The organism is Geomicrobium sp. JCM 19039 (genome assembly GCF_000698145.1).
Taxonomy (GTDB): Bacteria; Bacillota; Bacilli; order Bacillales; family Marinococcaceae; genus Geomicrobium_A.
This window is the reverse complement of sequence record NZ_BAXB01000003.1, coordinates 1-57671: the sequence shown is the minus strand read 5'-3', so window position 1 is coordinate 57671 and position 57671 is coordinate 1. Positions and strand designations below refer to the sequence as shown.

Genomic DNA, 57671 nt, shown 5'->3' with positions numbered 1-57671 from the left:
GTATCGCCCCAACAATGATGAGCATTTTCGGAAATTGCCCCATCGCTAAACTTCTCCTTGAGACGGCCACCCAAAATGTTCATACGCAAGTGGCGTTAACAATCGTCCCCGTGGTGTCCGTTGCAAAAAACCGATCTGCAAAAGGTAGCTCATACACTTCTTCGATCGTTTCCGTCTCTTCACCTACATTGCTGCCATCGTCTCAACACCTACAGGTCCGCCATTAAATTTGTTAGCGATCATCGTTAATAAGCGCACGTCGTTAGGGTCAAGGCCTAGTCGGTCTACTTGCAGTTGTTCCAATGCTTCTGACGTTTCATCTACGGCAATTGAAGTGACACCGTTCACTTGAGCAAAGTCCCGGACCCGACGAAGCAAGCGATTGGCGATACGCGGCGTGGCACGAGAACGGCGCGCTAATTCAAATGCTGACGCTTCTTCCATATCAAAACTAAGCAATTGACTGCTCCGCTGAACGATACGGGCCAACTCATCCAATGAATAATATTCTAAACGACTTAACACACCGAACCGGTCACGTAACGGTGCGCTTAACATGCCTGCTCTTGTCGTCGCACCAACGAGCGTAAATGGGGGCAAGTCCAGCCGGACTGACTTGGCTTCAGTTCCTTTTCCGATGACGATATCTAAACAGAAGTCTTCCATTGCCGGATATAACACTTCTTCCACCGCTCGATTTAGCCGGTGGATCTCATCAATAAATAGCACATCCCCCGGTTCAAGCGTCGTCAGAATGGCAGCAAGATCACCAGGACGCTCAATCGCTGGTCCTGACGTCGTTTTAATATTTACGTTCATTTCATTCGCAATAATTGCAGCAAGGGTCGTTTTCCCAAGACCTGGAGGACCATATAACAGAACATGGTCCAAACTCTCTTCGCGCATCTTTGCCGCTTCAATGAACACACGTAAATTACGTTTCACTTGCTCTTGACCGATGTAATCATCAAACGAAAGGGGTCTCACCCCTTGGTCTACGCGTTCTTCTTCTGCATTTAATGCCTCTTGAGAGATGACACGATCGTCCATTTTATCCCTCCTAGCGCTCCACAAATAAACGCAGCGCTCTTCTTACGTATTCATCGGATTCAAGGTCTTCGTGTTTTAATGCTTTCTCTGCTTTCTTTACTTCACGCTCACCGTACCCTAATGCCCGGAGCGCATCCATCGCTTCGTCTAATGCATCGTTTGTTAAACGTATACGTGTGTCAGGCTCCACTGAGGCTGCCTGAACAAAATCAAGTTTACCTTTTAGATCAAGAATCATTTGCCTTGCTGTTTTCTTTCCGATACCTGGGAATTTGGTGAGCAGTGTTTCGTTTTCTTCTTCAATGGCCCCGACAACAACTGCAGCATTTCCCTCTGCAAGTACGGCTAGCGCTCCTTTTGGACCGATACCTGATACTTGCAACAAACGGCTAAATAGCACGCGCTCTTCTCTTGTTTTAAAGCCGTACAGCCGAATGGCATCTTCTCTTACGTGCGTATAAATGTAAATCGTAAATAAATCTGCTTCGTTCACTTGATATGTTAAAGGATCTGCGCATAAGACGTGGTAACCGACTCCGTGTACATTCATCGTTACGGATTCATGGTCACGATACACGACAGATCCGTATAAGGATTCAATCACAGACGTTCCCCTCTCCATTCGAGCTAGTTTAAGTGTAGCATAATCGCGAAAAGGATGGGAACATACGTATTCATTGCCAATGGTTAGTCTGCGTTATAATATACATTTTGCACATCATCGTTGTCTTCTAAACGATCAATCAGTTGGTCCATCATCACCCACTGCTCCTCATCCAACGTTGTTGTCGTTAATGGAATCTTCGCCAGGTGATTGTTATCCACTTTGTAACCCGCTGCTTCTAAAGCTAGCTTTACCGCTTCAATATGTTTAGGTTCTGTTGTAATCATGTACTGATCGTCTACAAGTTCAAACTCTGACGCACCTGCTTCAATTGCATCGAGCATTACTTCTTCTTCCTCACCGCTATTAGCAGCAATTTCTAAAATGCCAACATCTTGAAACAAAAAAGCGACACAACCATCCTCTCCAAGATTACCCCCGTTCCTTGAAAATGCATGCCGTAAATCCGCGACGACTCGGTTTTTATTGTCAGTGAGCACTTGTACAAAAATGGCTGCCCCACCAGGTCCATACCCTTCATAAGTCAGTTCGTAATACGTGACATCTTCTTGGTTTCCTGCTGCTTTTTTTATCGTTCGTTCAATATTATCTGCAGGCAAATTCGCAGCTTTCGCTTTTTGAATGGCTTGCCTCAGTCGTAAATTCGTATCAGGGTCATCTCCAGCTGCACGAACAGATGCAAAGATTTCCTTCGTTATTTTCGTGAACACTTTAGCACGTTTCGAGTCTTGCGCTTCTTTTCTACGTTTAATGTTATTCCATTTTGAATGTCCAGCCATTTCGCATGCTCCCCTCCAATTGCACATACTCTAATAAATAAATATAGCACGAATCAAAAAAGCGCAAAAGGAGAACTCTCCTCTTGCGCTTACAATTTTTATCTGCTCCGTTCAAACGGACGCTCTACCATATCCCCAAGGTCGTTTACCATATCGTCAAATGTGGCTCTCGTTTCATCCATCATTTCCCCGCCTGCTCGCTGAACATCATTTGCGATGTTGCGCACATTCGTAAACATTTCTTCATCATCGGTAACGTAGACGGTTCTGTTCGTGTAATCTTCAACTTCATCCTTGATTTTTTCTTTTGTGGAGTCGCTAATGCTATTTCCTTTTATCGCAATGACAATTTGCTCATCGTCAACAACAACATGCGTGTCACTTACCGCTTTCATATCCGTGACAGCTTGATCGATTGTTCTTTCAAGATCATGATGATTGTCACTGTTGTAACGGTCTGTGTGCCCAACATGATATGGGTTTTCGTCGTTATCACCATTCATATAACCACGGTTATTCACCATACCAGGATGGTTTCCAGTTTCTCCGTTATATTTTTGGAAACGTTCTTTGTTCGCATTTCTTTCTGCGTTCGTATAGTGGTCTTTGTCCACTACATCTCTCGCATTATTATATGCCCAAGAACTTCCTGTACGGTCATCCACATTGTGCGTGCTGTCATGACGTTCTGTACGTGTGGTACGGTCATCAACAGTGAGCATATCCGTAATTGGTCCTTCACCACGGTCTCCCCTGTTGCTTCGGTTCATCGCATAATCTTGGTCGGCACCACGGTAATCGTTCACATAGTTCATATCATAAGCAGCCCGGTCATTCGCTGCCTGATTATTGGCATCCCCACAACCTGCAAGGCTTGTTGCTAACAATGTGCAAGCGGCAACCGACAAAGCAAATTTCTTCATAAATGAAACATCCCCCCTTCACAAGTATTTTGTGAAGAAGGGCGTTAAGATACTCCTGTTATTTGGAGGAAGGTCCTCCATTGTTATTCCTCATTGTCCTCATTTGGAAATTGCCAACTCTGTTGAGGCGCAGGCGGTGCACCGTACATCATTGGTGGAGGATAATAGTATCCATACGGATCCACCATTGGTGCATATGTTGCCGGTGCAACGTAACGTGATTGCTCAAACGATTCAGAATAAGGCTGGTTTTCACGATGACCGTAATCATCATCATAGCTTCCTTGGTATTGGAATTCGTATGGCTGATGATACCCGTAACCTTCATTAAAAGGATGCATCTCATAAGGATTGCTTTGTGGTTGAGCGTATGCCGGTGGCATCATTTGATAAGGCGTTGGTGGCATGTACGGGCCACATGGATAGCAATACTGCATTAAATGAGGCGGTATCGGTTGATGGTAGCTCCGTAGTATGGAGGCGGTTCCATACAAGGATGTGCCATTTGCTGTTGATACTGCGGCATTACCGGCGGATAATACGGCACTTCTTCTTGTTTTTGTTCCGGCTTTGGCATTGCTTTTTGTTTCGGCATTTCTTTCATAGCTACAGGTTCTTTTTCCTTTTTCGGTGCCGGTTTTGTCATTTTTGGTGGTACCGTTTGCTTCTTTGCAGGAGCTTTAGCTGGTTGTTTGTATGCTGTTGGTTCTTTTTTCGGTACTTCCATCACTGACTTTTTCATCGGCGGGGGCTTCACAGCAGGCGCTTCTTTTTTCGGCTGTGCTGGCTGTTCTTTTGCGACTGGCTGCTCTTTTTTCGTGTAATCCTTTGCAGGGCCTGCTTTTGATTGAACTTCTTTTTTCGCTTGAACACCTTTACCAGGAATCTTTATTTTCATTCCCGGCATCACCATATCTGGATTGGCAAGCTGCGTGTTCGCTGCTTTAAGCTCTTCAAAGCCGACATCATATTTCTTCGCCAAATTCCAAAGTGTGTCGCCTTTTTGTACAATATGGATCTTCACAATTGTCGTCCCTCCTGTGCATATAATCAGTCCGTCATCATTGATGCTTCCCTTAAGAAGATATGCACAGCCGGGCACAAGTATTCATTGTTACAACGTCGTCTCCTGCTCTTCTTCGATAAAAACAGATGGGTACGTACCGAGAACTCGCGTCTCACACCCGAGTGCTTTTAGTTCTTCTAATGTACTCGGGAGTAAAATCGAATCATAAGCATGATCAACGTCAATAATAAAATAATAATTACCGATGCCAGTTTTTGTTGGACGAGACTCGATCTTCGTCAAGTTTAGTTTGCGCCATGCAAACGCAGATAATACTTGGTGCAACGCCCCAGAGTAATCGGAAGGCAGCGTGATCACAATCTTCGTTTTTTGCGGAGCAGCTGAACCGAAATGGCGCGTCATCTCTGGTACATCATTTGCCAACAACACGAAGCGGGTATGATTATTCGGGAAATCGTGAATATTCTCTTCAGCAATCGTAAGCCCGTATTTCTCTGCTGCTAAACGATTGGCAATCGCTGCTCGATTGAGCTCTGGCCGCTCGGACACTTCTTTTGCAGCACTTGCCGTTGATGTCGCGTAAGCAATTTGCGCATCCGTTATCTTCTCATTAATAAATTCATGACACTGAGCGATCGCATGAGGATGCGAATAGATTGAGTCTACCTGTGTATAATCCGTCGTCGACGGATGGATAAGTAAATGTTGAGCAATCGGTATCGCCACTTCTGCTACTATTGGAAAATGATACCGATGAATGAGGTGGTCAAGCGTAACGTTCACTGACCCTTCAATTGTGTTTTCTAATGGAACAACTGCTGCATCAACTTCCTGGTTTTCCAATGCGTTCATCGTGCTTGGGATATCTTTATACGGAACCCGGGCAGTCTCACCTAAAAATGACTTCGCAGCCAACTCGGTAAATGTTCCTTCCGGCCCTAAATACGCGGTTTTCATGGGTCTCTTCTCCACTCTCTCTTTAGATGGTATCTTGCAAATAAAAGCCTTCAAAATGCTGCTTATGCGCCTGATACACCTGAACCGATGATCTCCACTTTTTCAACAGCTTCCATCGCTTTAATGTCTGCCATCAGCTGTCGAACCTCTACATTTAACATGCTCGTATCAACGGTAAGCGTAATGTTTGCTCGGCCTTGTAATGGAATTGTTTGATTAATCGTAAGTACATTTGAATCCGTTTCTGCGACTTTTGTCAGGAGCCCTGACAGGGCTCCTGAGCGGTCAGCAAGATGAATCGAGAACGTAATAATCTTTTCTTGAATCATCGTATGAAAAGGTTGGACGGCATCTCGGTATTTATAAAACGCACTCCGGCTTAAACCAACTTGTTTGACGCTTCGCCAATCGTCGAGCAGGTCTTATTTTCTAATAAAATTTTCGCTTGGACGGTTTTTTGCATTGCTTCTGTGAGCATGTCTTCTCGAACGAGATAAAACTGGTCAATTTCTTCTGCCACCAGTACTCACCACCATTTAAACGTTATTCATCAATAAATTCAAACTCAATGCCTGCAAGCCTTACGAGGTCTCCATCCTTCGCTCCTCGATCTCGAAGCGCTGCATCAACACCTAAATTCCGAAGCGTTCTTGAGAATCGTCGTGCGGACTCTGTACGATTTAGGTCTAGCATTTGAATTCTGCGCTCAAGTTCATCACCGCTTAATACATACGTTCCATCCGGGTCACGCGTAATGACAAATATTTCTTCTGGTTGATGCTTATACAACACATTTTCTTCTATTGCAGGTTGTTCAAACGCATCGACTTCCGGCGCTTGTTCGAGTTCATCGGCAATGTGGTTAACGAGCAGGTCTACCCCTTTACGCTGAAGTGTAGATATTTCATATACTTGAACATCGTCGTCTAACTGCTCTTTAAACGTCCGAAGCGTCTCTTCACTGTCTGGCATATCAATCTTATTCGCAACAACAATTTGCGGACGGTTCATGAGCTGTTCGTTATATTCTTTCAGCTCTTGATTAATCGTCAAGTAATCCTCGTATGGATCACGACCGCTTAAACCGGACACATCAATGAGGTGAACGAGCACTTTCGTACGCTCAATATGACGTAAAAATTGATGACCTAACCCTACTCCTTCATGAGCACCTTCGATCAGCCCAGGCAAATCAGCCATAACGAAACTTCTTCCATCATTTGTAGAAACAACACCTAAGTTTGGCTTTATCGTCGTAAACGGATAATCAGCGACCTTTGGTTTTGCTGCAGTAACAATGGAGAGGAATGTCGATTTCCCTACACTCGGAAAGCCAATCAGCCCAATATCAGCGAGAAGTTTCAGCTCGAGAATGATCTCCCTCTCGATGCCTGGCTCCCCATTTTCCGCGTGTTCTGGAGCTGGATTTGCTGGGGTAGCGAATCGAGTATTCCCACGACCTCCACGTCCGCCTTTGGCAATCATTGCTTCTTCACCGTGTTCAGTTAAATCGGCAATGACTGCTTCACTATGTTTGTCTTTCACAACCGTACCGGGAGGTACGAGCACTATAGAGGACTCTGCGTTTTTGCCGTGTTGATTTTTACTGCGGCCATTTTCTCCACGGCTTGCTTTAAAATGTCGCTGATAACGGAAATCCATGAGCGTTCGCAATCCTTCATCGACACGAAAAATGACGTCTCCGCCCTTCCCACCATCTCCCCCTGCTGGTCCGCCGTCAGGGACGTACTTTTCTCTTCGAAACCCAACCATTCCATTTCCTCCGTCGCCGGATTTCACATAAATGGTTACATAATCTATAAACATGTGGTTCACCTCAATTATTAATGTAGTTATTGTAACACATTGCTCGTCATTTCAGTCCGAGACGAGACAAAAACAAAAAAGGTGTGCTGTAATCAATGCAGCAACACCTCGAATTAACGTTCAGAAATCTGCTGAAGTACGTGTTTTGCAGCCATCTGTCCTTGCCTAACACAATCAGGTAGACCGACCCCTTCATATGAAGCACCGGCAAGTTGCACAGTAGGGTAAACGGTTTGAACCGCGCGCTTCCAATCTTTTACCCGCTCCCCATGACCAACCGAATACTTAGGCATCGCTTCTTTCCAGCGCTCAATATCGATCCAAATAGGGGAACCCTTTACGTCTAGCATCTCACTTATTTCTGACTGTACCATATTCTTTAAACCTTCATCACTCGTATGAACAGTTTGTTCATCCCCCGGTCGTCCAACAAAGCACCGAAGAAGTACATATCCTTTTGGAACAGCGTGAGGCCATTTCTTATCAACAAATGTCATCGCTTTAATGTTCGTCCCATTCGCCCGTGGAACAAGAAATCCCGTCCCGTTTACACGACTGCGTACATCTTCTTCTTTGTAGGCTAAAGCAACAGTAGCAATGGAGGAACCTTTCATTTCCTTCATCTCTTGCGCCATTTCACTATTTGGCAAAACGTCCGACACCCGGTCATGGGGGACGGTCAGTATGACGTGATCGACAAGCTCGTAACTCGCATCTGAAAAAATAAGCTTTGTTTTTTCTGCTGCATTGACGACTGTGACCAGTTCTTTATTTTTATGAATCCGCTCCAATGAACACGCTTTTTCCAATGCATCAATCATTTCGCTTAACCCATTTTTGAATGTGCGAAATTGACCTTTGCTATTGCTCGAACCTTGACGCTTTTGTTGAAGATGTCCACTCGCTTTTATCAAGCTTTTATGATCTTTTGCCAGATCATAAAAAAGCGGAAGTGTCGATTTGAGGCTCAAGTCTTTCAAGTTCCCTGCATAGATGCCTGAAAGTAACGGCTCTAAAAGACGATCGACCATTTGGTTCCCAAAGCGTTTTCTAAAGAAATCACCGGCCGAGCGATCATGCTCAACGTCTCGATCTTTAGGAATCCATAGGTCAAGTGCCGCCCTTGCCTTTCCGAATGGATTTAAAAGCGAAGACGAGGAAATAGAGGAGAGTGACCCAGGTACTCCCATTACAGAACCTTTCGGGATGGGGTGAAACTCGTTCTCCCAAAAAATAAATGCCTGGCCAATTTCATTCGGTACGAGACGATCTTCCATGCCCAACTCTTTTACGAGGTCCATGAGCTCTGGTTTTCGTGCGAGAAACGAATCCGCTCCTCGCTCAATAATAAATCCGTCCCGTCTATGCGTGCGAACCTTACCTCCAAGTTGTTCTGATGCCTCAAATAGATGGGCATCAATGCCATGTTTTTCCAACTCATAAAGAGCGGAGAGCCCTGTAATCCCTCCGCCAATAATTGCTGTCTTCATTTAACGGCTCAAGTCTCTCTGTTTAAGCACCGCATCTGCAAGCGCATCGATAAATAGAGCATTTGTGTTAGGCATTTGTGGTCGCTCATACTGAACTCCTAACTCATCCGTAACAACTTTACATTCATAGTCATTATCAAAGAGCACTTCCAAATGATCCGCAACAAATCCTAGCGGCACGTAAACAAAGGTTCGATACTTTGATTTGTTATACAAATCACGCGTAAGGTCTTGAACGTCAGGTCCAAGCCACTTGTCCGCAGTATTGCCCTCACTTTGCCAACCAATCTCATAGTTTTTCACGTTAGCCGCTTCGGCAACGAGGCGACTCGTTTCTGTTAATTGGTCTACGTACGGGTCGTTGTCTGTCAAGATTTTCTCTGGAAGACTGTGCGCTGAGAAAATGACGACGGTGTCGTCTTGATTCACATCTTCGAGCGTCTCTCTAAGTTCGTCTGACCAATATTTAATAAATTTCGGCTCTGTATACCAGCTCTCAACTGCATGGATAACGGGTCCATCGATCTCTTCGCTCTTTTGAAGGCTCTGCCGTTGTATGATTTGACGCTGAACGTTGAGTAATGAGGCGCAAGTACGATTGAAATGGCTTCTTCAATCCCATCTGCCTTCATATTCTCAACAGCATCTTCAATAAAAGGGTCAATATGCTTCAAGCCTAAATACGCTTTGAATTCGACAGTAGTAGAACGTTCATTCAATCGGTCTTCAAGTGCTTGCATTTGCTCATTTGTAATTTTTGCCAGAGGAGACACCCCTCCAATGGCTTTATAGCGATCGATCAGATCATCTAGTGCCTCTTTTGAAGGCTTTCTTCCCCGACGAATGTGTGTGTAATAAGATTCCACTTCATCTAAGCTTCGCGGCGTTCCATATGCCATGACTAAAATCCCGACTTTTTTCTTGCTCACTTTATAATCCCCCCGCTGTAATCGTGGACAAATTGCGTTAAACGCTTTAGCGTGTCCGGAGATATGGACGGAGTCACTCCGTGCCCTAAATTAAAAATGTAGGCAGGATCGTCCATGGCTTCATCAAGTATCTTCCTCGTTCTTTCTTCAATCGTCTCCCAAGGAGCTAAAAGCACGGCTGGATCCAAGTTGCCTTGGAGTGCTTTTGTAATGCCCATTTCACGTGCTTCTGTCACTGATGTGCGCCAATCAAGACCAATGACATCCACATCTAAGTCGTTCCATTCTTGTAACAGATGCCTTGTCCCAACACCAAACGTGATGAGTGGAATCCCTTCTTTCTTAAGCTCACGAAAGATCTTCATCATCGTTGGTTTCACATACGTCCGATAATCTGCGGCACTAAGGGACCCAATCCAAGAGTCAAAAAGCTGAAAAGCTTGTGCGCCGGCAGCAATCTGCGCTTTAGCATACGTAATCGTCATATCGCTTAGCTTGTCCATAAGCAATTGCCACTGTTTTGGATTCCCGTACATCATCGCCTTTGTGTTTTCATACGATTTCGACGGTCCACCTTCAATCATATAGCTTGCCATCGTAAATGGTGCGCCAGCAAAGGTAATCAAAGGTACATCCAATTGTTTTCGCAGAATTTTAATGGTTTCTAAGATGTGCGGCACATCTTTTTCTGGGTCAATTTCCCCAAGCCTTTCAATGTCACTCGTTGATTGAATCGGATTATGAATAACCGGACCGATTCCACTTTTAATCTCTACGTCTACACCAATCGCTGGCAGGGGAGACATAATGTCTTTGTACAAGATAGCAGCGTCGTTATTGTACTGTTCCACTGGCAATCGAGTGACATAAGCTGCTAACTCAGGCTCATGGGTAATCCCAAATAATGAATACTTTTTCTTAATTTCGCGATACTCCGGCTGAGAGCGTCCCGCTTGTCTCATATACCATACCGGCTTTGTCCGTTCACCTTCGCCTTTTGCCGCACGAAGCAGCCGATCATTAAAATTCGCCACAACTATACACTCCTCTATATCCATAATACGTATGTGACTTTATCACGCCACACTTGTAGGTACCAAACTTATCCTATCACAAGATAACTTTCCAGGTCTTTTGAAACGCCCTCTTCAAACATCATGTAAAGCGTCGATACTATAAATAGCACTTATGTATACGTGTCTTTGGTAGCATACCCAATTTTTCTCAAAATGTGCACCAAACGATACGCGTCTTGTGCGTCGTACCTTAGAACTCTACCCTTATCTACCATATAGAAATTATGTTGTCTTGTGTAGAATCTTTGGGAAACGTTCATAAAATCGTAGAACTATTGCTAGGAGGAGAAAACATGGATGTGAAATCTCGCTTTTCAACCATTCGTTCAAAAATGCTATTGTCTTTATCTTTTATTATCTTCTGCTTTCTTATTGGATTTGTGTTGATTTACTTCTTATTGAGTCATATCCAAACACAAGCTGAAGAGATGCAACATTGGAATACATACGCCCTAAAAGCGCAAGAAACATCTTCCACATTTCAACAAAAATATATCTTTGTTTCAGACTTACGGTTGCAAGATGACCCAGACTTCTCACAATATGAGCAAATTGACGAGCGTATGACGACACTGCTTGCCGAATTGAATACACAAATCTCTGATGAGGAAACGACAAATGCGTTAGAACGTTTTCATTTCTTTAACGAGATGTTTGATTCAAGAGTTGGCCAATATGTAACGATGGAAGTCGTCCCTGGTGATCAAACGCTCCAAGGCTTTGAATTTATTAATGCAGAGCTACGGGAACTCTCTGCACAGTTGGAAAGTTATTTCTTAGGGTATGCGGAATCTGCAAATGAAAATATGGAAGCCGCGATGGGGCAAGCAATTTTACTGAGTATCATCATTGCCATCGGTGCATCAGTAATTGGCTCTGTTTTATTCATTTTGTTCTCAAGAAGAATCCAACAACAAATCCAACAAATCTCCAAAACCGCAAAAAAAGTGGCTGCAGGCCAGTTGCATACCGAACCTTTAGATGTTAATGGAAATGATGAACTGTCAGCGTTGTCGCAGGAAATCAATACAATGACCGAACAATTGCGCACGATTATGACAGAAATGTCTAACGCAAGTCAATCGATCGCTGCCTCGTCAGAAGAACTCGTCGCATCTTCTGAAGAAGTGAATGCTGGTGCTGAAGAAGTGTCCGGGTCTGTGCAGGAAATCGCAGACATACAAAGCACGTTAAATTCATCAATTAATCAATCAAACAAGACTTTTCAAACGATGGACAGCGAGCTAGAGGATGTTTATGCTGCAGTACAAGACATTGTTTCCCAAAGTGAACAGTCAAATGCGCATGCAGCCAATGGTCAAAAACGATTGGACCAGTCACTGAAAGGCATGCAAGAGATACGTACCCAAAATGAAACGACGGCTTCCACCATTCATTTGCTCGGAGAGGCTTCTAAAGAAATTGAACACGTAATTACGGTCATTAAAGATATTTCTGGACAAACGAGTTTACTTGCGCTCAACGCGAACATCGAAGCCGCACGTGCTGGAAAAGCAGGAAAAGGCTTCGGTGTTGTTGCCGATGAAGTAAGAAAGCTCGCTGCCGAAAGTGAGAATGCGGCTGCCTCTATTACTGAAACAATTTCGAATATGACGTCCAGCATACAGCAATCTGTGGAACAATCGAAAGAAAGCACGCAACTCATCTCCAAAGGCGAGCACATGCTCACCGAAATGATGAAGACGTATCAGCTCATTCTTGAAGCGTTTCGCGCTGTTACAGAAAAATCGGAAACGATTGACGAGCTCGTCAAACGAGTGACAACAAATAGCAATCATATTAAGGACAACTTAGGTGCCGTTCAAAGCACATCTACGCAAGCAACAACGAACACTGCGTCTATTGCTGCAACGGTGGAAGAACAAGTCGCTACAATGGATTCCATCAGTGACGCCGCTGGCGAACTCGCTGAAATTGCGAACGACTTGGACCAAAGAATGTCCCGATTCAAATTGTAATATCAATCCGATCATAAGTGTAGCCTCACAGAGAATAGGCAACGTTAGATGAGGCCTAATACAAACACCCCGAAGTCCTCTTTGACAGGAACTTCGGGGTGTTTGTTTTGCTTAGCACAAACTCGCTTTAAAATGGGTGCTTGTTGCTCCTCATAATAATAGCGAGCTTATGTTAATGGTCATCGTGCGCTTTTGTGCGTCCTTACTACATGAGCTTAGCGACGCTTAGAAGATGGACATCACGCTCACATCAGCAACATTGGACGGTTCTCCTTCTTGGCCTGTTTGTGGATTAAAAGGGACAACCATATAGTCACCTAACGAAAACATATTCGCTCGGTTTACAGTATACGACCCTTCTCCTTCTACTTCACCCACTTTACTCGCTTCTCCATCTTTCACTTCATAGATGTTATACACGAGCCGATCGTCTTCTGCCGCTGTCCAATTTAGTTTCACATTTAAAAACCCTTCGCCTTGGAGTGTGAGAGCGGCATCCAAGTCTTCAATTGCCGCAAATTGGACAGGTGATTCTAATTCTGAAACACCTTCAGGTTTATGGAAGGCCACTCCTTGCTCGGTGACAGGAACGGAATTTAAAATCGATTTGAACAATTGTGTAGGGTAGGCACTCCCACCTTGTAGGTACTGTTCTTCAGTCGTCGAGTCATAGCCCATCCACATTGCCCCAGTATACTGCGGTGTGTACCCTACAAACCAAGCATCTCGATTCCCACCGTCTACTCCCTCAAAATTAGTCGTTCCCGTTTTTCCTGCCAACGCATGATCTGTATTGCCAGGCTGTGCCGTTCCTTCTTTCACCGCACTTTCGAGCATTCTCGTCATATACCATGCATTTTGTTCAGATAAGAGCTGGGACTGATCTATTTCTGCCTCGACAATCGATTCACCATTTGACGCTTTAACCGAGTTTATAAAATACGGTTCAGATTTTATCCCGCCATTCGCGAAAGCTGTATACGCTGATGCCATGTGCAATGGAGACACACCTTCAGACATCCCCCCAAGCGCGACCGAGAGACCGTCATCTTGGAATTCCGGCACTGCCTCATTTGCCCATTCAATCCCCTTTGCTGTTCCTAGTTCATTTAGGAGCCACACAGCACTCGTATTTGTTGATTGGATAATCGCATCGCGCATCGTAATCGAACCTTGGTATACATCGTTCACATTGCTCGGTTCGTAATCACCGTATTCTAAAAGCTCGTCTTTTAAAAGTGAGTACGGTTTGTACTGACCACTCTCAAGGGCAGGTGCGTAAACTGATAGTGGCTTAAACGCAGACCCAGGCTGTCTTGGGATATTTACGCGGTTCAATCCTTTTCTCACGTAATCCCTTCCCCCTTGAACGGCTTTCACTGCACCCGTTTTGTTATCTAGCATCACATAAGCGGCTTGGACGCCTGTGCTCTCATCAGGAAAGTGCTCATTGTTTTCCATTTCACTGTATGCTGTGTTTTGCAATTCGTGATGGATAGGCACTTCAATCGTATACCCGCCGGTGAAGAATTGTTGCTCTGAAATGCCGTGCTTTTCAATTCCTTCTTGAATCATCATATCTACATACGTATAAAAAGAAGCATCCATTTCTGGCTCCGTGTGCACATCTGATGAAATGGGGGTATTCATTGCTCCAGTCATCGTTTCTTCATTAATAAATCCGTGCCGTTCCATTAATGCTAACACCGTACCCCGACGCTTCTCGGCTCGTTCAATGTCAGACGCAGGAGAATAGTGATACGGCGCTTTCGGGATCGCTGCAAGTAACGCTCCTTCAGCAACCGTTAAATCTTTTGCGCTTTTGTCAAAATACAGTTCTGATGCTCGTTCAATACCGTACACACCATGCCCAAAATAAATTTGATTCAAGTACATTTCTAAAAGTGTGTCTTTACTAAAGTTCCGCTCTAAGTTCATGCTAATCAACACTTCTTTTGTTTTACGCAAAAGTGTCTTGTCGTTTTCTAGGTAAACGTTTTTCGCAAGCTGCTGGGTAATCGTACTTCCGCCCTCAACAGCAGCACCCGCAAGAATATCACGATATAATGCACGGCCAATGGCAATAAAGTCTACGCCTTGGTGCTCATGAAAACGGTGATCCTCAACAGCAATAAACGACTGTTGCACGTGTTCTGGGATTTCATCTATTGAAATATTCGAGCGATCTTCAAAAAACAATCTCGCCAATACTTCTCCTTCTTCATCAACAACGGTTGACGTTTCTGCGAAATTAAGTTGATCCTCATCGGTAAGGATGCTGCCGGTAATGAGCGCGGCTGCATATCCTCCAACCGCAACGACAAGTGTCGATAGCACCATAACTATACTTATAAAGACCGGTCGATTCATTCGTTTTGGTTTCATTTAATTTGCCTCCAGTGCTCGAGGGAAGCACAGTTGTCATCGCACAGTCACATGATCCAGCGGCGTAATGTTTATTCCTTATCATACAATAAAAACCAAAAATCATGTAAAGTGCACAAGATTTTCTCTATCATTCGCTTGCATTCGATCCGTTACACAAAGAATTGCCTACTCTTTTCTACGACATCCACGGAAAAAAGTTTCACAGGCAAAGGATCGTCTCTTAATATGATACAATAGAAAAATATGTTAAGGGAGGCGAAATGATGGAGGAAAAGCTTTATAATTTTCTCGAGCAATCTTATGAAGAGATGGTAGAGATTCGTAGGCATTTGCACAAAAATCCCGAACTATCTTTTCAAGAAGTTCATACATCTGCTTATATTGCCGAGTACCACGAAAGTCTCGGAAATGAGGTTAGAAGAAATGTTGGAGGTAACGGGGTCGTTGCAACAATGACCGGCGGCAAGCCAGGTCCAACAGTGGCCTTACGCGCTGACTTTGATGCGCTGCCAATCCAAGATGAAAAAGAGGTTGACTATAAATCAACAGTGAACGGTGTGATGCACGCATGTGGACATGACGGGCATACAGCCACCCTGCTCGTCCTTGCAAAAGCACTCAAACACATTCAAGCCGAAATAAATGGGACCGTTGTTTTCATACATCAACACGCCGAAGAAAAAGCGCCTGGCGGCGCTCTTCCAATGATTCAGGACGGTGCAATTGACGGCGTCGACGTCATTTTTGGCACGCATTTATGGTCTCAAGACCCTTTAGGAACGATCCAACATTGCTCAGGACCATTTATGGCTGCCTCGGACCACTTCTCCATTCATGTCCAAGGGAAAGGCGGGCACGGTGCTTTACCTCATACAACGAAAGATGCGGTTGTGATTGGTACACAGATTGTGTCCAATTTGCAAACGATCGTGGCAAGACGAGTAAATCCGCTTGACTCTGCCGTTGTTTCCATCGGTAGTTTTGTTGCTGAGAATGCATATAATGTGATCGCTGATCATGCAAAGTTAATCGGGACGGTCCGGACTTTTAATGAAGATGTAAGAAACCAGATTGAACGAGACATCGAAGAAATTGCCGTTCATACTGCGAAAGCCGGAGGGGCTGAAGTGGATTATCAATATTTCCGCGGATACCCTGCTGTTGTCAATCATCAAACCGAAAATGAATACCTCGCCCGTGTAGCCCAAGAAGTACCTGGGCTTACTGGCGTCCATGAACGCGAGGCACTTCTCGCAGGAGAAGACTTCTCCCACTACTTAAACGAAATAAAAGGTACTTTCTTTTTTACAGGGGCGGCCTTCGGTGAACGAGAGGTGAATTACCCACACCACCATCCAAACTTTGACTTTGATGAACGGGCGATGCTCCACGCAGCAAAAACACTCGGCAAAGTAACGATTGATTATTATAAACAAGCATAGTCCTCGACGAGGACTATGCTTCTTCTTTGAACCAACGAACGCGATAACACTGCTTAGCTGTTTGACCGAGCAATTCGAGCAACTGATAATTGATGGTTGCCCCGACAAACAAGCCGAAGCCAGGGATAAGTTGCAACGTTTTTGGTACGTCGATAAAATCACGATACTCCAACTGAAATGTGACCCAATCGATCGCTCTTTCTGTCGTTAAGTCGTCACCAAACTCAGCGAGAAACTCATCCCAACGCTCGATCCTCGCTAACGTTTCATGCTGGGCATGACTACTCGAAAACGCCATCTGAAAAATGTGAAGCAAAAACAACCGTTCCTCCAAAGAGTTTGGCTCATATCCGTACAGCGTCGCTGTAGTAAACAAGTACCGCATTTTAATGGCTAGAAGCATCGGAAAATCACTCATTCCGAGTAAAATGCCCCCCGCTCCAGTACCTGCTCCTTCTAAACTAGCTGTGCGTTTATAAGAGACAATCGCGCGGTCTACACGCTTCTCTCGTTCTTCTAACGATTCACCTTGCACGGGTGCATTCTTCGTCATATACCGCGAGCCATTTAATGTCGTTTCAATCATCTGCCTGACGGCCCCGCCAATCGTTTGGTGCACCTTATCAGGAATATAACTGTTTAACCGGCTTTGTGCTGATTTCGTCCACGTCTTTACCATCGTTGGGTTTCTTGTGATCTTACGTTTCCAATCATCGAGCGAGTCTCTAACCTCAGCTTCGTAGGATCGCATAACAACTCCCCTTTTGCGAAGAAATTAGCTTGCTGTTGACCGAAACAGTTTCGGGACTTGCACTTGTGCATAAAAGATGACAAGTAAAAGCCCTAAAAACAATGCCATCATCGCATAAGCAACGCTCATCGAAGTAATACCTGTAATGAGCGTGAGCCAAAATATTTGAGCAGCCATTAACGTTCGCACAAATGACTGAACCGATTGCTCCCGAACGTGTTGATGAACAGGATATAGATCTGGCCATACAATCGTACGATGGTGATAATATATCGTTACGAGTTGAGATCCGGTGATATACGTAAAAAGTACAGAAATTGCAACGGCTAACCATTGCCACTCTCCAGGTGTTGCATAAACAAGCAATGCGCCAACAATTGCCAACCTCACAAAAATTCCAAAGTAATCACCTGAGCGCGCAAACGTCTTCCCGTATAAATAAACGTACGTATTCGAACTTTTATTGTGCAAACGCTCCCACTGGTTTGCCAACATACTCCGCTTTCTTACCCGTGACTTCAGGTGAGGGACATCGGTAAATGCATTAGCAAAGCGATAAAAAGAATTTAACGTCTGCTCTTCTAATTCAATGAGTTGATCCCATTTTAATTGATGGTTTTTCATCTTTGGCCGATAGTAAAAGGCAAGCAAGAATCCCATCAACAACAAAAGAACTAACACAAAGAGAGGCTCTACCATCAAAACAAACAGCGCAAAGACTAGGTTTATTAGAAACCGCAACCACTTTAGTTTCCATTGGTTTGCAACGTATTGGCTTCGTAATTCTGCCACTGCGCTTGAATGTTCCACGCCTTCGCTACAAGAAAGACAGCGATCGTCATTAAAAGATGACTAAACTCAGGACTCAAGCGGTCAATATATAACGGCCCTAATAAGAACAGAACAAATACGAATACAGCACTTTGAATGGTCCAGCTATACACTTGTGCTTGCCTCGTGTAGCGGTCGAGCTTTGCTTCAAGAGGCAGCAGATAGACAAGATCACCAGACTGAAAGAACGTTCGAATCGGGCTTCTTGTTAGCATATAGGCGAATAAAACCGTTAGTACGAGCAAAACCGGGAAGTCTTGCGGTAGCCAATCTAAGAAATTTTGATAATACAGCCCTATAATAAGGATAAGCGCAAGGACAGCTGCCATTAACCCACTGTTCGCCATAAGTCGAATATAGCGGATGCTTACATTCCAAAACGCCTGTCTACGATCGGAAAACAGCTGCTCAATATTCATTGTCATTTTCCTTTGTCATGTTTACATAGATCTCGTCCAAATCCGCTTTTGGCTGACCACTTCGCGCACGTAATTCCTCAAGTGTCCCTTGCATATAAATCGTTCCGTCGTGCAACATGACGAATCGGTCACAATATTTCTCAGCAGTTGAAAGAATATGCGTAGACATCAGAATACCCGCGCCCTCACTTTTCATACGAATCATCTGATCGAGCAACGATTGAATACCAACAGGATCTAATCCTAAAAACGGCTCATCAACGACGTAAAGTTTTGGCTGCACGAGAAACGCACACATAATCATGACTTTTTGTCTCATCCCTTTAGAGAAGTGACTCGGAAACCAGTGCTTCATCTTCTTCATCCGATAGAGTTCCAGTAAACCTTCAGCTCGTTCTTCCCAATCGGAACCTTCCAGATCATAAGCCATTGCCGTTAAGCGTAAATGCTCCCATAACGTTAATTCATCATATAGAATAGCGTCTCAGGGATAAAACTCATCGCTCTTCGGTATGTATCCACATCTTCACGAATCGTTTGGTTATTCACGCGAATCTCACCTGAAGTTGGCTCCAAGAGTCCTAGTATATGCTTAATCGTCGTACTCTTCCCTGCCCCGTTCAATCCAATTAGCCCAACAATTTCACCCGGTTCAACAGTAAAATCAATGTTTTTTATGACCGGTTTATTTGCATTGTAGCCACCGGCGAGGTTATCAATTTTTAGTAAAGATGCCATTCATCTACCTCCACAAACAACGTTACCCTTATTGTACCCTTTCAATTAAGAAATGAAAACGACTCTCGCCTTGCATGTATGTTTTTTTCCGTGAATTTGATAGAATATGAATCATTAACTGTAATGGAGGGATCATTTCGTGGCACAAAAAGACGATTGTATATTTTGTAAGATTGTCGATGGTGACATTCCAGCAATGAAGGTTTATGAAGACGACCATTGCCTAGCGTTTTTAGATATTAGTCAAGCGACAAAAGGGCATACACTTCTTATCCCTAAAAATCATGAAGAGAACATCTATGAACTCCAAGAAGATACAGCCGCTCATTTACTAAGTAAAGCCCCAGCCATTGCCCGCGCAATGAAAAGTACGTTGCAATGTGAAGGAATGAACTTGGTCAACAACAACGGTGAGAAAGCATCGCAATCTGTGTTTCATTTTCACATGCACCTCATTCCTCGTTATGGAAACGATGAAATCTATGCCAACTGGAATGAAAATCCTAAGATCGACATGAGTGACGAAGATATGCATGCCCTAGCGGAACGAGTACAACAGGCGGTTCAATTCTAAAACGAGAGGAGGCCCTTCAACTTTGAAGGGATTTCACTGATGTCTAACAATCGAATACATAACTTTAATGCTGGCCCGGCAGCACTACCAGAGGAAGTATTAATTTCTGCACAACAAGAGTTGTTGAATTTTTTCGAATCCGGAATGTCGGTTATGGAACTTAGTCACCGCAGTTCGATTTATGAGAACATTCATGAGCAGGCAAAACAATCTGTAAAAGAGCTGCTTTCCATTGGGGATGACTATGAAATCTTATTTTTACAAGGTGGTGCAAGTCATCAATTCGCGATGGTACCGTACAACTTTTTGCCTGCTCAAAAAAAAGCAAACTATATTTTAACTGGCTCCTGGTCAGAGAAAGCACAAAAAGAAGCGAGCATGATTGGCGAAACCTATGCTGGAGGGTCTTCAAAATCTGAAGGTTATCAAAAGATACCCGCTTTTCGTGAGATTTCTACGTCTCCAGAAGATGCGTACGTCCACTTAACGTCTAACAACACGATTTACGGGACAGCGTGGCAACGTTTTGATCAGGTGAGCGAATGGGCCCCGCCTGTGATCGCAGATATGAGTTCGGATTTGTTAAGTCGACCACTTCCGGTTTCTCATTTCGACCTCATTTATGCGGGTGCACAAAAGAATTTAGGCCCTTCAGGAGTGACCATTGTCATTGCTAAGAAATCCTACTTAGCTTCATCTCGTCCCCAGGCGGAGACATTACCACAAATTATGCGCTATCTCACACATGAAAAAGCGAATTCTTTGTACAATACTCCACCCACTTTTGCCATTTACATGATGGAACGGGTGCTCCAATGGATTAAAAACGAAGGTGGATTGACCATGATGGGTGAGCGTAACGCTGAGAAAGCATCAATGATTTATCGGGCCATTGATGAGAGCCACGGCTTTTACTCCGGTCATAGTGACCACGAGTCTAGGTCTTTGATGAATGTTACGTGGACGTTACCGTCAGAAGAACTAACCAATCAGTTTCTTGCTAAAGCAAATGAGCAACGGTTTAGTGGGTTAAAAGGGCATCGTTCTGTTGGTGGATGTCGCGCTTCCATCTATAACGCTGTATCACTTCAATCCTGTGAAGTGTTGCATGATTTTATGATCGATTTTGCCAAAAACCACTAATTTTTTAAAAACCACAATGTTATTTTAAAAATCATTGTGGTTTTCTCTTCCATTTTAATTACTTTTTTCCTATACTAAACATACAAGCTTTTTTACAATATTTATAAAAACTTCAGAATCATGTAGTAAAATGACACAACGATGGAGGATTTTATGGACGTAACGAATGAAACTTGGGAGCAATCCCTCGCCTTCAAGCATCGTCTCGCTTACTTAAGCAAAGCGCTATGGAAATCAGTCGAAAAAGATTGGCAACGATGGCTCCAACCTCATGGTCTGAATATCAATGAACATCAAATCTTATGGATTTCTTATCAGATTGGCTCTCCCGTCTTGTCAGAAATTGCAAAGTTTGGTGTCATGCACGTATCAACAGCTTATAATTTTTCTAAAAAGTTAGAAGAAAGAGATTTAATTGTAATGGGTAAGCAAGAAGAAGATCGTAGGCATACGTATGTACGACTTACAGAGAAAGGGAAAGCGCTCTTTTTGTTAACGTTAGAAGAGTTTAATGTAAACAACCATGAAACCATTCAAAGCACGATGCCTTTAAAGAATCTATATGGCAAGTACCCGGAGTTCTCAGAGATTGCAACAGTTGTCCGTCATATGTATGGCGATGATTTTACAAACCAGTTTGACACACTGGATTTGCAATCCAAGGAGAGCGGACATTTAGATGATGAAGTAGCCACGACCATCTCGCCTCGATAAATAGTCGCGATGAATGGCCTTGCAACTTTACATGTACTCCATTCGTCTTCAAGACGTTCTTTACGCGTTAAGAGATAACCGAACCCGCAACATCTATTTGCGGGTTCGGTCTTCATTGTGAAAAGAAAAATCGTTTACTTACCTACTCCAGTTTCAAAGAAGATTCACGTTTACACGTCTGAACGAACTTCTTCTCGTTTATAAGTCTTATTTCAGCAGGCGCCATTCCTTGAAGTTTTATCGCCGTACGATGCCCTAACTAGTTTTATTACGTAGCTTTCGTTACGTTCACAATTCCTCTGAACGAAGAGACCTCTACTATCTTTAATTTACGGTTCGATGACGAGTGCTTCAATCGTGATCGTACCTTCATCGGATAATTCAGCTGCTCGTAACCCTAATCCCTCTCCGGTATCAATCTCATTCACTCGAATGTCAATAAATCCCTCATCAGGATTCACATGAATCCAATTAGGTAAGTCTGCTTGTTCGCTAATCAATGTTAGAACTGCGCTTGCTGGCAGGGAGAGCGAACCGATCGATAATCCATCTTCATAAAGCCGTATGTTCCCAGCTTCCGTTATTTCAGGTTGCAATTGCATTTGAATATCAATGTTTAATCCAAACAGTTCGTACTCGTTTGTAAATACGTAATTGCCATCATCTGCATGTAATTGAAATTGATCATCACTTGCTTCATCAATGTAGTCATTAATACGTGCGATGGATGTTTCAACCGTAAATAACGGTTCACCTACACTCAGCTGCTCACGCTCAGGCACTACATCTCCCGTTGAGCCACTTGTGAGCATAATTGCCAGCACAATGACAGCGAGTGCTTGTAATCCGAGCAGAATAAAAAATGCCCAACGCCATTTCACATCTCCACCACCTTATCTATTACACAGATTCTAACATACTCTTGCACGTGAGTAGGATGTATTGCTATCATTTTGATACTTTTTTTGATACAGTTAAAAACAGAAGAGTGTTTGGAGGTCTCGGGATGGAAATGTTTTTATTCATGTTATTCGCAGCAACATATCTACTCATTATTAATTCAATGACAAATACAATGGTTGTCCAAAAAGAAATCGCTGAAGAAAAAGTACCGAGCATCTTTACGACGATCAACATCTTAATCATTATTCTGTTAACGTCAACGTATGTCAGACTAGTGGTCGTCTAAACAAACGCCAATGAATGAACACAAAAAAGGATGGGCATTTTTGCCCATCCTTCTTTATTTCGATTACGGATTAGTAACCGTATCCACCCCAAGATGCACCGATGATGATAAGAAGGATGAAAAGCACGACAACTAATGCGAAACCTCCGCCATAACCGTATCCACCGTAACTCATGATCATATCTCCCCTTCTGATATTTATTCAATCTTAGGCCAAATGTTAGCACCTATGATTCGTATTGAGATGAACAGGACACTGGCAAGTGCGAAACCACTGCTGCTTCTTAACTGTTCGCATGTGGCATCGCCCCCTCTCCCATTCCTAAGCTATACTATGTAGCTCATGGTGTAGACGTTTGGGCGTTATACCTAGAAAAGCATTTTTTCTTCTTCTTCTTTGTGTTATAGTAATGGTTGTCTCGATGGATTATACTGTCAGTATGCGTGCAAAAGCATGACCATTGATGAAAAGGTTTTTTTCTGCCGGGGGGCAGCTTTAAAAGACAACGTGATTTACTTTAGTGTATGATTGAATTTTTATTTAGGGAGTGTATGATTTGAATAAAAAACACATAATTCTTGCACTTAGTCTTACATTAGTCCTTGCTGCTTGTAATGACGATGAGACTGACGAAAATGATTCTGCAGCTTCGGTTGACGAAGGCAATGAAGTTGCTACGGTAAATGATGTGAGCATTACTGAAGGCGAATTTGTAGATTACATGAAGAATGAATATGGAGAAATGGCGTTTAATCAAATGATTCAGAGCTACGTGTTTGATCAAGCGGCTGACGACCTCGGAATCGGTGAAGAAGAAATTCAAAGTGAAATGGACGATGTTAAAGAGCAATTTGGCGTAGAATCCGACGAGGAGCTTTTGCAAATGTTACAAATGCAACAAGTACCTGTAAGCACTGTCGATCAACTCGTCGATGACTTTATCGTTCCTCAAGTCGTTATTGATGAATTGCGTTACCAAGATGTCGATATTAGTGAAGAGGACATGCAAGCCTACTACGAAGAAAACGAAGACCAACTCATTGAGGTTGAAGCCCGTCATATCCTCTTAGAAGATGAAGAAACTGCACTAGAGGTACAACAAGAACTAGAAGACGGCATGTCTTTTGAAGATGCTGTTGAGGAGTACTCTCAAGATACAAACAGCATTCCAGCTGGCGGTAACGTTGGTTTCTTCCCTCGAGAAGGTGTAATGGAAGAGAACTTTTCTGAGACCGCTTTTGATTTAGAAGTTGGTGAAGTGAGTGACCCCGTTGAGTCCAGCGCTGATTATGGGTACCATATCATTGAAGTACTCGACCGCAATGACTCATTTGAAGATGTTCAAGAAGAGATTGAAATGCGACTGATGGAAGAACAAGCGAGACCATCTAATGAAGTCATTCAAGAGTTAATGGAGGAAGCTGACATTAACATCAATGAGAGTCAATATGAAGATTGGTTCCAACTTCCAGAACCGATGGAATAAGTAGAGAAACCCGGCGGACTCCCGCCGGGTTTTATGCGTCTTGATTCATTCGTTCACGCCGTTCATTTTCCATCCTTCGAATGTACACTCTGCCTTCTTGCTCAATCCACTCTGCCTGCTCTTTACGGTTTTCTGCAACTGCCTTTATCCACATATACCCCGAAGCAATCGTTGCAAAGATCAGCACGAATACCCACCATGGCAACGCCGTAACTGCTGTATCTGCTGTAAATCGTTGAACAATTGCTAGTACAACAAACAATACAGCCAGTGTAATTAACATTCGTTTTGAACGTCTTTCCATTTTGCCACCCCTTACTCTTGTCCACCTTTACTAGTAAACTCTATGTCAGTAACCGAGCAGTTATGCTTGTTCAATCCATAAAGAAAGACCGAAAATGAATGGTCATTTTCGGTCTTTCTTTATGAAAAGGAATGAGGCTTATAGAATGTTCGATTCTCTAGCGGCATGACACGTTCGCTAAAGCCACCAGGTTCTGTTTTTGCGAGGGCTCTATCCATCATGTTCATTTTTGCGTCAATATTATCGATATAGTGTATCACTTCAGCTTCTCTAACGAGAGGAGCTTTAGGACTTCCCCACTCTCCCTTGCCGTGATGACTAAGCACGATATGCTCAAGAAGCATCACTTCTTCCCCATCAATGCCGAGTTCGTTTGCGGCCTGACGGATTTCAGCAGCGATAATTGAAATATGACCAATTAACTTTCCTTCTGTCGTATATTCTGTATCAATTGGCCCAGATAATTCTCTTACTTTTCCTAGGTCATGGAGTATAATACCAGAATAGAGCAGATCCGTACTTAACGAAGGATACTGTTTCGCAATTGCTTTTCCCAACTCCAACATGCTAACAACATGGTAAGCAAGACCTGACATAAATTCATGATGGTTTCTAGTCGCAGCCGGAGACACCATATATTCTTCTTGATGCTTTTTGAATAAGTGCCGCGTAATTCGTTGCACATTGGCATTCTGAATATCAAAAATGTATTGATTGATCCACTCTAACATGTCGTGCTTCGACTCAGGAGCACTTTGAACGAGGTCCTCCATTCGAACTTGATCGTTCTCGTTCGTCGTTCGAATACCTGCAATCTTTAGCTGCAATCGTCCCCGGTAGTCAAATACCTCTCCTTGCACGTACACAACCGTCTTACCTATATACTTTTGCTCATCATCAGGCTCACTCCCCAAAGTTTGGATTCAATTTCCCCGCTATCATCGGATAGACGTAACGTTAGAAATGGTTTTCCATTACTTGCAATTCCTCGCACCGATTGACGGATGAGCATATAACGTTCAATTTTTTCGCCTACTTTTGCGTAATGTATTCCTTGCATATTATAGGTGTACAAGGGGATGAAATCTCCCCCTGCTGCCTCCTCCCTTATTTTTTGTGTGGAATTCTCATCTGGAATGACACTTTATGATCTTTATTTTCCACATGGTGCTGTCCATGATGAAGCTCGACGATTTGCTTAACGATCGCAAGCCCGAGACCATACTGGCCTTTGTTCCCCTTGCGGAATGGGTCAAAAATCGCATGTACGTCTTCTTCAGGTATAGCTTCTCCATCATTCTCTACTAAGAGCGTGACTTCATGAACGCCATTCTCCGCGCGTATCCAAATGTTCTGCTCAGCATAACGCATCGCATTTTCGATGAGATTTTCGAGTAAGATTTGCAATTGTTCCAAGTCACCATAAAACGTAACATCTGCACCTTGGACGATGAAGTTTAATTCTGTTCTTTGCAATCGATACCGCTCTTCTAAACGATACGCCAGCTCACCAAAAACAATTTTCTCTCGGTTAATCGTTTCTTTTTTCATCGCCCCAAGCTTTGTGAAATAAAGCATATCTTTTACACGTTTGTCCATGCGATTGGCTTCTTGCAAAATCACATCCATCGATTCTTCCACCGTGTCTTTAGGCATAACCCCATCTTTTACAGATTGTGCGTACGTTTTCACGACCATGATGGGTGTTTTTAATTCGTGCGAAGCATGTTGGATGAACGTCTTCTGTGATCGGTCATGGCGAATTAAATTCTGGCGCATAAGCTCGAATTGGTCAGATAACTTCTGGAAATCCTCGTCACCTTTCCAATGGAACGGTTCTTTCCAATTTCTCTTTGCAATTTGTTCAAAGTGTGAGCCAAGTAATCGAAGTGGTTTGCGCAAATACCGGGTCAACCAAATGGCTGGCAATAGCGTGAACGCCGTCGTGAGAATGAGTAAGTAAATGAAATTGCCCCATAAGCTATTTAATAATGTATCCCGGTAAGAATCCCACATGAAAGAAATCAGATACGCTTCCTCATCCGAAGATTGGTATTGTTGAATGACATAAAAGAGTGTCCTACCTTCGTACACAAGCTCATAACGGGCCGTTTCTGCCTCTTGGGCTTCTGCTTCCTCCATCATCACATCAATGGCTGCTCCTGGAGGAACACTCATCTGCCTTGCAGAAATTACACGATCAATAACAGTTAGATGCCCGGTTTCTCTCATTGCCGGATCAATAATTGCACTTTCATCATCAAAGTCAGGTGTAAATTGATCACTAAAAGGATTCACCTGGCGATTTTGTGCCTGTTCAATAATACGATACGTTTCTTCGGTGAGCGTTCCTTGAATGTACATCGGGTAGATGATCGCCATTGAAAGGGCTACGAGAATTAATAAAGCTGAAAACGATAGCCATATTCTTCTCGTCAAATTCATGCGGATCATGACGAGAGAATCCTATAACCAAAACCATACAAAGTTTCTAGATGAATGCGGGGCATTTTCTTTCTTACGCGACGTACAACATCATCGACCGCACGTTCAGAGCCGAAATAGTTCTCCCCCCATACTTCTTCAATAATATCTTCCCGAGACAAAGCCTTTCCTACTTGTTCAGTAAGCAGTAAAATCAAGTCCATCTCTTTCGTCGTCAAGTCCACTGGCGCATCCGGATCATGTTCATCAATAACGGTCCGGGCTTGTGGATCAATCGTATAATCATTTAGATCAATTTTTTTCGTTTCTTCTGTTTCTGATCCGTATGTTCGTGTTAACAATTTCTTCGCTCGGATAATGAGCTCTTGGGGAAGGAAAGGTTTAGATATGTAATCGTCACTACCCATTTCTAAACCGAGCACTCGATCTAAATCTTGATCTCTTGCACTAATAAAAATGACTGGAATATCTCCTTGGTGCTCACGAATACTTTTTAAAATCTGGTATCCGTCTGTGCCTGGGAGCATAATATCAAGTACCCAAAGGTGAGGAGTCTCCACAACAGCTTCACTAGCAGCGTCCCCATCATGAAATAATTGAACCGTCCAACCTTCACGTTCCATGTATGCTTTTAAAGCTTCAGATAGATTTTTTTCATCTTCTACGAGAAAGATTGTGTAACTCATGAATTCCCACCTATTTCTGTACATAATTTGGTTTAATCGTATCAATGTTTATCAGAAAAGCCAAGCGTCGTATGCTTACTCATTATTATCACCTGTAAGGAGCACAAACACAAGAAAGAACTGGTTCTGGATAGGTGTAGTTTGATCCGTCATCCTTCCTGCAAAAACAAATTGCCTCTACCACCGGTGTATAAAAACGAAACAAGGAACCCTCGACTACATCCCGAGGGTTCCTTTTCTCCTCCCTACGTTAAAAAAGTAGGGAAAGTGCTGCTAAACCAGCTAACGGAAGCGCAATTCTTCTAAAACGTCCGCCTCCATAGCCACCATAATATGGGCCTGGGCCATATCCAAACCCTGGGCCGTACCCGCCAAAAATTCTCTCCTGCGCCTGTGAGCGCATGCCGTTTTGCTCGTGCCATCCATTCATCTGTTCAGCACTTGGGTAAGGCTGCTGACCATACCCTTGTTGTGGCATGTGCTGCATACCTTGCCCATGGCTATAAGTTTGGCCCGAATGATGGTGGTGGTTTCCTTGGTGTTGACCGTGATATTCTTGGCCATGATGGCCCCCGTGATGGTCGTGGCCTTGGTGATGACCGTGGTGACCTCCATGATGGTCGTGGCTTGATGATGACCGTGGTGGCCTCCATGATGGTCGTGGCTTGATGATGACCGTGGTGACCTCCGTGATGGTTGTGGCCTTGGTGATGGCCGTGATGACCTCCATGATGGTGGTGGCTTCCATAGTACCCGCTCATACCGTCATGGTCGACATTGTCTGAATGATCTTGTACGAGCAAATACACATGTTCTTCATCGACACTTTCTAACAATCCCATAAACACTTGGTTATCCGCCATTTGAGCTTGCACATTATGCCCGACATGCTGCAGGCAATGATCGTATTTTTGTTTCATATCCTTCATGATAAATGCCTACCTCCTTCTACCCAACAGCGTATTCATTACTACAGAAGTTGGTGCATGAAGAAAGCACGTAATCATGAAGACTAGGTGTAAAGATCAACTCGTTTGTCAAAGTTGTCCGCTTCGGTGTCGTAAACATATATTTGCCGACTATATAGTGTGGGCATGAGATTTTCTTGATTTGAACTGTTGGTACTTGATTCCCACCATCTTTCCAAAGTCGGGGAACCTGTCGAGGTTTCCCATCGACGTTGGAAGTCGCTGAAAAGGTTTTTTGCTTCCAAAGAGCTTGGATTGGAAACAGAATTACCCACCGATGCCGTTTTGACTTCATTTTGTTTCCAATCCATTAACGTCTGCTTCCAAACAGACGTTAATGGAAACAGATTGAGCGTTTGCAGAAAATGAACGATCGTCTACTTCTAAAGCCTTCTTCATTCTCTCAATCATTTTTTAAGTTTGAGTAACAGGTTTTGTGGAGAACAAGGTGGTCTATAATTGCGTGATATTCTTTAGTTCAACTTATATAGATGAAAAAATCGACGATTCTGTTTGTAAATGCTGTACAAATTCATTCAACGTCGTCACTCACGCAGCAAAGTCTTCTGCTTCTCCAAACATGCCTACCTTAGGAGCAATGCTATCAAACGTACCCATTTACCTCGCTAATTAGAGTGAACAACTGGTTCATTCACTCAAAGAAGCCTTAAAGCGGTGTGCACAACCGCTTCAAGGCTCTATAAGAGTTTATTTAATTACCTCTCTGGTACAACATCTTGATTGATTTCTTTTTTCTTTTCTCTTGTTTGGATTAAGAAGCTTTGAACAATCATAAACAAACTGCCTGTCGCCCAGTATAGCGAAAGGGCTGAAGGTAATGCAAAACCAATGAATACAATCATCACAGGCATGATGTATTGAATCATCTTCATTTGAGCGGCCATTTCAGCAGGCATTTGTCGGCTGCTTAATTGCACTTGTCCAAGCATGAGCAAACCTGCAACCACTGGCATAATCATATACGGGTCAGGTTCACCTAAATTCATCCACAGGAAACTATGTGTTGCAATTTGCTCGGTACGTATAATCGCGAAGTAAAATGCCATCAGAATCGGCATCTGAATCACGACTGGTAAACATCCCGCCGCAGGTTCACACCGCTCTTTTGATAAAGCGAGATCATATCTTGTTGCATCTTCTTTTGATCGTCGGGGTTTTTGGGGTCATATTTGCCCCTCAACTCTTCAAGCTCTGGCCTTAGTTGTTGCATTGCTTTACTACTCTTTTGCTGCTTCAGAAACAGCGGCAAAATAAGAAGGCGGATCATAATCGTCATTACGACAATAGATAAGCCGTAACTTCCATTTAAAATGCCAGCAATCTGAATGATCAACCATGAAAGCGGAAAGACAAAGAAGTGATTCCAGATGCCTTCACTTTCTGAAGTAATTGGTGCTTGGTCAACCCCACATGCTGAAAGCAACACGACCATAAGTGCTATTATGAGTAATACAATGGATTTGTTTTTCATTAACGTTACTCCTCCTCGTTTTGAATTCGACAGATTCAAACGAGTGGAGATGGTTGTTCATCATCATCAGCTGCATAATGGTCATCGAGCGAAGGTACTTTACGAATTCGCGTAGAATCTAGGCGAATGGGTAAATTGATACACATTTGATATCGCTCATATTCACGCGTGCGTTGCTCCAGTTTGCGTCCCATCCAACTTACATTCAACTCCATCATCAAATGGATTTGAATGCCTAAAAGGGCAAACTGCGAAAACAATACCATATACGAGAACCAATGGGCATCTGACAGTAATTCAATCATGGGCAGCGCCCCCTTTTCATATGCCTTTAAAGTATATCAAAGTTTATGCCAAAAACCTAATTCGTCCATTAATTGGATTTAGAATTTTGTATGGCATTTTTGAACATCTGAATCAATTTGCCTTGTGAATATTGAAGCACACCTCCGCGGTACACCTTTGCAGCAAACATAGCTAAAAGAACGATCGTCGCCACCATAATGACGACAGATACAATCAGTTCCCACATCCCCGCTTCTCCCATTCCGACACGCAAAAACATAATCATCGGTGTAAAAAACGGGATGTATGATGTAACCACGGCAATCGTCGCAGACGGATTACTCAAACTAAACATTGAGATTAAAAGCGCAAGAATGACGAGAAAATTCAATGGGCCAACAGCCAAACCCACGTCCTCAACTCTTGTAACGACTGAACCGAGCATCGCTGCTAACGTTGCATATAGAAAATAGCCGAGTACAAAAAACAACAGAGCGAGCAAAAAGAGGTCGAAAGAAAACAAGGTGTCACTCGTAAATTCAGGTACATTCAGCGGCTCAGAAGGCAAATCACTCGGAGCTCCATTAAACAGCAGGTCTGCACTAGCCGTTAAAAGCATTGCCATAAACAAAATCGCATATTGGCTCAACCCGACTAATCCTACCCCTAGAATTTTCCCGAACATCTGTTGAATTGGCGTAACACTAGATATGAGAATTTCCATCACGCGTGATGATTTCTCTGCAGCTACTTCTGAAGCAATCATGTTCCCTAAAAATAATACGGTAAAGTAGATCACAAATAGCAAAATGTAAACGAAGAACCTTGCTTGGTCAAGTTCCGCTTCTGATCTGGATGTATCATCAAGCGCCGTCTGTGTTAGTTCTACATCTGCATAGATTGCCTCCAACTCTTCTCTTGAAATGTCAAGCGCTTCCATACGTCTTTCTTCAATGATACTTTGAAGTGTTGATTCTAACTGTGCAGGCAAATAAGTGCTGTTAACCGAAGCTGCATAGTAAGAAGCCGTCAACTCTTCGGACGGCTCGTCCCAATGCAGTTCTAGAAAAGCATCATACCCTGCATCTTCAATATCATCTAATGTCGGAGATTCTTCCCCAAGTTCTACATCGAAGATTTGTATGTTCGTTTCTTGGAGATCCAATACGTCCCGCATTGATTGGGCAAGCGATTCTGTCTCATCAACAACGCCAACCGCAAATGACCGCTCCTCAGGGGCATCGTCAAAATAACTCATCAAGGTATTCATATTCAAGATCGTAATCATAAAAATAGCCATCAAAAAAGTCGTAATAAAAAAAAGTCTTGGATTTTACCTTTGTCCAATAGGTATGAGACAACACAAGCCATAAATTTCGCATCATCGGCCACCTGCTTTATCAACAAAAATGTCATGCAAAGTAGGTTCCTCTAATTCAAATAACGTAACGACCCCACGCCCCTGTAACCAATCAAAGATGATAGGTACCATGTCTCTTGATGTGATCTCAATCACTTTTTCCTCAGTGCTGCCCGATATTCCAATAACCCCTGAGAAATTTTCTAATGCACGAATATCAAAATCACACCGAACACGAAGTTTACGGTTTTTGTAATTGGCCTTCACTTCACTTAACCTACCGTTTACGACTTGCTCACCATCCTTTAAGATGGAAAGGTTCTCACAAAGGGACTCCACTTGATTCATTTGATGACTAGAAAAAACAATCGTGGTCCCGTCTTTTTGCAAGTCAAGAACTGCTGCTTTTAATGTATTCATGTTAATAGGATCTAGTCCACTGAAAGGTTCATCTAAGATTAACAATTCCGGTTGGTGCATGACTGCCGCAACAAATTGTATTTTTTGCTGATTGCCTTTTGATAATTGTTCAATTTTTATGTTTTTGTACTGTTCAGCTTGAAAGCGTGACAACCATTTCGATGCTTCTACTTGAACTTCTTGCTTTGTCATGCCACGAAGCCTGCCTAAATAGATGAGCTGTTCCATCACCTTTAATTTCGGGTATAACCCCGCTCCTCTGGGAGATATCCTATCGTTCTTGGAGACATTCGAGACACTGGTCGACCGTCCCATCGCACCTCACCATCACTTGCCTTAAGTAACCCAATGATTAATCGAAATGTCGTCGTCTTTCCTGCACCATTACTGCCAAGAAGACCGAACATTTCTCCACGTCCAATCGTAAAAGATATATTATGTAAAGCGGTTTTTGATCCGAATTGTTTCGTCACTTGTTGGATCTGAAGAGACACAAGCTCACCTTCTTTATATGTTCGTTTCTGTACTATAGCAATTCCTTCTATGAAGAACAAGTTTCTGCACGCTTTTCTGACATATGGTATAATTTTGACAAAATAACGAAGGTGGTATTCTTATGAACTATGCACTTACAGTCTTCAACAAATCCGGTGAATTATTGTTAAATGAATCATTCGTTTTTGAAAGCGACGAAGAAGCCATCTCTCATGGCAAGAGCATGCTCGCAGAGAACCATTATTTAGAAACGACACATCGCCTCGTTCGAGCTGGCAAATTATTATTATTCTATCGTTAAAGAAAAATCCGGTTGGTGAATTCACCAACCGGACGATTTTAATATAAGCTCACCTTCATCTGCTTTCTGAACACTTCCTTAATCATATAGGCGAGTCCATTTTGTTCGGCTGAGCGTGTCGTCCAGTTCCCTGCTTGCTGAACGCTCATTGGTGCCTGCCCCATCGCTACCCCAATGCCAACCGAAGACAATAACCCTTCATCACCCTGTTTAACACCTGTTGCAACAATTTCTTCTGGTCTTACTCCAAGTTCATGCGCTAAGAATAATACCGCTTCTCGTTTGTTCGTTTCTTTCTTCATAATATGGACGCTGTGATCTTTACCCATTTCCAAGATTTGAATGCCAGGTACTTTTTCTAACAGATGATTAGATGCAATCTCCAATTGATCATCTGATTCGAACTGTATCTTCATTCGCAACGGCTCAATGCGATGCAAATCAAGGTGGTCGCCCATATGATCAACGACGGTTTGCGAGAAGATTGATTCACTTAAACTAACCGTCATTTTCCCTAAGAAATTTTGTGGTTGTTGCTGGCGATTCGTCAGCTCAAAGTTTTCGTGCTCGACAACAAATTGACACGAGAATCGTTCAAGTTCTTCTGCTAAATCCCTTGCCATCTCAACAGGCATTCTCTCTACATGCAACGGTTTATCTGCTCTTCCCGCAATCATTCCCCCACCATAAGAGATATACTCATGATTGATTTTGAGCAATTTAGCCAACCGCTCAGCTTGTTGATGTGTACGATTTGTACACAACGTAACGTATACCCCTTTATCTTGCACAAACTCAATGGCTTCCTTCGTTGATTTAGAAATTCGGCCATTGTCCTTTAAAACAGACCCATCCACTGATAATACGAGCATCCGATAATTCATTCGATTTTTGCCTCCTCTTCGTACCGTTTCCATTGCTACACAATATGTGGGACGAAAGGAAATTAGAACACGTCCGAATTGCAATTCATCCATAAATAATCACGTGAGTTTCCCAGTCCTAACACATAAAAGCCGCCGATACGAATGCAAATTAGACAGAATTTTCTATAGGTTGGATTAATGAATCCCCCTAAACATTTTGAAGAGACGGCTCGTGCACCGCTAAATTACTAGCGAAGATCGATCGTTTCGCACTAGAAGTAGTCATTGATATTTTCTGCAACTATGCGCTGCATTTATGGAAAAATGTGAACTTATTTCTGCCGGTGACCGCCTGTGTATTCGAATGAAGCTCATCTACATAAGTTGCTCTAAAGAAATTCATTGGTTCCTATGGTTTTAACTGCATTAACCCCGCTCCCCTTACGCTTGGCGTAAGAAATGTCTCCACTTTTTCAGTCACAAAGGTTAACAATCCATTAGCACGAATCATGCGGAGAACCGTTCGGTATTTCTTCGGCACCTCGGGTGCCGATGGTTGATAGCTCATGAAGTTTATATGGATAATATGGGTTGAACTAAAGAATTTCTTCAAGAACCATTGGTAAGCTGGGGAAAGTGAAAACTGTGCTCCAGTTGCGACAGAACTGTTCTCAAGTTGAGGAAAATCGCAGGAAAAGCGATAAATTCTCCTAAACTAGGTAACAGAATGAGCAAACTCGGTAACAGATCACAAGGTCATGTGTACATCCCCGCCCCGAAGTACCCACAAGACGTCGGCGCGGATCGCGACGAACCGCGTGTCGTTGGCACTTCAGCCTGGAATCTGCGCTCCAGTTGGAACAAACTGCGCAGGAGTTTAGCGGAATGAGCGCAAAAATTGTTAAAATAGGCAAACTTGCGCGCAGATGGGGGAAACTCGCTCGCAGAACCGTCGTTCGTCTTGCCCGCATGTGCCGCTATCCCCTGCGGCAACGGATTCAGAGAACCATTCTTTTCATTTCCAAGCCAAAAATCTAGCATCCAGTCGGCGCGAGCCGCGCCGAACCGAGTCAGATTTGGCACTTCAGCATGGAATTTGCTCTCCAGTTGAAACAAACTCGCGCACAAAAATGGCAACCAGCACCGCGCTATCCCTCCAACCCAACTGTGCAATTAGGAAAATGTAAAGTTCAATAACATCAACTATTCAATACCGTTAAATAGAACGAAAATCGGTGACGCTTGCGGAAGAATGAACGCGACGATATTTCGCAAGTCGTAAGATCGTTCACAAGCAAGGTGAAATGGATATACAGATAACTCTGTGCCACTTGTTCTACGTGGAGATCCCCGCATAAAAGCGCCTATGTGAGAATTTCCATGAATATTTGTGCCTTTCCTTGCTCAAATCCCCACATAGAAAAGGAAAATGCCCACGTGAACACGTTTACGATGCGATTCAACACCGACGATTGAGTCTAAGTCGATGATATCCCCACATAGATATTCCGCTCACACACAGAGCGAAACTTTACCAATGAAACTTCTATAAAATGATCTCCGGTAGTTTATGGGGTGTATTGTAGAAAAAAATTGCATCATAGAATGACGAATGCTCGTTGTGCAGTTCACTTAGCAGCATGAAGACAAAAAAACCGAGTTGGTGCTAAACACCAAGCTCGGTTTTTTTTGTATTATTCACTTTCTGGAGTACCGTATAGTTTTTCTAGAGGTTCTGTAATTGTTTGGTTTACTTGTCCAATCACATTGCTCATTTGTTGCTCTTGTTCCATCAACTCAGAGATTTTCTCATGTTGCTGAACCATTTCAAATTGCTTTTGTGCTTGCATAATTTCTTCTTCTGTTGGCTGCTCACCTTGCATTTGCTTTTCTTGAAGAGTGAGTTGAATTTCACGGAAGTTTGTTAGCATACGGTTCGCAACTTCATCGCTCTCTACTTCTTGATGGAGACGCTCTAATGCTTTAAATTCTTCACTTTCAGCAATTGCATTGGCTAGTTCTTTCGCTTTATCTTGTAAGTTGCTCACTTGATGACCTCCCTAATTTTGATCGCTTAACGATCAAGCATCTTCACGAGGATACCATACCTTTTCCATCGAATGAAAGGGAAACGGCATAATTAGATGAACATGAGCAATATCAATCCTTGAACGAAACCGATGATCGCTCCTAAAACCCCGCCTAAATATTTGATAAGACGTAGTTCGCGATTGGCAATTGAGAGCACGATCCCCTCCAATTGCTGCACTGAAAAACGGTTAATCTGGTCAGCCACAACTTCTTGTAAATTGAGGAGCTTTAAAAATTCAGGTAACTTTATTTGAATCAATCGGCTTGAGCGACTTACTGCAGCATCAACGATTCGGTCAATGATCTCTTCGTTGACGTGAGCTCCCCACTCGTAAATCGGGCGATTTGTATATTTTTCAATAGAAAATCTTTCAAACACATAAGCAGTGAGATCTGATTTCAGCCCATGGGCTTGTTCTTTAGACACGTAACGATTGAAAGGCTCGTTTAGCATGTCTTCGAACTCTGATTGTACTTTTTGATTTACCCACACTCTCATATCTTCTGAAGTGATTGCTTTAACAATCTCAGGATAAACCTTTTCAATGATTCGGTCCGTTTTAACAAAAGATCCGAGCATTTGGACAAGTGAACCTTGTCTTTCTAGAAAACGTCTCACAATATTTTGCATCTGTTCTCGTCCTTCATGAGAATGCAAATACGTTTCAATTCGTTGGAAAACCCATTCGTTCACTTCAGGTAGTTTTTCTGTCGTTCTTTTCATCAATTCTTCTGGTACAAGATGAGCAAGTGGTTGTTGTTCAATTTCCAAAAGCCATTCATCAAATTTATGGTCGAGTCTTCTTTCAAGCTGATAACGAAGTTTTTTTTCTATATCAATGGTGGGATCATAGCTTTTAACAATGTCTGCCAATGATCGTTCTTCGGTGTGGACCCACTCTGTAACACCTTTTTTCATCCACCCTTTCATCTGTTTTTGAAACTCTGGGTTTGTAAGCTTCTCTTCAATCCCTTCAGCGGTTAACAGATGATTCATGACCGTTTTCCCTAAATGATTTGCAATGTCTGCTTGTCGTTTCGGGATTAGCCCTGGAGTCAATGGTAACTTCTTTTTCCCTATGTACCTCGCACCGTAAGGACGAAATAACATGCCAATCGCAATAATATTCGTAAATAAGCCAATAACACCGGCAATAAGCATCGAAATCAAGATGATCAGGATGGCATTCACACAAACGTCTCCTTTGAAAAACGACAGTTTTAGATTCTTTTCGCTAGTCATGATACCATAAATTCATGACAACTGTGAGAAAGGAGCATCAGAATGTTTAGTCATTTTCAATATGAAACAATTAAGAATAATTGGGTAGCAAAAGAATGGAAATTCTCTTTCTTTTATAAAGGTGTTCATTGTGAAGGAACCTATTCAGGTGAAGGTCAAGTGAAGTGGTTGCATGCACCGAAGGAAGACATAAAACAAGTAGAAGCACATGTTCATGATCTTATGCTTTATCATGAGTTTGAAGAACACAATCCAAATTTCCAATAAGATGATATACGAAAAGGCAGCATAAAGCTGCCTTTTCAAGCCATCTGTATTTAGTTAGATGATCATTGATGGTTATTTTTGATAGCCACCCATTTGTTGCTCAGCCATTTGAACTAAGCGTTTTGTGATTTCCCCTCCAACTGAACCGTTAGAGCGTGCTGTTGAGTCTGGTCCAAGTTGAACACCGAACTCAGAAGCGATTTCATACTTCATTTGGTCTAGTGCTTGTTGTACACCAGGTACGACAAGTTGGTTTGAACTGTTGTTGTTCGCCATGTTTTATCTCACCTCCCTCTCTGTGTAACTATAGTTTGACTCGATTTGATTTCTCTATCCCCACTTTTTAATTAGTAAGTTCATCCAGTTTTATCTCTAACCTAAAAAAAGCCCCAAAATGGGGCTTTACACCGGTGTAACACTTCGTTTTTTCAGTGGAGGTTGCACTGATTTTTGTTCATATTGCTTAAAACGGCTAATCAACTCACCCCGTAATAAGTCAGGCTCTACAATGTCATCAATGATCATTTCTGATGCCAACCGGTATACATCAATATTTTGTTGATACTCTTTTCGCTTAGTAGCAACAAATTGTGCCCGCTCTTCTTCAGGCAACTCTTGTATCTTGTTCGCATACACAGCGTTTACAGCGGCTTCAGGACCCATGACAGCAATTTGAGCGCTTGGTAATGCAAGAGTACAGTCAGGTTCAAACGCTGGCCCTGACATTGCATATAAACCTGCACCATATGCTTTTCTAACGATGACCGATATTCTCGGTACAGTCGCACTGCTCATTGCCGATAGCATTTTTGCCCCGTGGCGTATGATGCCTGCTTTTTCAACGCGAGTACCGATCATAAAACCTGGAACATCTGCGAGGAATAGAAGTGGGATGTTATACGCATCACAAATCGTCATAAACCGAGCTGCTTTATCCGCAGAATCATGGAACAATACGCCGCCTTTCATCTTTGGCTGATTGGCAACAATGCCAACGACAGCACCGTCCATCCGGACAAAACCCGTAATAATCTCTGGAGCAAACAGTTTTTTTACTTCATAGAAGCTGTTTGCATCTGCGATATGGTCAATGAGTTCATACATGTCGAAAGGCGCGTTTTGATTGTCAGGAATAATGTCTTCGAGTGTTTTTTCTTTACTTGAAGGTAGCTGCGTTTCAATCTTTTTTGGCTTGTTCGCAAAATTCTTCGGCATATAACTCAAATATGTCTTAGCGGATTCAATGGCTTCGTCCTCGTTGCTAGCGAGCACATCCCCACAGCCAGATACCGAGCAGTGCATTCTTGCGCCGCCCATCTCTTCCAGACTTACACGTTCACCAATGACCATCTCTGCCATTCGCGGGGAGCCGAGATACATTGACGCATTTCCCTCGACCATAATGACTAAATCACAAAATGCCGGAATATAGGCACCACCCGCAGCTGATGGTCCAAACAGCAAACAAATCTGTGGGATTTGGCCAGACAATGCAATTTGGTTATGAAAAATTCGACCTGCTCCTCTTCTGCCTGGGAACATTTCAATTTGATCCGTAATCCTAGCTCCTGCTGAGTCAACGAGGTAAAGCATTGGGACTTGCAGACGTTCGGCTGTTTCTTGAATACGAATAATTTTCTCAACGGTCCTCGAACCCATGAACCTGCCTTAACCGTAGAATCATTCGCCATAAAGCAGACCGACACACCACCAATATCGCCCATTCCGGTCACGACGCCATCCGCCGGTAAGTCTCCTGCCATCACATTCGCAAATTTACCGTCTTCAAGGTGAATCGTACCCTCATCAAGCAACTTCTCAAGGCGCTCACGAACGAACATCTTTCCTTTATCTGCATTATTTTTATGATACTTTTCGTTTCCTCCGCTCGTAATGTCTTCGGTCATTTGTTTGTGGCTGCCAGTTGTATCAATCATTACGTGCACCTCCGCTATTTGCCTATATACTGTGGTTTACGCTTCTCTTTAAAAGCGAGTAAGCCTTCTCTTCTGTCCGCTGTAGGAACGGTGTGCTCGTAGCACACTCTTTCTATTTGTAGTCCGGTTAACAAATCGACTTCTTGACCGAGATCTACGGCTCGCTTTGCTTGTCTTAGAGCGAGAGGTCCGTTTTTAGCGATCTTTTCTGCAAGTTCGAATGCATGTTGCCTTACATTCTCTACGGCTGTAGTCATTTCAAGCAGTCCAATCCGCTCTGCTTCTACACCACTGATCAACTCACCGGTAAATATTAATTGTTTTGCTTTTCCAGAACCAAGCAACCTGCTGAGTCGTTGTGTTCCCCCTGCGCCAGGGATAATGGCAAGTGATGTCTCTGGAAGGCCGTATTTGCCTTCATCAGCACCAATGCGAATATCCGCAGCTAATGCTAACTCTAATCCACCACCGAGAGCGCTACCTGTGAGCGCTGCAATCGTCGGTTGCGGAATTTCGGATATTTCATGAATGACAGACTGAATGCGCCTTACCGCTTGCAAAACTTCAGATTCTGACATGCCTGCACGTTCTTTTAAGTCTGCTCCTGCACAGAAAACCTTATCACCCGTAGATGTAAGGACAACCGCACGAACGTCTTGTTCTGCTTTCAGCGATTCTACAATGTCACTAAGGCCGAGCAAAACGTCTTTAGAAAGGCTGTGTGCCTGCTTTTCACGCTGCAGTTCAATTAAGGCAATCCCTTCTGAATTTACGGACCATTCAACGAGAGTCACATTCATCACGCTCCTTACTCAATTTCAAACAATTGATCTCCTTCGTTTACGAATTCTCCTTCTTGCTTGAGCACGGCTTTAATCGTTCCTGCCTGCTCTGATTGAATTGGAATTTCCATTTTCATCGATTCCAAAATCGCAACTTCTTCTCCCGCTTCCACAAGGTCTCCCTCACCTTTTAGAACTTTCCATAAATTCCCAGCCATCGATGCTTGAATGTTTGCCATCTCTTAACACTCCTTATTTAGATACAGGTTGAATGTGTTCTTTTACGAAATTTGTTGTGAAATTAAATGAAGTGAATGCTTCGTGAGAAAGCACTTGTTGAACAAAAGGTAAATTCGTCTTAATACCTTCAATGACTGTGTTATCGATTGCGTTTTGCAGTTTTTTAATCGCGTCTTCTCGATCATTGCCGTAAACGACCATCTTTGCCACCATCGGATCATAAAACGGTGTCACTTCTGTACCTTCTTCAATCGCAGTATCCACACGAATATCATTAGGCATATGCAATGTTGTGATTGTACCTGGCGATGGAAAAAAGGTGACGGGATCTTCTGCGTATACACGGCACTCCATACTATGTCCGTGAAAGGATACATCCGACTGTTCAAAGCTAAGCTTTTCTCCACTAGCAATTCGAATTTGCTCTCGTACAATATCGATACCTGTAACCGCTTCTGTTACCGGGTGTTCAACTTGTAGTCGTGTGTTCATTTCCAAAAAATAAAATTCTCCGTCTTCCACGAGAAACTCCAACGTGCCGGCATTTTCGTAATTTAACGCCTGTACTGCTTTTATAGCTGCAGCTCTCATTTTTTCTTTCGTTTCTTCGGGCAGACCTTCGGCTGGTGATTCTTCAATCACCTTCTGATGTCTACGTTGGATGGAACAATCCCGTTCGCAAGATGGATGTGATTGCCATACGTATCGCTCAACACTTGTACTTCAATGTGACGCGGTGCAGTTAGTGCTTTTTCTAAATACAACGTTCCAGATCCAAAATAATTGGAAGCCCGACGTTGATTGCTACTAAACGCTTTTCTCAATTCTTCATCGTTATGCACAAGCTCCATGCCAATACCACCCCCACCTGCAGCGGCTTTTACCATAAGTGGGTAGCCAATTGCTGCACCAAGTTCGACCGCTTCATCTGCTGAGGATACATAGTGGTTACCAGGAAGTACAGGCACACCCGCTTCTTCCATTGTGCGTCGCGCTGACACTTTATCGCCCATTTTCTCAATGACGTGTGCACTCGGTCCGATAAAGATGATTTCGTTATCATGACATGCCCTTGCAAATTTAGGGTTTTCTGATAAAAATCCGTATCCAGGGTGAATGGCGTCGACGTTAGCACCTCGGGCAACTTCTAGAATTTTCTCGATGTTTAAGTAACTCTCTTTCGCATTTGCAGGTCCGATATGGTACGCTTCATGCGCCATTTTCACGTGCAAACTCTCTTGATCGGCTTCAGAATAGACGGCTACCGATCGTATATTCATTTCCTTTAACGACTTAATGATTCTGCAAGCAATTTCTCCTCGATTCGCAACAAGTACCGTTTTTAGCATACTGACCACCCTTTTTAAATTCTGTACTCATCGTGCGTTAGCCAATCTCTCTGCTAATGACAAGTCGCTGAATTTCTGAAGTCCCTTCTCCAATTTCCATTAGTTTCGCATCTCTGAGCATACGTTCGACTTCATATTCTTGCATATATCCAGAACCACCATGAATTTGAATGGATTGGTTGCAAACTCGTGTAGCCATTTCTGATGCGTACAATTTGGCAAATGCTGCTTCTTTCTTGAAAGGTTTCTTCGCGTCTTTTAACCAAGCTGCTTTGTGAACCATCGTTCTTGCCAGTTCAATCTCCATTGCCATATCTGCAAGTTTAAATTGAATCGATTGAAAAGAACCAATATTTTTACCAAATTGCTTTCTTTGCTTCGCATACTCTCGAGCACGATCATATGCTGCTTGTGCGATTCCTACTGCTAACGCTCCAATCGAAATCCTGCCTCCGTCTAACGTATGCAAAAACTGTCCAAACCCTTTTTCTGGGTCACCTAATATATTTTCTTTAGGAATGCGGACGTCTGTTAGAATGAGCTCTGTCGTATTTGATCCTCTTACACCCATCTTTTCATAAGGACTTGTTATTGTAAATCCATCGAGGTGTGTCGGAACGATAAACGCCGAAATATTGTTTCGACCGTTGTCTTTCTTACCTGAAACGGCTGTGATAATCACTGCTTTCGCATAAGCAGCATTCGTAATCCAACATTTCTCGCCATTAATCACATACTCTTCACCATCGAGGACCGCTGTTGTTTTTGTGCCACCTGCATCACTGCCAGCATTCGGTTCTGTTAAACCAAAAGACCCTAGCGATTCACCGGTGCATATTGGGACAAGAAAGTCTTGTTTTTGTTGTTCGTTACCAAAGTTCAACAGCGGACTCGCTCCTAAAGAAACCGATGCTGCATAGCTGAGTCCCGTTCCTCCACAAGCATTTCCTACTTCTTCAACCGCAATCGCATAAGAAACCGTATCGGCTCCGGCACCTCCATATTGCTCTGGAATCGGCAACCCTAAAAGACCAAGGTCTCCCATCTTCTTAAAAGTTTCTTCTGGAAATCGGCCTGTACGGTCAACATCAATCGCTTTTGGTGCTATCTCACTAGCGGCAAAATCTTTCACCATATCACGAACCATCCGTTGCTCTTTCGTTAGTTCGAAATTCAATTTGATCGCCTCACTTCACTTCAGGAATTCAACTGAGCAAGCGCTCAATCGGCACACAAACGTAAACGCTTACAACTAGATTACTACAACACCCGGCAATCGTCTACCGATTTTTCTTAATATTTAGATGGTGAGATTCGCTCCAATTACCGGTTTCTCACTCGGTGGAATTTCAGTAAACGGGGGATCATATAAATGAGTATCTTGTGGTGGTATCATCTATGCTATACTATTAGTAATCTGTTGCATTTTATGGAGGGGAGGACTGAACAATTTGGATTTGGTATTCCCGATGATTCTTGGATCAATCATTGTTGTCACTTTATTGTTATGGTTTAGTGGATATTACGTATTGCTTAAATTTGTTAAGAAAATGGAAACAAGATGGCGGAGGTTATCGCATCTTCTTCACCGTCTTGATCGTTTATCAAGTGAATACCTCATTTCTTTAGATACCGATGGAAAGCTTGCACCTGGCACATCTCAAACAATTCAAAGACATATTGATGATATGCACAATCCAATGTTGGGGCGTAGCGAACAGCTGCATGCGTATGCCATTGTTCATGAACGGTTGGAGGAAATTTTTGACAGCATTGAACTTGCAGAGAACGAACAAGCTCTCCAAGAAATGGAAACTGACCTTCAATCAACACTTACACTTGTAGCTTCTTCTAGCCAAGCATATGATGCTTCTGTCAAGCGCTACAATAAGAGCATTACGACAGTCCCGACTAAATATGTCGCTGGCATTCACCACTTTGAATCACAATATTTGCTAGATGATTCTGTGAAGAAATGGGAGACGAAAGATCAAGCTCCTTCAAATTAATTGATTACAATTTTATTAAGAATTGTGGAATATTGGATTTTTATATGCTATATTAACGCCGACGGGGTTTTTCTCGTTTCAACGTTTGATCGAGTTTTACCCTGCTTACTTTGCATTACCTTCTTGATGCGTGTATTTTTTGACCTTGGCGACCATTTTATGGTCGTCCTTTTTTATGTAAACGTCACCTCTCCTTGAGGCCATAGAAAAAGCGAACGACTCTCTAAGCTACTCGTTAACGCGTCCGATTGAATTCGGTCTAAGTGGGGATTTCATTACCATGTAGCGTTGCGATCCTAAATTATCCCACCATAGATCATGTCGAGACCGCATAAAATCGTACGACCTTCTATGGGACATCCCGTTTTAACATTACAATTTCATGTTTAGATGAGTGTAGTGATTAATCTTCCGAGATTTGCTCCTGGACTGATCTGGATTTTATTGGAATACAGCGAGCGATCTACACGAGTTAAATTAAAGTGATTCATTCAGCTACAAGATCGGGATTTACAATGGAAATTAGTAGCAGCTAATGAAGCTAATTCGATAACACACCACATAAACTTGCCACATCCGTTGACTGAGCATTGACGCGGGCCATGGGACGAAAATCTTACCATAGAATGACCTATGTAAGATTTTAGCCGAAATATATAATGAACGTAAGATATTCCTGATTTGCGCTGTTGGGAGTTGCTTTCCACTTCAGGCGGATGCTTTTAGTCCAGACTACAACTGCAACATCTGTGATCAAACGACGCCCACCGTATTTTCTATGTACTCCAGAGCATAAGGACGACACGGTTCACGTTTCTGCCTACTGGTTAGAGTGTGGAAAGAAGTTCAAATGCCCTATATATTCATTTACGTGACATTTGAGAAAGAAAAATCATCATTTTAAACGTGGATGCGCACATAAACGGAGTCAACGGTCACATATCGCGATATATGTGACCGTTGAGGGCCGAAAGTGCCCGGTTTAAAGGCTGGATAGTCACATACGTGACAGGTCATCACATGCTGGTGCCAGGTGGTGACCATCGGTCACGTCTTTTTACCTTTCGGCATACGTTTTCCGTGTTGCCCGCAACCCTTGCGGATCACTACCTAATTTTAAGCCCACATCCTTTGTGTTAACGAATAAATGAAGTGTTGTTCAATTCATTAATATAAGAACGGGACGCTATTTTTCAGTGATATAGACCGTGTCTATGAAGGATTTTCTATTTATAACAAAAGAAATACTGTTATACATTTTTCTATTTCCTTTTTTCAGTGAGCTTCTTCGGCAGAAGGTGGTCTCGCATAACTATTTCGTTTTCCGATGAATTCGCCGTCCATCAAACGTAAAAACGGTCTGTTTCTCGGAACATGTTGTTTCAATGTGTACGGGTCTGCCCCACAACACATACAAATAAGGGATGGTTCGTTCTAAGTCTTTAACGTCTAGTTCATTTCCCTCATATTGATGAGTGATATACAATTCACCAGCTCGTAAATAATTTCCATCGGTTACTGTTAAATAGGGAAATCCACCGTTAACTCTCGAAGCGACGAGTTCATCCCGAACGTGCGTCCAATCTTTGTCAGTAACTTCATACTGTTTTCCTTTTTTTCCAAATACGTACATATCTTCACGATCAACCAAATCCTTCGTAAGATAATTGCGAAGAAACGATGCATCTGACTCTAATTCGCGAACTTCGAAGATTTTCTCCCTGCCACTGCCTTCTTTCACTCCAATTCTCTTTAAATCCTCATTTGGATGGTCATACCGCTCTTCAATGTCTTCAAAGATCTTCAAACCCAAATAATATGGATTGATTGATGTTTTCGAAGGTACAACGACACTTGCATTTAGCTTCGCGAATTCAATGGATTCAGAAAACGTCAAGTCCATTTCCCGCATAATCCGAGCGTGCCAATACGATGCCCAGCCTTCATTCATAATTTTCGTCTCAAGCTGCGGCCAGAAATATAACATTTCTTCTCTCATCATCGTTAAAATGTCGCGTTGCCAGTCTTCAAGCTCCGTGCTATGTTCTTCAATGAAAAGCAGCACGTCTTTTTCAGGCTGTTCTGGGAACGTTTTTTTCTTCTTTTTCACTCCAGAGTGCGTAACGTCTCTATCTACGTCCCAAAGATCATCGTATGGGGTTGATTTTTTCTTTTCGGCAACACTCGTTCCTTCATCCTTACTCTGTGGAAGTCGATACGGATCAACATGTTCTTGCACAGCTAAAATTGCGTCTAGAAATTCTTCGACCTCTTTTTTACCGTGCACTCGTTCATAGTGAAATATTCGCTCAGCAGTTGCACTCATACTTTCAACCATGTCTTTCCTCGTACCTTGAAATCGACAATTATTCTTAAAAAAATCACAATGCCCGAGCACATGGGCAACAATGAGTTCATTTTGAATGAGACTGTTATTATTCAGTAAAAACGCATAACAAGGGTCTGAGTTAATGACAAGCTCATAAATCTTACTCAAACCTAGATCATATTGAACTTTCATTTTGTGGAATTGCTTTCCAAAGCTCCAATGTGAAAACCGAGTTGGCATTCCGTATGCACCAAATGTATAGATAATATCGGCTGGACATATTTCATAACGCATCGGATAAAAATCTAGACCAAATCCTTCTGCGATTTCTGTAATTTCTTCAATTCTCTTCTCTAACAAGCGGTGTTCCTCAACAGACATTCCCGCTCCCTCCATTCCATACTTCTATTAATTATATGTGAAAGTCGCTAAGTGATGAATGGATGGCGATGTTTTATCTGCTAATTGATGAGGAAAAGGAAGAACAAAGGAGGCTATAAACATGAACATAAAAAAACAGATGGTCGCTAGTGGCCGCGTTCAAGGGGTCGGGTTTCGACAATTTGTCTACGAGGAAGCGAAAAAACACCACCTTTACGGCTCGGTAAGAAACCGCAATGATGGTGCTGTGGACATTGAAGTAGAAGGCACAAATGAAAAGGTTACAGAGTGGGTTACTCGAATTAAACAAGGGAACGGTTTCTCTGAAATTCAAGAACTAACGAGCCAAGAAACGGACGAGATTGATCATAACCAAACGTTTTCGATTCGCTACGACTAGCGTATTTGCAAATGTTGTAAGGTCTCAACGGCTCGATTTACCGGTAATTTAGGTAAATAAAATACGTTTTGCATCACTTCTTGCAAATCGGCCAGTGATTTAATTTGCCGCTCTGTTTTGCCGCCATTTCTGTTTCGCAATGTGAGACGATCGTTTTTAAGGGAGATCATGATTTGCCGGTGGTTGCACCACTTATCAATGCGTAGTTGGGTCATATACGGTGCATCCGTTTGAAACGACGCCTTTATTGGATCTATGAGATCATCTAACGTGTTGCGAACATTTATTTGAAACGGGAGCGGTTTACTCACTTGTCTTCCTCCAATTGAACGAACATACTCGTACCTCCCATTGCCTGAGGTCTTTTTAACAATCACCCGTTCTCCTGCGAAAATCGGTGTTTGCTTTTCCCCGTTCGTTAGGGAGACGGGAGCTAACATTGGTGTTGGTGTTCCCGCATCCACATACCAAAGGTTTTTCTCTTCGTTCAATGTAACAAGTAGTGCTAGATGGTCCCCTCCTGGCAATATGTATTGCACGCGAAAACCAATCGCTTTTAACAGTCTTGCGAACTGAATGTTTAACGTAAAACACGTCCCGCCTGTTTGGAAAGATTCAAATCGATTGAGAAAATCCTCCACGCGAATTAAGCGATTTTTGGCATACTTGTCCCAATGTAATTTACTCACGTTTTCAAATGGGAACACATGTCGATGTGCTTTTAACAATTGTTTTAAGTATACCAACGAAGGCTCTCTTAAAGGAATCTGTAAATAGGAAAGATACCGATGTACCCACGCCATACTGTTCACCATCCATTCATTACACCGCATACGACTCTTTTATTCCGAAAGTTGGTCGTTTACATCGTTCATGACCGCCTGGCTAATGTCTTCCAGTGCCTCTTGAACAAGGTGGTTCGTTCTAGCTTGAGCACCTGTGTAAATCTTCACTTTTGGCTCTGTACCTGAAGGGCGTATGCATACCCAAGAGTCATCCTCTAAAAAGTATTTTAGAACGTTTGATTTTGGTAATGCAATGCCTGAATATGTTCCCTTTGACACATCGGTTCGTCTGCCCGAATCATAATCTTCAATCTGAACAATCTTTCTTCCTGCAAATTCCTTAGGAGGCGCGTGCCGATAATGCTGGAGCAAACCCTCAATTTTCTTTTGCCCTGCTTGACCCGTCAGCTCAATGCTGTTTGTCTTTTCTTTGAAATAGCCAAACTGCTCATATAGCCTATTTAACCGCTCTTTTAAGTTTTGACCTTCTGATTGTGCAACGAGGGCAAGTTCAGCAACGATTAATGCAATCTGCACAGCGTCTTTGTCACGAACGAAAGAACCAGCTAAATAGCCATATGACTCTTCATAACCAAACAAAAATGTTTTGTCCGTCGACTCGTACGCTTTGATTTTCTCTGCAATAAATTTGAAGCCCGTCAATGTATCTTCGCAATTTGCGCCGTAATGCTCTGCTAACTGTCTTCCGCTCTCTGAAGTTACTATCGTCTTTAAAATGATATCATTCTGCGTTAATGGCCTTTGTTTTGCCGTTTCTTCCAGCACATAATGCAAAAGTAATAAACCCGTTTCATTTCCAGTTAAAAGTCGATAGCCATTCGGCTCGCTTTTATCTCGAACAGCAATGCCAACACGATCAGCGTCAGGATCTGTTGCAACTAACAAATCTGCATCTACTTGTTGACCTCGTTTTGCAGCGAGCTCAAATGCTTCTTCTTCTTCAGGGTTTGGCAAAGATACCGTTGAAAATTGCGGATCTGGCTCCGCTTGTTCTTCAACAACGTGCACATTTGTATATCCGTTTCTATGGAACGCATCTAGCACAGGACGATGCGCTGTTCCGTGTAAAGGCGTAAATACGACAGTCACATCTTTGCCTTGCGACTGTCCCAGCTTAGGATGGTGTAGAAGTTTCGAAAGTTCTTCTTGATAACGATTGCTCACTTCGTCACCTATCATCTTCAGTGAACCATTTTCAATTGCTTTGTCCTCATCAGCCGTCGGAATGCTTAGTTCATCTTCAATTTGATTAACAAACTTGATCAACTCATCCGACGCTTCAGGTGGCAGTTGTGCGCCATCACGATTATAGATCTTTATGCCGTTATATTGTGGCGGATTGTGGCTTGCAGTAATCATAATGCCCGCTATGGCTTGGCGTTCGCGAACAGCAAAAGAAAGGATCGGGGTTGGTGCGAGTTGTTCAAACACTTCCACAGTGTAACCAGAATAAACGAGCGTAATCGCTGCTTCCATCGCAAAGTCTTTTGACATATGTCTAGAATCGTACGCAATGACGACCGTTTTCGTCTTCCCTTCTTGCCCGTCTAAGTATTGCGAGAGCCCTCTTGCCGCTTTTCTTACTGTAAAACGGTTCATTCGATTAGGACCGACCCCTATTTCCCCTCTCATTCCACCTGTACCAAAAGCGAGCGACTGATAAAAACTTTCCTGCAGCTTAGACGTGTCGTCAAGGGTTTGTAGTCGCTCCAATTCTAATTTTAGTGGATCATTCTGGTTCAATTTCTCTGTCCAATGTTTAATGATCTCTTTCATCATTTCCTCCCCCATCGCTTAAAAAGCCGATAATCCTGTTCGCTCTTGAATTCTATATAACCAATACTTCCAAGTCTGTCCTTCTTCGTACTCTGTAAAGTCATTTGTATAATCGGCTTGTTCTGATGCCCATAGTTTGTTGAAGTAGTCATCTACAGATTGCATGAATGGTTCCTCTGCAGAAGCAGCAAATAAAAGATTGGTTTCCAAGTTCAAATCATCTAAATTCCGTCTCGTGAAATTTGCGGAACCACCATTCACTATAGCCGTGCTACCATCGGTCATATAAAGCATCTTTGTGTGGTATTGTTCACCTAACGTATTGTACCATCTCACCTCAATATTGGACGAGTGCTGTTCCAATTCATACGCAACTGGTCGATTAGGAACACCATTTTTTTCATGACCAAATGCTTCTCCATTTGCGTCAAGAATAAGGCGTATGCTCGCTTGTCGATCAGCGGCAGCTTTTAGTCTTTCGATAACGTCTCGGTCTGACAAATAAAAAAGTCCCAGCCAAATTTCTGTTCCACCATTCGCTTCATCAATTGATTTTAGAATTTCTTCTTTAATCGCACCCTCGGTAACCACCTTGCCTTGAAGACTCGCATCGATTTGTTCCACATGATCGACATTGGTTTCTAATCCAGTAAAGGCTCCACCTGACCCTGACATCTCTGCTACAGCAGTTTCAGTATCAAGTAGATGTTGAACGAGGGGACCTTCAATATAAAAAGCAACATTTGAATGGTTTGCACTAGCATCGTGCGCATTCGCAGAGGTAACTAGACCACTACGTTCGTTCAGTATAACTTTACGGTGGTTCGCTTTTGAATTGAGTAAATCTAAATAAGAACGAACCGTTACTCGTTCTGCTTCCGAACTAAATGGGCTTGGAAGCCACCCTCCTTCGGGTGTACCAAACCATTGAATAAACCCCCGCCACAACCCACTATAAATTGGGTTAGAATCTGGCATTTGTCTCATATCCGTCCATACGAGCTCGATACCTACTTCTTCGAGCGAGGACAAGTGCTCTGGAGTTCGACTACCATAAAAACTGTTAATTCGATCAGTAATCGCAATAATCGTTATATCTGGATCAGTCGTTTTTTTTGTAATAAGCTGTTCGCTCAACCAGCTCGACAAAGGAGGAAAAGCTAATTCTGAAGGATATTCATCATTGAAAAGAAACATATCAACAACGAGAAAATCCTCTGCCTCTTGAATCATTTGCTCAACAGTTGCAAAAATCTCATGGTCTTGTTGTCTTGTGCCCGATCCATCTACGTATGTATAATCAAATAAAACTTCAGCGGTTGGTACGGGCTCAAATCCACTATTATAACTCAAATGTTCTTCTGGGAGCGGCTTGAATATGCCATATCCCATAAAAATAATGTATACAATAATGAAGGCAATGGATATTTTTCCAGCAGTGTACCTTTTAAGTGGCTTGTTGCGTAAACGATCCATAGTCATATCCTCCTTCAGTCACATACCCTCAGTTTACCATGATCTTTCTGTCTATGTTTGACCGAATGTCCATGATAAAATATAAATAGATCGTTAAGGGGTGATTCAATGAGTCATACAGAAAGAATCTATTTTGCGGGTGGTTGTTTTTGGTGTATGGTCCAACCTTTTGAAGATTTAGCTGGCATTATCGCGGTGACTTCAGGTTATACAGGTGGCACTTCCGTTGATGCGAGTTACGAGCGGGTGAAGCAAGGGACGACTGAACACTATGAAGCGGTTGAAATTGTGTATGATCCTTCCAAGTTTCCCTTAGACGAGCTGTTACGTTTATATTGGCCACAAATTGACCCTACAGATGCTGATGGGCAATTTCACGATCGAGGTCCGCAATACCGAACAGCCATTTTCTATCATAGCGAATCGCAAAGACTTGCAGTAGAACGATCCAAGCAAGAACTGCAAAAGAGTGGACGCTTTAAACAACCCATCGTCACAAAAGTATTGCCCGCTGGACCTTTCTATCCAGCTGAAAAGGAACATCAACAGTTTTATAAAACAAATGCAGAGTACTATAAAGAGGATCGAAAAGCGTCTGGGCGAGACGAATTCATCGAACACTATTGGCATACAACGTAACGAATTGTAGGCATAGAGATATTCACATAATCTCTACGCCTACAATTCCATTAGTCAAGGTATGACGTGCACGTTAAACTCAACTTGCCGCTATACTTTTGCTTCCTGATTACTAAAGAACCATTGCAAAGCTTGAAATACGTGTTGCTTCTCTTTAAGAATAAAATGGCGGAATCTAGGGTCATCAATGCTTTGGTAAACGTTCATCAGTGTACTGTGGCGACTGTAGGCATTGACCTCACCGTACCCAAACATACTTGCTTTCTCCATAATCTGATCAATTAAGTGCAAACACCGTTTATTATCAGAGGTCAAGTTGTCACCATCAGAAAAATGAAATGGATAAATATTGTACCTTCTCGGATCATAATGGTCTTCAATGCGCTTTAACGCTAGCTCATAGGCGGATGAACAAATCGTCCCTCCACTTTCTCCTTTTGTGAAGAAATGTTCTTCATCCACGACCTTCGCTTCGGTATGATGTGCGATAAATTCAATTTCTACACTTTCATACTTCGTACGAAGAAATCGGGTCATCCAAAAGAAAAAACTTCTCGCCATATATTTTTCCCATTTTCCCATTGAGCCTGATGTGTCCAACATCGCTATGATAATGGCTTTGGACTCTCGCTTCTCTTCTTCATTCCACGTCTTAAAACGTAAATCATCACGATAAATCGGATTAATTCCTGGCCTGCCTTCCATAGCATTTCGTTTAAGCGCTGTAAGAATGGTTCTACGTTTATCAATGTTGCCGAGCAAACCTTTTTTTCTTACATCATTAAATTCAATGTCTTCTACAACAAGTTGGTCCTCCTCTTTCTTTTGCAAATTCGGTAGTTCCAAATGTTGAAACAAGGCTTCTTCAAGTTCTGCTATGGAAATTTCTGCCTCATAGTAATCTTCTCCCGCTGTGTCACCTGGCTTATTTCCTTTGCCAGAAGCCTTCCCCTTTTCTTTGCCCGGTGCGCGTGCAACCACATCTCCGACTTGACTATCTCCATCCCCTTGGCCCACATGCTTTTTCTTGTCATCATTGTATCGAATTTTGTATTCATCTAATGATCGAATCGGCACATGTACAACATCACGACCATTTGACATCACAATACTTTCATCCGTAATCAAGTCCGGTAAGTTTTGATTGATGGCATCTTTAACTTTCTCTTCATGTCTGCGTTGGTCCAAATACCCTTTTCTGTGAAGAGACCAGTTTTCTTCAGAAACAACAAAAGGTGGCGTTTGGTTTTCATCACTCATGAGTAAACCCCCCGGAAAAACCATCGGTCTTGAGGAACCTGATGATTTGTAAATTTGTCGTTACGTCCCCACTGCTTCGGACACGTCGTACTACACTCATCGTATGCAGCTTATTGAAAGAATTGTCACTCAATCAAGAGATCGACATTTTGAATTTTGATTTTACTATTTTAATCGTCATTTCTTCTGAATAGAACAAAAACGGCTCGCGCATTTGCGCGAACCATTAACGTATAATAGAAAAATCGCTTACTGGCCAATATCGAATATTCGCTTTGCCCACAATATCATCATAAGAAACAAAACCAATCTGCCGGCTGTCTAAACTATTTCGTCGATTATCTCCAAGCACGAACAGCTGGTCATCTGGAACGACTTCTTCCCCAAGATTCAATTCACTCAGCGTAAAATCGCGTGTAAAAGGACCGCCTTCGGCACTTGCAACGGCTTCATGTAAGTAATCTTCAGGAATTTCTTCATCGTTGATAAACAGTGTATCATTGTGATAGCTTATTTGATCTCCTGGAAGGCCAATCACTCGCTTAATGTAATCACTCTCTTCGTCTGCATGAAATACAATTAAGTCAAATCGGTCAGGCTCAGATATGTGGTATCCCACTTTATTAATAATTAATCGTTCTCCACTTTCAATTGTCGGCATCATCGATTCTCCATGCACCATATAATTGGCAAAGAAAAACGTGCGTACAATTAAAACGATGAGAATGACAATAACGAACGTCTTTACCCAATCCCATATCTCTTTTGTTAGACCAGTATTCACTGTTTCTCCTCCCACTCACCATACTTTTTACACATTTTTTGATGATTCGCTTGCGTTTTTCAAGATTTTTGTAAAGAATACGTATAGGTATGTAACTTTACTAGAAGGAATTTCGTCTATATAGTAGGCGTAACCATTGAGGTGACCAAATGTTCCTTTCCATATTGATGCTTCTATTCTCACTTTTCTCATCACCATTTCTTCATGATAGCACACAATTACACGATATGGGTTCTGAGAAACCAGCAACAATCGAATTAGATCGAGACGGTGAGGCAGTCACACTAAGTTGGGTCCGCACCCAAACACCGGGTATCGTATTTCCATTGTTGACAGCTTTGAAAGAGATCAGCAATGGTACATTTTATACACACTTGATTTCCCAGAAGACAATGAGGCAGGAGTGCTTGATACTGTGTCCCACCCTCAAGCATTTACAAACGTGCCAGAGGAGTATTCTGTCATTAACCTCGTTGAAGAATCAGAAGAACGTTATTACCAGCACCTTCCAGCAGTGACCGTTGAACCAGATCATTCTTTTGAATTAAACTTTGAGGAGCCGCTTCTAGAAGATGCCATTAGTAATGATTTATTGTATGTATTAGATGAAGAACACGAGCTCGTCCAAAACTTCATATTTATTTATACACCAACAGAAGTGCACATCCGACCGCCAACAGACAGTTATGAAGACGGACGGTTGTACCATCTATACATTGATGCCGGCATCGAAAACACGTCTGGAGAACAATTAACAAAAGGATATAAGCAATCCTTTTACGTGCAAGATGATAATGAGTCCGCTAATGAATGGTTGCCGCCAAACATGTTAGAGACACAAGCTCTTCAATTTGAAGGCGAGCGCAGCTCTGTTGAGGACGATCGCGAAGGAGACAATATGTTCTCCATCCACTTAAGTGAAAGTGAAGACGGGAGCTATATTATATTGCAGAGCGATGAAGACGAACTAGAAGAAGTGATGTTACCTCCAGTAACCACTCCTTCATCCTTTTTACCATTGCACCCATTTCTGCCTTACCCTCACCAGTATGGTTTGACCCAAATGTAAAAAAGTGCCAGCAGATATCTGCTGGCACTTTTTTATTATCGATTTAATAAACTTCCAACATACTTTAATAACTCATTAGCTGAAGTTGAATTGTAGCCGTGTTCATCCACAAGTCTGGCAATCACCTCGTTGATTTTCTTTAGCTGCGACTCATCTGGGGTGCTGACAGATGTTGTAATCTTCACGACATCTTTTAAATCTGCAAACAATTTCTTTTGAATTGCTTCACGTAGTCTTTCGTGCGAATTGTAGTCAAATTTATATCCTTTGCGGGCATATGCGGAAATACGAATCAAAATCTCTTCCCGAAATGCTTTTTTGGCATTTTCTGAAATACCGATTTGTTCTTCAATCGACCTCATTAATTTCTCATCCGCGTTGAGTTCGTCACCTGTAATTGGATCATAAATCTTTTGATTGTTGCAAAAAGCTTCCACATTATCTAAATAGTTGTTCATCATTGTTTTTGCCGATTCTTCATACGAATAGACGAAAGCTTTTTGTACTTCTTTCTTCGCAATCTCATCGTACTCTTTCCGGGCAACCGAAATGAAATCCTGATAACGCTCACGGTCCTCTTTCGAGATGGATGCATGTTGAGCTAGACCATCTTTCAACGCTCTTAACACATCGAGCGCATTAATCGATCGCGTATTTTTGCGAATGATGGCTGACGAAATGCGGTTGATTACATACCGTGGGTCAATGCCTGTCATACCTTCATCTTGATGTTCTTTTTTTAGTTCAACCACATCTTGCTCTTTAAAACCTTCCACAACTTCACCGTCATAAAGCTTCATCTTTTTCACAAGGTCAATTCCTTGGTGTTTGGAATCTTTTAATCGTGTTAATACCGTAAAGTATGCCGCTGTTCTCAGCGCGTGTGGCGCGATGTGTACATGGGACATGTCACTTTCACTAATCATTTTCTCGTATATTCTTTCTTCTTCGGATACTTTTAAGTTATAAGGGATATTCATGACAATAATCCGTGAATGAAGGGCTTCATTCTTCTTGTTATTTATAAATGTACGGTATTCCGCTTCATTTGTATGAGCCACAATTAATTCATCGGCACTAATGAGCGCAAACCGTCCAGCTTTAAAATTCCCTTCTTGCGTGAGCGATAAGAGGTGCCATAGAAATTTTTCATCACACTTTAACATCTCTTGGAATTCCATCAAACCACGGTTCGCTTTATTTAACTCACCATCAAATCGATAAGCCCTCGGATCCGATTCAGAACCATATTCAGCGATTGTCGAAAAGTCAATGCTGCCTGTCAAATCAGCAATATCTTGCGATTTCGGGTCAGAAGGACTAAATGTCCCAATCCCGGTTCGCTTATCTTCTGAGAAGAAAATACGCTCGACCATTACATCTTCAACCCGTCCGTCGTACTCTTCTTCCAAGCGCATCGTATTCAAAGGAGAAAGCGCTCCCTCTACACGAATGCCATACTCTTCATTGAAGTCTTCCCGCAAATGATGAGGAATGAGATGCAAAGGATCCTCCTGCATTGGACAACCTTTGATTGCATAAACCGCTCCATCATCAGTATAAGAGTACTGTTCTAGCCCTCTTTTTAGCATATTAACAATCGTTGACTTCCCACCACTCACAGGTCCCATTAACAATAAAATACGCTTGCGTACGTCCAATCGTCTTGCTGCTGAATGAAAGTATTCTTCGGTTAGTCGCTCAATGGAGTCTTCCAACCCATAGATAGCACCATTAAAGAACGTATAACTCTTCTCGCCATTCTCATTTTCTTCAATTCCGTGACTCTTAATCATGTTATATAACCTTGAATGTGCGGTTTGCGCCACTTCCGGTCGCTCTTTCAGAAGTTCCAAGTATTCCCTAAACGTACCTTCCCACTTCAGTTTCTCATGCTCATCCCGGTAATCTTTCATCTTTGATAGTATATCCACCGAATGTCCTCCCTTTTCGGATCAGTAAAATGCGTCATCAACACCAAGACAAACTCCCCGAATACGACTCAGAATGAAAAACAAGCGTGACCGACTCATTCAGCGGTTCCGCTTATCTTCATGTGTGTTTGTATTCTATGCAAGGAGTCAGTTTGTGATAACCATCTACTCATAATCCAAGGGATATCTCTTATTAAGGCTTTTTAATAATCCATCGATCAACCGCACGTTTCACGACATAAATTCCTGCAGACGTAATAATTGAAGCAAAAATTCTTTTAAACAACTAATCGTCCTCTCCTTTCTAAATCAATCGTGTGCAATTACTATACCCGTTTGCAACGATTTTAAAAAATCTTTAAAGCCACCAGTAAAATAAGAAAATCATTCGCCTTCCGTCGATACGCAACTCCAGCATAATATCCTGATGTTGCAGTAATTGGCGTGAAGTGACACTCCATTAGGAATGCTCGCATACGCATCCAGCTGAGCGAGTAATTATAGAGAAAACTCAGGACATGCAAGTATACGAAGAAGCTTGCATTTGCATCTTCTCTATACCGAGGCTAAGGTGAATTTCGCTCACATATTCCTTTAGATCGATGGCATTTGGTGATTTTCAGGAGATTGGTGACCTATATAAGTTGAACCAAAGAATTTCTTCAAGAACCAGTGGTAAGCTTTGTAAAGTGGAAACTGTGTTCGAGTTGGGACTGAACTTGTTCTCAATTTGGAGAAAATCGCAGGAAAAGCGGTGTATTCTTATAAACTAGGTAACAGAATGAGTGAACTCGGTAACAGATAACAAGGTCACATGTACATCCTCGCCCTGAAGTAGCCACATGATATCGGCGCGAGCCGCGCCGAACCGAGTGCGGTTTCGTTTCGCCCCCGGCGGGAGCAATTCAGCCTGGAATTTGCACGCAAGTTGGAACAAAC

50 protein-coding genes and 9 pseudogenes (1 of these 59 running past the window's edge) are annotated in these 57671 nt (G+C 42.6%); 13 read left to right on the top strand and 46 right to left on the bottom strand.

Going from position 1 to position 57671, the window contains the following annotated elements; genetic code table 11:
• From JCM19039_RS04440 to hemE, 13 genes and pseudogenes are all read right to left on the bottom strand, one after another.
• Window positions 1-43 carry the beginning of a DUF2905 domain-containing protein gene (locus tag JCM19039_RS04440; RefSeq protein WP_042424320.1) on the bottom strand. Its footprint begins 176 nt before the window's first position, so 43 of the gene's 219 nt are visible here — the first part of the coding sequence; its start codon is at window positions 41-43; its stop codon lies off the left edge, out of view.
• Window positions 44-45: 2 nt separating this feature from the next.
• Window positions 46-1050: pseudogene (ruvB, locus tag JCM19039_RS04435) on the bottom strand (Holliday junction branch migration DNA helicase RuvB).
• 10 nt (window positions 1051-1060) lie between these two features.
• Window positions 1061-1654, bottom strand: a complete 594-nt coding sequence (ruvA, locus tag JCM19039_RS04430) for a Holliday junction branch migration protein RuvA (RefSeq protein WP_042424317.1) — start codon at window positions 1652-1654, stop codon at window positions 1061-1063.
• An 83-nt stretch (window positions 1655-1737) separates the two neighbouring features.
• Window positions 1738-2454, bottom strand: coding sequence for a YebC/PmpR family DNA-binding transcriptional regulator (locus tag JCM19039_RS04425; protein WP_042424314.1), 717 nt, complete (start codon window positions 2452-2454; stop codon window positions 1738-1740).
• A 98-nt stretch (window positions 2455-2552) separates the two neighbouring features.
• On the bottom strand, window positions 2553-3377 hold the full coding sequence (locus JCM19039_RS04420) for a YhcN/YlaJ family sporulation lipoprotein (RefSeq protein WP_042424311.1): 825 nt from the start codon (window positions 3375-3377) through the stop codon (window positions 2553-2555).
• An 83-nt stretch (window positions 3378-3460) separates the two neighbouring features.
• The gene (locus JCM19039_RS04415) at window positions 3461-3784 is read right to left on the bottom strand and encodes a hypothetical protein (protein ID WP_042424308.1); all 324 of its coding nucleotides are present in this window, start codon (window positions 3782-3784) and stop codon (window positions 3461-3463) included.
• 29 nt (window positions 3785-3813) lie between these two features.
• The gene (safA, locus tag JCM19039_RS04410) at window positions 3814-4401 is read right to left on the bottom strand and encodes a SafA/ExsA family spore coat assembly protein (protein WP_052398506.1); all 588 of its coding nucleotides are present in this window, start codon (window positions 4399-4401) and stop codon (window positions 3814-3816) included.
• 90 nt (window positions 4402-4491) lie between these two features.
• A complete protein-coding gene (pheA, locus tag JCM19039_RS04405; protein WP_042424305.1) occupies window positions 4492-5361 on the bottom strand; it encodes a prephenate dehydratase in 870 nt (289 codons plus the stop codon).
• A gap of 62 nt (window positions 5362-5423) precedes the next feature.
• Window positions 5424-5839 (bottom strand): annotated as a pseudogene (locus JCM19039_RS04400) (ACT domain-containing protein).
• Window positions 5840-5904: 65 nt separating this feature from the next.
• Window positions 5905-7188 (bottom strand): GTPase ObgE, encoded by a 1284-nt coding sequence (gene obgE, locus JCM19039_RS04395; RefSeq protein ID WP_042424302.1) that lies wholly within the window; start codon window positions 7186-7188, stop codon window positions 5905-5907.
• Window positions 7189-7301: 113 nt separating this feature from the next.
• Window positions 7302-8678 carry a protoporphyrinogen oxidase gene (gene hemG, locus JCM19039_RS04390; protein ID WP_042424299.1) on the bottom strand — a complete coding sequence of 459 codons (1377 nt, stop codon included), beginning with the start codon at window positions 8676-8678 and terminating at the stop codon, window positions 7302-7304.
• Window positions 8679-9607, bottom strand: a pseudogene (gene hemH, locus JCM19039_RS04385) (ferrochelatase).
• The gene (hemE, locus tag JCM19039_RS04380) at window positions 9604-10665 is read right to left on the bottom strand and encodes a uroporphyrinogen decarboxylase (RefSeq protein WP_042424297.1); all 1062 of its coding nucleotides are present in this window, start codon (window positions 10663-10665) and stop codon (window positions 9604-9606) included. Before hemE ends, hemH begins: the two are co-directional and overlap by 4 nt.
• Window positions 10666-10976: 311 nt before the next feature.
• Here hemE and JCM19039_RS04375 point away from each other — a divergent pair, with 311 nt between their 5' ends.
• The gene (locus JCM19039_RS04375) at window positions 10977-12662 is read left to right on the top strand and encodes a methyl-accepting chemotaxis protein (protein WP_042424294.1); all 1686 of its coding nucleotides are present in this window, start codon (window positions 10977-10979) and stop codon (window positions 12660-12662) included.
• A 225-nt stretch (window positions 12663-12887) separates the two neighbouring features.
• Here the strand turns inward: JCM19039_RS04375 and JCM19039_RS04370 are convergent, their stop codons facing one another.
• The gene (locus JCM19039_RS04370; RefSeq protein ID WP_081834322.1) at window positions 12888-15047 is read right to left on the bottom strand and encodes a transglycosylase domain-containing protein; all 2160 of its coding nucleotides are present in this window, start codon (window positions 15045-15047) and stop codon (window positions 12888-12890) included.
• Between the two features lie 266 nt (window positions 15048-15313).
• Here JCM19039_RS04370 and JCM19039_RS04365 point away from each other — a divergent pair, with 266 nt between their 5' ends.
• The gene (locus tag JCM19039_RS04365; protein ID WP_042424292.1) at window positions 15314-16492 is read left to right on the top strand and encodes a M20 family metallopeptidase; all 1179 of its coding nucleotides are present in this window, start codon (window positions 15314-15316) and stop codon (window positions 16490-16492) included.
• Window positions 16493-16505: 13 nt separating this feature from the next.
• On the opposite strand, the gene JCM19039_RS04360 is transcribed toward JCM19039_RS04365, so the two are convergent.
• The 4 genes and pseudogenes from JCM19039_RS04360 to JCM19039_RS04345 all read right to left on the bottom strand — a co-directional run bounded on the left by JCM19039_RS04360 (window position 16506) and on the right by JCM19039_RS04345 (window position 19231).
• Entirely contained in the window at window positions 16506-17243 is a 738-nt protein-coding gene (locus JCM19039_RS04360; protein ID WP_042424289.1) for an EcsC family protein, read from the bottom strand.
• A gap of 24 nt (window positions 17244-17267) precedes the next feature.
• The gene (locus JCM19039_RS04355; RefSeq protein ID WP_193744138.1) at window positions 17268-18035 is read right to left on the bottom strand and encodes an ABC transporter permease; all 768 of its coding nucleotides are present in this window, start codon (window positions 18033-18035) and stop codon (window positions 17268-17270) included.
• Window positions 17990-18493, bottom strand: coding sequence for an ABC transporter permease (locus JCM19039_RS26315; protein WP_042424282.1), 504 nt, complete (start codon window positions 18491-18493; stop codon window positions 17990-17992). The genes JCM19039_RS04355 and JCM19039_RS26315 overlap by 46 nt, the downstream gene beginning before the upstream one ends.
• Window positions 18483-19231: pseudogene (locus tag JCM19039_RS04345) on the bottom strand (ABC transporter ATP-binding protein). Before JCM19039_RS04345 ends, JCM19039_RS26315 begins: the two are co-directional and overlap by 11 nt.
• 196 nt (window positions 19232-19427) lie before the next feature.
• Between JCM19039_RS04345 and JCM19039_RS04340 the strand changes: the two are divergent.
• The 3 genes from JCM19039_RS04340 (at window position 19428) to JCM19039_RS04330 (ending at window position 21662) form a co-directional block, all read left to right on the top strand.
• Window positions 19428-19805, top strand: coding sequence for an HIT family protein (locus tag JCM19039_RS04340; protein WP_042424681.1), 378 nt, complete (start codon window positions 19428-19430; stop codon window positions 19803-19805).
• A 39-nt stretch (window positions 19806-19844) separates the two neighbouring features.
• A complete protein-coding gene (serC, locus tag JCM19039_RS04335) occupies window positions 19845-20948 on the top strand; it encodes a 3-phosphoserine/phosphohydroxythreonine transaminase (protein WP_042424279.1) in 1104 nt (367 codons plus the stop codon).
• Window positions 20949-21101: 153 nt separating this feature from the next.
• Window positions 21102-21662: an HTH-type transcriptional regulator Hpr gene (locus tag JCM19039_RS04330; RefSeq protein WP_042424276.1), complete on the top strand. Its 561-nt coding sequence runs from the start codon at window positions 21102-21104 to the stop codon at window positions 21660-21662.
• Between the two features lie 329 nt (window positions 21663-21991).
• Here the strand turns inward: JCM19039_RS04330 and JCM19039_RS04325 are convergent, their stop codons facing one another.
• Window positions 21992-22543, bottom strand: coding sequence for a YpmS family protein (locus tag JCM19039_RS04325; RefSeq protein ID WP_042424274.1), 552 nt, complete (start codon window positions 22541-22543; stop codon window positions 21992-21994).
• Between the two features lie 125 nt (window positions 22544-22668).
• Here JCM19039_RS04325 and JCM19039_RS04320 point away from each other — a divergent pair, with 125 nt between their 5' ends.
• The gene (locus JCM19039_RS04320) at window positions 22669-22851 is read left to right on the top strand and encodes a hypothetical protein (protein WP_042403030.1); all 183 of its coding nucleotides are present in this window, start codon (window positions 22669-22671) and stop codon (window positions 22849-22851) included.
• Window positions 22852-22921: 70 nt separating this feature from the next.
• Here JCM19039_RS04320 and JCM19039_RS22970 read toward each other — a convergent pair whose 3' ends face one another.
• On the bottom strand, window positions 22922-23026 hold the full coding sequence (locus tag JCM19039_RS22970; protein ID WP_081829368.1) for a YjcZ family sporulation protein: 105 nt from the start codon (window positions 23024-23026) through the stop codon (window positions 22922-22924).
• A gap of 382 nt (window positions 23027-23408) precedes the next feature.
• Between JCM19039_RS22970 and JCM19039_RS04315 the strand changes: the two genes are divergently transcribed.
• Entirely contained in the window at window positions 23409-24338 is a 930-nt protein-coding gene (locus JCM19039_RS04315; protein WP_042424271.1) for a peptidylprolyl isomerase, read from the top strand.
• Window positions 24339-24369: 31 nt separating this feature from the next.
• Here JCM19039_RS04315 and JCM19039_RS04310 read toward each other — a convergent pair whose 3' ends face one another.
• From JCM19039_RS04310 to JCM19039_RS04265, 10 genes and pseudogenes are all read right to left on the bottom strand, one after another.
• Window positions 24370-24642 (bottom strand): sporulation YhaL family protein, encoded by a 273-nt coding sequence (locus JCM19039_RS04310; protein WP_042424268.1) that lies wholly within the window; start codon window positions 24640-24642, stop codon window positions 24370-24372.
• 119 nt (window positions 24643-24761) lie between these two features.
• Window positions 24762-25702, bottom strand: a pseudogene (gene yhaM, locus JCM19039_RS04305) (3'-5' exoribonuclease YhaM).
• 47 nt (window positions 25703-25749) lie between these two features.
• Window positions 25750-27096: a cell wall metabolism sensor histidine kinase WalK gene (locus JCM19039_RS04300; RefSeq protein ID WP_042424265.1), complete on the bottom strand. Its 1347-nt coding sequence runs from the start codon at window positions 27094-27096 to the stop codon at window positions 25750-25752.
• Entirely contained in the window at window positions 27093-27773 is a 681-nt protein-coding gene (locus tag JCM19039_RS04295; RefSeq protein ID WP_042424263.1) for a response regulator transcription factor, read from the bottom strand. The genes JCM19039_RS04300 and JCM19039_RS04295 overlap by 4 nt, the downstream gene beginning before the upstream one ends.
• A gap of 250 nt (window positions 27774-28023) precedes the next feature.
• Window positions 28024-28260 (bottom strand): hypothetical protein, encoded by a 237-nt coding sequence (locus tag JCM19039_RS24185; protein ID WP_193744137.1) that lies wholly within the window; start codon window positions 28258-28260, stop codon window positions 28024-28026.
• A gap of 13 nt (window positions 28261-28273) precedes the next feature.
• Window positions 28274-28702 carry a hypothetical protein gene (locus tag JCM19039_RS24180; protein WP_052398504.1) on the bottom strand — a complete coding sequence of 143 codons (429 nt, stop codon included), beginning with the start codon at window positions 28700-28702 and terminating at the stop codon, window positions 28274-28276.
• Window positions 28703-29457: 755 nt separating this feature from the next.
• A pseudogene (locus JCM19039_RS04280) lies at window positions 29458-30029 on the bottom strand (YidC/Oxa1 family membrane protein insertase).
• A gap of 239 nt (window positions 30030-30268) precedes the next feature.
• Window positions 30269-30538: a hypothetical protein gene (locus tag JCM19039_RS04275; RefSeq protein ID WP_042424257.1), complete on the bottom strand. Its 270-nt coding sequence runs from the start codon at window positions 30536-30538 to the stop codon at window positions 30269-30271.
• Between the two features lie 68 nt (window positions 30539-30606).
• Window positions 30607-31833: an ABC transporter permease gene (locus JCM19039_RS04270; RefSeq protein WP_255343627.1), complete on the bottom strand. Its 1227-nt coding sequence runs from the start codon at window positions 31831-31833 to the stop codon at window positions 30607-30609.
• A 66-nt stretch (window positions 31834-31899) separates the two neighbouring features.
• A pseudogene (locus JCM19039_RS04265) lies at window positions 31900-32792 on the bottom strand (ABC transporter ATP-binding protein).
• Between the two features lie 122 nt (window positions 32793-32914).
• Here JCM19039_RS04265 and JCM19039_RS04260 point away from each other — a divergent pair.
• Window positions 32915-33094, top strand: a complete 180-nt coding sequence (locus tag JCM19039_RS04260; protein ID WP_042424254.1) for a YhzD family protein — start codon at window positions 32915-32917, stop codon at window positions 33092-33094.
• A 38-nt stretch (window positions 33095-33132) separates the two neighbouring features.
• On the opposite strand, the gene JCM19039_RS04255 is transcribed toward JCM19039_RS04260, so the two are convergent.
• The 3 genes from JCM19039_RS04255 to JCM19039_RS04240 form a co-directional block, all read right to left on the bottom strand.
• A complete protein-coding gene (locus tag JCM19039_RS04255; protein WP_042424250.1) occupies window positions 33133-33978 on the bottom strand; it encodes an HAD hydrolase family protein in 846 nt (281 codons plus the stop codon).
• Between the two features lie 1676 nt (window positions 33979-35654).
• Window positions 35655-36008 carry a YlbF family regulator gene (locus JCM19039_RS04245; protein ID WP_042404200.1) on the bottom strand — a complete coding sequence of 118 codons (354 nt, stop codon included), beginning with the start codon at window positions 36006-36008 and terminating at the stop codon, window positions 35655-35657.
• A 92-nt stretch (window positions 36009-36100) separates the two neighbouring features.
• Window positions 36101-37243 (bottom strand): DUF445 domain-containing protein, encoded by a 1143-nt coding sequence (locus JCM19039_RS04240; RefSeq protein WP_042424244.1) that lies wholly within the window; start codon window positions 37241-37243, stop codon window positions 36101-36103.
• 93 nt (window positions 37244-37336) lie between these two features.
• Between JCM19039_RS04240 and JCM19039_RS04235 the strand changes: the two genes are divergently transcribed.
• A complete protein-coding gene (locus tag JCM19039_RS04235; RefSeq protein WP_042424241.1) occupies window positions 37337-37561 on the top strand; it encodes a DUF5342 family protein in 225 nt (74 codons plus the stop codon).
• Between the two features lie 72 nt (window positions 37562-37633).
• On the opposite strand, the gene JCM19039_RS04230 is transcribed toward JCM19039_RS04235, so the two are convergent.
• From JCM19039_RS04230 to JCM19039_RS04205, 6 genes and pseudogenes are all read right to left on the bottom strand, one after another.
• On the bottom strand, window positions 37634-37837 hold the full coding sequence (locus tag JCM19039_RS04230; RefSeq protein ID WP_042404192.1) for an alpha/beta-type small acid-soluble spore protein: 204 nt from the start codon (window positions 37835-37837) through the stop codon (window positions 37634-37636).
• Window positions 37838-37963: 126 nt separating this feature from the next.
• Window positions 37964-39498: pseudogene (locus JCM19039_RS04225) on the bottom strand (acyl-CoA carboxylase subunit beta).
• A gap of 14 nt (window positions 39499-39512) precedes the next feature.
• The gene (locus tag JCM19039_RS04220) at window positions 39513-40298 is read right to left on the bottom strand and encodes an enoyl-CoA hydratase-related protein (protein WP_042424237.1); all 786 of its coding nucleotides are present in this window, start codon (window positions 40296-40298) and stop codon (window positions 39513-39515) included.
• 8 nt (window positions 40299-40306) lie between these two features.
• The gene (locus tag JCM19039_RS04215) at window positions 40307-40519 is read right to left on the bottom strand and encodes an acetyl-CoA carboxylase biotin carboxyl carrier protein subunit (protein ID WP_042404189.1); all 213 of its coding nucleotides are present in this window, start codon (window positions 40517-40519) and stop codon (window positions 40307-40309) included.
• A gap of 13 nt (window positions 40520-40532) precedes the next feature.
• Window positions 40533-41869: pseudogene (locus tag JCM19039_RS04210) on the bottom strand (acetyl/propionyl/methylcrotonyl-CoA carboxylase subunit alpha).
• Between the two features lie 37 nt (window positions 41870-41906).
• Window positions 41907-43046: an acyl-CoA dehydrogenase family protein gene (locus tag JCM19039_RS04205; protein WP_042424234.1), complete on the bottom strand. Its 1140-nt coding sequence runs from the start codon at window positions 43044-43046 to the stop codon at window positions 41907-41909.
• A 274-nt stretch (window positions 43047-43320) separates the two neighbouring features.
• Between JCM19039_RS04205 and JCM19039_RS04200 the strand changes: the two genes are divergently transcribed.
• A complete protein-coding gene (locus tag JCM19039_RS04200) occupies window positions 43321-43878 on the top strand; it encodes a LemA family protein (RefSeq protein ID WP_042424231.1) in 558 nt (185 codons plus the stop codon).
• Between the two features lie 1312 nt (window positions 43879-45190).
• Here the strand turns inward: JCM19039_RS04200 and JCM19039_RS04195 are convergent.
• Window positions 45191-46588 (bottom strand): SpoVR family protein, encoded by a 1398-nt coding sequence (locus JCM19039_RS04195; RefSeq protein ID WP_042424228.1) that lies wholly within the window; start codon window positions 46586-46588, stop codon window positions 45191-45193.
• A gap of 121 nt (window positions 46589-46709) precedes the next feature.
• On the opposite strand from JCM19039_RS04195, the gene JCM19039_RS04190 reads away from it, so the two are divergent.
• The gene (locus JCM19039_RS04190) at window positions 46710-46988 is read left to right on the top strand and encodes an acylphosphatase (RefSeq protein WP_042424224.1); all 279 of its coding nucleotides are present in this window, start codon (window positions 46710-46712) and stop codon (window positions 46986-46988) included.
• Here the strand turns inward: JCM19039_RS04190 and JCM19039_RS04185 are convergent.
• From JCM19039_RS04185 to JCM19039_RS04175, 3 genes are read right to left on the bottom strand one after another with little or no spacing between them, the layout of a single operon-like run.
• Entirely contained in the window at window positions 46985-47791 is an 807-nt protein-coding gene (locus tag JCM19039_RS04185; protein WP_042424222.1) for an arylamine N-acetyltransferase, read from the bottom strand. The two genes, JCM19039_RS04190 and JCM19039_RS04185, sit on opposite strands and share 4 nt — an antisense overlap.
• Before the next feature lie 39 nt (window positions 47792-47830).
• Window positions 47831-49570, bottom strand: a complete 1740-nt coding sequence (locus JCM19039_RS04180) for a phospho-sugar mutase (protein ID WP_042424219.1) — start codon at window positions 49568-49570, stop codon at window positions 47831-47833.
• 18 nt (window positions 49571-49588) lie between these two features.
• Window positions 49589-51046 carry a phospholipase D family protein gene (locus JCM19039_RS04175; protein ID WP_042424216.1) on the bottom strand — a complete coding sequence of 486 codons (1458 nt, stop codon included), beginning with the start codon at window positions 51044-51046 and terminating at the stop codon, window positions 49589-49591.
• Window positions 51047-51154: 108 nt separating this feature from the next.
• Here JCM19039_RS04175 and msrA point away from each other — a divergent pair, with 108 nt between their 5' ends.
• Window positions 51155-51685 carry a peptide-methionine (S)-S-oxide reductase MsrA gene (gene msrA, locus JCM19039_RS04170; protein ID WP_042424213.1) on the top strand — a complete coding sequence of 177 codons (531 nt, stop codon included), beginning with the start codon at window positions 51155-51157 and terminating at the stop codon, window positions 51683-51685.
• A 90-nt stretch (window positions 51686-51775) separates the two neighbouring features.
• Here the strand turns inward: msrA and yhbH are convergent, their stop codons facing one another.
• On the bottom strand, window positions 51776-52945 hold the full coding sequence (gene yhbH, locus JCM19039_RS04165; RefSeq protein ID WP_042424210.1) for a sporulation protein YhbH: 1170 nt from the start codon (window positions 52943-52945) through the stop codon (window positions 51776-51778).
• Window positions 52946-53171: 226 nt separating this feature from the next.
• Window positions 53172-53729, bottom strand: a complete 558-nt coding sequence (gene lepB, locus JCM19039_RS04160) for a signal peptidase I (protein ID WP_042424208.1) — start codon at window positions 53727-53729, stop codon at window positions 53172-53174.
• Between the two features lie 289 nt (window positions 53730-54018).
• Here lepB and JCM19039_RS04155 point away from each other — a divergent pair, with 289 nt between their 5' ends.
• Window positions 54019-54798: an Ig-like domain-containing protein gene (locus JCM19039_RS04155; RefSeq protein ID WP_042424206.1), complete on the top strand. Its 780-nt coding sequence runs from the start codon at window positions 54019-54021 to the stop codon at window positions 54796-54798.
• Between the two features lie 35 nt (window positions 54799-54833).
• Here JCM19039_RS04155 and JCM19039_RS04150 read toward each other — a convergent pair whose 3' ends face one another.
• Window positions 54834-56732: a PrkA family serine protein kinase gene (locus JCM19039_RS04150; RefSeq protein ID WP_042424204.1), complete on the bottom strand. Its 1899-nt coding sequence runs from the start codon at window positions 56730-56732 to the stop codon at window positions 54834-54836.
• Between the last annotated feature and the right edge of the window lie 939 nt (window positions 56733-57671).

What these genes read in the sequence shown, in the direction of transcription:
- JCM19039_RS04425 (WP_042424314.1), bottom strand. Translation starts at nt 2,454, where the DNA reads ATGGCTGGACATTCAAAATGGAATAACATTAAACGTAGAAAAGAAGCG.
- JCM19039_RS04420 (WP_042424311.1), bottom strand. Translation starts at nt 3,377, where the DNA reads ATGAAGAAATTTGCTTTGTCGGTTGCCGCTTGCACATTGTTAGCAACA.
- JCM19039_RS04415 (WP_042424308.1), bottom strand. Translation starts at nt 3,784, where the DNA reads ATGCCACCAACGCCTTATCAAATGATGCCACCGGCATACGCTCAACCA.
- pheA (WP_042424305.1), bottom strand. Translation starts at nt 5,361, where the DNA reads ATGAAAACCGCGTATTTAGGGCCGGAAGGAACATTTACCGAGTTGGCT.
- obgE (WP_042424302.1), bottom strand. Translation starts at nt 7,188, where the DNA reads ATGTTTATAGATTATGTAACCATTTATGTGAAATCCGGCGACGGAGGA.
- hemG (WP_042424299.1), bottom strand. Translation starts at nt 8,678, where the DNA reads ATGAAGACAGCAATTATTGGCGGAGGGATTACAGGGCTCTCCGCTCTT.
- hemE (WP_042424297.1), bottom strand. Translation starts at nt 10,665, where the DNA reads ATGGATATAGAGGAGTGTATAGTTGTGGCGAATTTTAATGATCGGCTG.
- JCM19039_RS04375 (WP_042424294.1), top strand. Translation starts at nt 10,977, where the DNA reads ATGGATGTGAAATCTCGCTTTTCAACCATTCGTTCAAAAATGCTATTG.
- JCM19039_RS04370 (WP_081834322.1), bottom strand. Translation starts at nt 15,047, where the DNA reads ATGAAACCAAAACGAATGAATCGACCGGTCTTTATAAGTATAGTTATG.
- JCM19039_RS04365 (WP_042424292.1), top strand. Translation starts at nt 15,314, where the DNA reads ATGGAGGAAAAGCTTTATAATTTTCTCGAGCAATCTTATGAAGAGATG.
- JCM19039_RS04360 (WP_042424289.1), bottom strand. Translation starts at nt 17,243, where the DNA reads ATGCGATCCTACGAAGCTGAGGTTAGAGACTCGCTCGATGATTGGAAA.
- JCM19039_RS26315 (WP_042424282.1), bottom strand. Translation starts at nt 18,493, where the DNA reads ATGAATATTGAGCAGCTGTTTTCCGATCGTAGACAGGCGTTTTGGAAT.
- JCM19039_RS04340 (WP_042424681.1), top strand. Translation starts at nt 19,428, where the DNA reads ATGAAGGTTTATGAAGACGACCATTGCCTAGCGTTTTTAGATATTAGT.
- serC (WP_042424279.1), top strand. Translation starts at nt 19,845, where the DNA reads ATGTCTAACAATCGAATACATAACTTTAATGCTGGCCCGGCAGCACTA.
- JCM19039_RS04330 (WP_042424276.1), top strand. Translation starts at nt 21,102, where the DNA reads ATGGACGTAACGAATGAAACTTGGGAGCAATCCCTCGCCTTCAAGCAT.
- JCM19039_RS04320 (WP_042403030.1), top strand. Translation starts at nt 22,669, where the DNA reads ATGGAAATGTTTTTATTCATGTTATTCGCAGCAACATATCTACTCATT.
- JCM19039_RS22970 (WP_081829368.1), bottom strand. Translation starts at nt 23,026, where the DNA reads ATGAGTTACGGTGGATACGGTTATGGCGGAGGTTTCGCATTAGTTGTC.
- JCM19039_RS04310 (WP_042424268.1), bottom strand. Translation starts at nt 24,642, where the DNA reads ATGGAAAGACGTTCAAAACGAATGTTAATTACACTGGCTGTATTGTTT.
- JCM19039_RS04300 (WP_042424265.1), bottom strand. Translation starts at nt 27,096, where the DNA reads ATGATCCGCATGAATTTGACGAGAAGAATATGGCTATCGTTTTCAGCT.
- JCM19039_RS04295 (WP_042424263.1), bottom strand. Translation starts at nt 27,773, where the DNA reads ATGAGTTACACAATCTTTCTCGTAGAAGATGAAAAAAATCTATCTGAA.
- JCM19039_RS24185 (WP_193744137.1), bottom strand. Translation starts at nt 28,260, where the DNA reads ATGCAGCACATGCCACAACAAGGGTATGGTCAGCAGCCTTACCCAAGT.
- JCM19039_RS24180 (WP_052398504.1), bottom strand. Translation starts at nt 28,702, where the DNA reads ATGAAGGATATGAAACAAAAATACGATCATTGCCTGCAGCATGTCGGG.
- JCM19039_RS04275 (WP_042424257.1), bottom strand. Translation starts at nt 30,538, where the DNA reads ATGATTGAATTACTGTCAGATGCCCATTGGTTCTCGTATATGGTATTG.
- JCM19039_RS04260 (WP_042424254.1), top strand. Translation starts at nt 32,915, where the DNA reads ATGAACTATGCACTTACAGTCTTCAACAAATCCGGTGAATTATTGTTA.
- JCM19039_RS04255 (WP_042424250.1), bottom strand. Translation starts at nt 33,978, where the DNA reads ATGAATTATCGGATGCTCGTATTATCAGTGGATGGGTCTGTTTTAAAG.
- JCM19039_RS04235 (WP_042424241.1), top strand. Translation starts at nt 37,337, where the DNA reads ATGTTTAGTCATTTTCAATATGAAACAATTAAGAATAATTGGGTAGCA.
- JCM19039_RS04230 (WP_042404192.1), bottom strand. Translation starts at nt 37,837, where the DNA reads ATGGCGAACAACAACAGTTCAAACCAACTTGTCGTACCTGGTGTACAA.
- JCM19039_RS04220 (WP_042424237.1), bottom strand. Translation starts at nt 40,298, where the DNA reads ATGAATGTGACTCTCGTTGAATGGTCCGTAAATTCAGAAGGGATTGCC.
- JCM19039_RS04215 (WP_042404189.1), bottom strand. Translation starts at nt 40,519, where the DNA reads ATGGCAAACATTCAAGCATCGATGGCTGGGAATTTATGGAAAGTTCTA.
- JCM19039_RS04195 (WP_042424228.1), bottom strand. Translation starts at nt 46,588, where the DNA reads ATGTCTGTTGAGGAACACCGCTTGTTAGAGAAGAGAATTGAAGAAATT.
- JCM19039_RS04190 (WP_042424224.1), top strand. Translation starts at nt 46,710, where the DNA reads ATGAACATAAAAAAACAGATGGTCGCTAGTGGCCGCGTTCAAGGGGTC.
- JCM19039_RS04185 (WP_042424222.1), bottom strand. Translation starts at nt 47,791, where the DNA reads ATGGCGTGGGTACATCGGTATCTTTCCTATTTACAGATTCCTTTAAGA.
- JCM19039_RS04180 (WP_042424219.1), bottom strand. Translation starts at nt 49,570, where the DNA reads ATGAAAGAGATCATTAAACATTGGACAGAGAAATTGAACCAGAATGAT.
- JCM19039_RS04175 (WP_042424216.1), bottom strand. Translation starts at nt 51,046, where the DNA reads ATGGATCGTTTACGCAACAAGCCACTTAAAAGGTACACTGCTGGAAAA.
- msrA (WP_042424213.1), top strand. Translation starts at nt 51,155, where the DNA reads ATGAGTCATACAGAAAGAATCTATTTTGCGGGTGGTTGTTTTTGGTGT.
- yhbH (WP_042424210.1), bottom strand. Translation starts at nt 52,945, where the DNA reads ATGAGTGATGAAAACCAAACGCCACCTTTTGTTGTTTCTGAAGAAAAC.